Origin of the sequence: Marinicella meishanensis (assembly GCF_019931145.1) — a bacterium.
Lineage (GTDB): Bacteria > Pseudomonadota > Gammaproteobacteria > Xanthomonadales > Marinicellaceae > Marinicella > Marinicella meishanensis.
Genome location: NZ_JAIOUV010000010.1, coordinates 54,109 through 111,779 on the forward strand (window position 1 = coordinate 54,109; position 57,671 = coordinate 111,779).

Consider the following 57,671-nt stretch of genomic DNA (forward strand, 5'->3'; position numbering starts at 1 on the left):
CCAGCCATTCTTGCCAGAACTTGAAACCGACCTGTTGTTGGATGCGTTGTCCCAGTTCACCGGGATACGGGGTGTAAGGGATGGGCTCTTGGCCTTCGCCGTATTTGATGCAGTCAATGGTTGTCATGTTGTTCCAGTAGGTGATTCAAGGCTTTGGGGTGGGGCCAATTATTAAGTTCATCACGGTGGACCCAAGTCAGGTCTGCTGGTGATTCAGGTTTGGCCACCCGGTACACGTGAATGTGCACTATACGATGGGTCAGTTTGTGGGTCAAGCTGAACAGGTGTCGGGCTTCGGGGTGTTGTGCCTGGATTGCCGTGGCTTGGCTGTGGGTCGGTAAAAACCACAGGTTTGGCCAAATGCCATCAGCCCCCCGTTGCTGCAACAGCAGCCTGCCGTCGCGTTCAATCAAGGCGCCATGCAACTCAATGGTTTGTTGTTTGACCCGTTTTTTCTTGGCCGGATAAGCGGCCACACAGTCCTGGGCATGGGCCTGGCACGTTGCTTGGACCGGGCAGCGGCCACATTGCGGCCGGTGCTTGGTACACAACGTGGCCCCGAGGTCCATCAGGCCTTGGGTGTAAGCCGCTGGGTGATCCAGTTCTTTGTATTCATCGGCCAATGACCAGAGTTGTTTCAGGGTTTGGCTATGGTTCGGTTCACCAGCGACCAAAAAATGTCGGGCAAAAACCCGCTTGACGTTGCCATCCATGATCGGCTCAGGCTGTGCGAAAGCCAATGACAGGATCGCAGCGGCGGTGGAACGGCCTATGCCCGGCAAGGCCACCAACTCATCCAGGCTTTGGGGCAGTTGTCCCGCGTGATCCGCCACACAGATTTGGGCGGTGCGGTGCAGGTATCGGGCGCGGTTGTAATAGCCCAAGCCAGACCACAATGCCAACACCTGCTGCTCTTCGGCTTTGGCCAAATCAGCCAAGGTTGGCAAGGCACTGATGAAGCGATCAAAGTATTCGATCACTTTGACCACTTGGGTTTGTTGCAGCATGATTTCTGACAGCCACACATGGTAGGGCTTCAATTCAGGATCGGCGGCTTGTTGCCACGGCAGATCATGGCGGCCATGCCGCTGCTGCCACTGGACAATGCGTTGGCTGAAGTTCAAGGCAATCAGCTGATGATGGCCTCGACAAACTCAGCCGCACGGTAAGGTTTGAGGTCGGATGACTTCTCGCCCACCCCGATGTACCGCACCGGAATGCCGAATTCAGCGGCCAGGTTAAACAGCACCCCGCCTTTGGGCGTGCCATCCAGTTTGGTGATCACCACTCCGGTCAGTTGATTGGCTTTGTTGAATTCGCGGACTTGGGAGATGGCGTTCTGGCCGGTGCCCCCATCGATCACGATCAGCGTTTCGTGGGGGGCGGTTTCATCATTTTTGCGCATCACCCGCGAAATTTTTTCCAGCTCCTGCATCAGGTTGGCTTGGGTGTGCAGGCGGCCGGCGGTGTCGGCGATCAACACATCGATGTTTTTCGCTTTGGCCGAATTCATCGCATCGAAGATCACCGAAGCGGCATCGGCACCGGTGTCCTGGGCCATCACCGGGATGTCCTCGCGGGCGCCCCAGGTTTTCAGTTGATCCACGGCGGCCGCACGGAAGGTGTCACCCGCAGCCAACATCACTTTCTTGCCCTGGCTTTTGTATTGTCGGGCCAATTTGGCAATGGTGGTGGTTTTGCCCACACCATTGACGCCCACCACCAGGATCACAAACGGTTGTTTGCTGGCATCCACCACCAGCGGTTGTTCCACCGTGCTGGCCAATTCAGTCAGTTGTTCGCGCAAGGCACCGAACACCGCATCGGCATCAGACAAATTACGCCGCTTCAAAGATATGCGGACTTTTTCCAGCACATCCATGGTGGCGGCGGCCCCCACATCAGCCATCAACAAAGTGGTCTCCAACTCCTCAAACAGGTCCTCATCGATTTTCTTCTTGAGGGAGAACAGCTGCTTCATTTTTTGCCCAAAGTTGGCATTGGTTTTGGTCAGCTTTTGCTCCAGCGGTGCCGCGGCTTCGGTGTTCACCACCGGCATTTCAGCCGTCACCCGTTCGGACACCGGGACCCCGGGGTCGGCTGCGGGTTGAGCGGTTTGGTCGACCACCTGTTCCGCCGATAAAGGTGCATCTTGGGGGACGGCTGGCACCGCATCGCTTGCTGTTGACTGGGTGGACTGAGGTGAATCATCTGGGGCCGCAACGTCCTGGTCTGGCTGGTTCTTTTTGTTTTTCTTCTTAAAAAACTTAATCATGGCGGATTGCTGGGTGAATTCCGTTAAAATATGGCGCATATTCTAGCAAAAACAAGTCATGTTCATGACATAAAAGCCACAGCCATGGGACAAATCCGCATCACCGGTGGCAGCCACCGGTCACGTAAAATCAAAGTGGAAGACCAGCCCGGTCTGCGCCCGACCGCCGACCGCATCCGCGAGACCCTGTTCAATTGGTTGGGACAAAACTTGCATGGCTGGTCGGTGTTGGACCTGTACGCCGGTTCTGGTATTCTGGGTTTTGAAGCGGCCTCGCGGGGCGCCAGCCGGGTGCTTTGTGTCGATAACAACCGGGTCACGGTACAACAATTGCAACAAAACCAGTCGGTGCTGCAACTGCCAGCCATCGACATCCGCCATCAAAGTGCCCAACATTTCGTCCATCAGGCCTCAACCCAGCAACTGGCAGCCTTTGATTTGGTGTTCTTGGATCCCCCGTTCGACAGTGACGAATTGCCCGCGATCAGTGGTATAATCACGCCCTTGATTCGCCCTGATGGCTGGCTGTATCGAGAATACGGCCGCCAGCAGGACATTGGACCTTTGGATGCAGCCCACTGGACCCTGGTGAAACAAAAACAAGCCGGTCAAGTGTGCTTCGAACTGTGGCAAAAAACATGACAAAACCCACCATTGCAATTTATCCGGGCACTTTTGACCCCATCACCAACGGCCATGCCGACTTGGTTAAACGCGGTGCCAAAATTTTTGATCAATTGGTTGTGGCCATCGCCGATTCGCGGCGCAAGGGCCCGCTGTTCTCTTTAGAAGAACGCATCGACATGACCTCAACCATCCTGGCCCCCTTGAACAACGTGCAAGTGGTTGGTTTCGACACCCTGTTGGCCGACTTTGCCACCGAAGTGAATGCCAATGTGATTTTACGAGGCTTGCGGGCAGTATCAGACTTTGAATATGAGTTCCAATTGGCCAGCATGAACCGCCATTTGATCCCGAACATCGAAACCATGTTCCTGACCCCAGCCGAACAATACAGTTTTGTGTCTTCCTCTTTGATCAAGGAAATCGCCATGCTAGATGGTGACGTGTCGGAGTTTGCCGATCCCATTGTGCAAGCGGCCCTGAAAGAAAAATTCAGTCAATGACATGGCACTGATCATCACCGAAGAATGCATCAACTGCGACGTTTGTGAACCGGTGTGCCCCAATGAAGCGATTTACATGGGGCCAGAAATATTCGAAATCGATCCGGATCGCTGCACCGAATGCGTGGGCCATTTTGATGAGCCCCAATGTGCCGAAATTTGCCCGGTAGAGTGCATTCCCAAAGACCCCAACCACGAAGAAACCGAAGCCGAATTGTTGCTGAAGTACCAAAGATTAACCGAGGAATTATGAGAGTTTTACAGACATTACTGGCCTGTTGCTTGTTGATTGGCAGCAGCGCCATTCACAGCAGCGAAGTGCAATTGCCCAAACAAGCCGGCATCGCCAGCGCCCACCCCATGGCCACCGCAGCGGGGCACAAGATCCTGGCCCAGGGTGGCAATGCCTTTGATGCGGCGATTGCGGTCAGTGCCACTTTGGCGGTGGTGGAACAACAGTCATCGGGCATCGGCGGGGGCGGATTTTGGCTGCTGCACCGTGCCCAAGACGGCAAAAACGTGATGATCGATGGCCGCGAAGTAGCCCCGGCCGCCGCCCATGCCGACATGTATTTGGATGAAAACGGCGAGGTGAATCGCGATTTGGCTTTGAACGGGCCTTTGGCGGCGGCCATTCCCGGAGAAATTGCTGGCTTTGAACACCTGGCCAAGCACTATGGGCGATTGCCCTTGGCGGTGTCCCTACAACCGGCCATTGAAGCAGCCGCAAAAGGTTTTCCGGCCTACCCCCGCATCATCCGCACCATCGAACGCAAAGCCAAAGTGCTCAAGCGTTACCCGGCTTCCATGGCGGTTTACCTGCCCAATGGCCAAGTGCCCAAGGAAGGCGAGCTGATCATCCAATCCGATTTGGCCAACACACTCAAAGCGGTGGCCAAGCACGGCAAAGCCGGTTTCTATGCCGGTGAAGTGGCCGAAAAAATGGTGCAGGCAGTGCGCGAGAATGGCGGCATTTGGACCCTGGAGGACCTGCAAAACTACACCATCAAGGAACGCGATCCGATCACCACCAATTACCGCGGCCACCAGCTGGTCACCGCCGCGCCACCCTCTTCCGGCGGCATCGCGATTGCCACCATTTTGAACATCTTGTCCGCCTGGGATTTGACCGACATGGACCGGGTCAAACGCATCCACCTGGTGACCGAAGCGATGCGTCGGGCCTACCGCGACCGCAGCATTTACTTGGGCGACACCGATTTTGTTGAGGTGCCGATCCAATTGTTGACCCACCCGTATTACGCCGCTGGCTTGCGCGCCAGCATCAGCCCGGTCAAAGCCATGCCTTCTGATTACCTGCCTGGCATCAACGACAACCCCAAAGGGGAGGACACCACCCACTTCTCCATCATCGACACCGAAGGCAACATGGTCTCGGCCACGTTGACGGTCAATACCGGCCTGGCTTCCGGCTTCATTGCCACTGGCACCGGGGTATTGTTGAACAACGAGATGGATGACTTTTCCGCCAAACCCGGTGAACCGAATGCCTTTGGCCTGATCGGTGATGACGCCAACAAGATTGAGCCGGGTAAACGCCCGCTGTCCAGCATGTCCCCAACCTTTGTGTTTTCCGATGATCAGGTGGCGGTGCTGGGTACACCTGGCGGCAGCCGCATCATCACCATGGTGTTGCTCGGTCTGTTGGATCACTTTGATGGCAACAACGTGCATTCATGGGTCAGCAAGCCCCGCTACCACCACCAGTACTTACCGGACAAATTGTACCTGGAAAAAGACGCCTTGGACCCGGCCACCATCGAAGCGCTGCAAGCCAAGGGTCATGTGATTCATCAGCACAAAGGCGATTGGGGCAACATGCACGCGGTGTCCTGGAACAAAACCACCGGCGCGGTGGATGCCGCCAGCGATCCCCGCACCACCACCGGTTCGGCCGTGGTAAAATAAAGTACATGAAACTGTATTCGGTCGAAGGCAACCGCCAAAAACTCGATGCCGGGGCGATGTTCGGCAATGCCCCCAAGGCCTTGTGGTCGCGTTGGGTCGAGGTCGATGAGTTGAACCGCATGGAGTTGGCCTGCCGCGCCTTGTTGGTTGAGGGGCTCAATGGTCAGACCGTGTTGTTTGAAACCGGCATTGGCCATTTCTTTGAACCGAAACTGAAACAGCGATTTGGGGTTTATCAAGACTGCCATGTGTTGTTGGACTCATTGCGCGAATTGGGCTGTGAACCGGGTGATGTCGATGCCGTGGTGCTCAGCCACCTGCATTTTGATCACGCCGGCGGCATGCTCACTGCCTGGCGTGAGGATCAGTCACCCGCACTGGCGTTCCCCAAGGCCCAATACCTGGTTGGCTCGGACCATTGGCAACGAGCCATCCGACCGCACCCGCGCGATCGGGCGTCCTTCATCCCACCGCTGCATGATTTGTTGTTGGCGTCCAATCGCTTGCGCCTGGTCAGTGGCGATTTTGATGAACTGCTGGGACCTGATGTGTTGTTCCGTTACACCCAAGGCCACACCCCTGGCTTGATGCATGCCCAGATTGGTGACTTGGTGTTTGCCACCGATTTGATACCCGGCACCGCTTGGGTCCATGTGCCCATTTCCATGGGCTATGATCGTTTTCCCGAACAATTGATCGACGAGAAACAAACGTTTCTGGAAGAAGTCGTGGCGCAAAAGTTGCGCTTGTTTTACACCCACGACCCTGAAGTGGTGGCTTCCCACATCCAACAAGAGGATCATCGGTTCAGCGCCGTTGACCCCATAACCACATTGCTAGAGGAGATTTGAATGTTACACATCACTGGCTTATACGCTTCATTACTGGCCTTGATCGTTATTTGGTTGTGTTACCAAGTGGTGGTGTTTCGCCGCCGCCAACGGGTGGACATCGGTGACGGCGGCGATGCCGTCGGTATCCGCCACATCCGCGCCCAACAAAACGCCGTGGAGTACATTCCCTTGGCCCTGATCCTGTTTGCCATATTCGAATTGAATGGCGGCAATCCCTGGATGTTGCATGGCATTGGCACCGCCTTGGTGCTGGGCCGTTTGCTCCATCCGGGCGGCCTGGTCAAAGGCAAAGGCGCCACTTTTGGACGCTTCTATGGCACCGCCATCACCTGGTTGGTGATCCTGCTGTTGGCCGGCTTGAACATTGGTTATTTCATAGCCAGGGCGGTGGCATAACCATGCAAGAATGGATCCACATGCTGCCCAAAGCCGAGTTGCACATGCACATCGAAGGTTCCTTGGAGCCCGAACTGATGTTTCAACTGGCCGAGCGCAACGGCATTGAATTGCCTTATGCTTCGGTCGCAGAACTCAAAGCCCATTATGACTTCAACAACCTGCAGGAATTCCTCGATATTTATTACCTGGGTTGTGATGTGTTGCGCACCGAAGCGGATTTTTATGATTTGGCTTGGGCTTATTTGCAGCGGGCCCGCGAAGACCACGTGGTGCACACCGAGATCTTTTTTGATCCCCAGTCGCACACCGATCGTGGCATCGCCTTTGAGACCGTGATCAATGGCCTGTACCGGGCGTTCAAAGACGGCGAAAGCCAACTGGGCATCAGTTTTCACATCATCGCCTGTTTCTTGCGGCACCTGCCGGAACAGGCGGCACTGGATTTGTATCCGGAAATTCTGAAGCACCGAGACAAAATCATCGGCATCGGCTTGGACTCCTCTGAGCTCGGGCACCCACCTGAAAAATACCTCAGGGTGTTTCAGCAAGCCAAACAAGACGGTTTCAAAGTGGTGGCACACGCCGGCGAAGAAGGCCCGGCTGAATATGTGCGACAAGCCATCGACCTGTTGGCGGTGGACCGCATTGACCATGGCAACCGCTGTTTGGACGATGAATTCCTCACCGCCCAAATCGCCCAAAAAGGCTTGGCCCTGACCGTTTGTCCGCTGTCGAACTTAAAACTCAAAGTGGTCAAAGACTTGGCCCTGCATCCGATCAAAACCATGCTGCACAAAGGCCTGTTGGCCACCATCAATTCCGATGACCCGGCTTATTTTGGGGGTTACATCAACGACAACTTCAAGCAGTTGGCCGACGCCGTTGGTTTGTCAGAAGACGAAATTTTCACCCTGGTGGAAAATTCATTCAAGGCCAGCTTCCTGCCAGATGACATCAAAAGCATCCACCTCAAAGCGTTGAATGCTTTTGGCTGAGTTGCGTTCGGACAGACAGGGCTTACAATGACGCCAGCACCCGCTGGCGTTGTTGGTTCAATTCGAACTCATAAATGCTCAAAAACTCTTGGCTGAAATCGGTGTTGAGCACTTCTGTCAACATCGGCAGATGTTCGCCGCGCCAATAACCCCGGCTGCCCCCTTTCTTGTATTCGGCATAAAACAATTGTGCTGACTGATCATACTCACCTTTGACGGCGGCCACCATCGCTTGGCGAAAATCATTGTTCAATTCTGGGAATTCAGCCAACAGTTGTTCCAACTCATTGATCAAGCGAGCGGCCTTCTCCGCCTCGCCAGTCACTTGCCACAAGTGAATCATGTTGATGGTGCTGTCAAAGTTTTCGGCGGTCACCGCAAACTGGCCGACCTCGGTGCCTGGGTACAAGCGCAGGTAATTGGCAATGGCTTGTTCGTGTTCACCCAGCAGCATTTGGTAAAACGTGAGGTTGCCCAGATAGCTGTACTCATTGGGGTTGAGTTGAAACGCCCGATCAAAACGATCAGCGGCTTGCTGATAATTGCCCTGATACATGTCGAGGGAAGCCTCGACGTAGATCAGTTTTTCATAACCCGGTGATTGCAGCTTGATTTCCTCGATGGTGGTCTGGGCCTGATCGGTCAAACCCAAATCCATATACAGGGATGCCAATTCGGCTTTGCGTGAGACATTGCCTGGGTCTTGTTTGATGGCGATGCGTTGCCATTTGATCGCCTCATCCAGTTTGCCTTGGTTGGAATACACCATGGCTTTGCCACCGGCCGCACCTGGGTAATCTGGCGACAGTTCAACGATCCGCTCGAATTGTTCCAAGGCTTCATCATGGCGACCTTTGCCTGACAATATGGCACCAATGTTGGTCTGCACCACCGGTGAAATGGGATCCAGTTCCACCGCTTTGCGGTACATCGCCAAAGCTTGGTCGGTTTGCCCCATGCGGTCCAATAAATTGCCATACCAATGGTAAGCGGTGGGATAATTGGGATTCAATTCCAAGGCCATTTCAAAGGCATTCTTGGCCCCTTCCAAGTCGTCTTTCTCCGCCAAATAGTTGGCGCGGCTGGTGTGGGCTTCGGCCAGTTGGGGATCCAGTGCAAGTGCCTTTTCAATCAACGGCAAACCTTGTTCCATCATGTTGGCTTCACTGACATCACTGTATTCATTCAATAAGCTCCAGGTATCGGCTTGACCCACATAGGCCAAGGCATAGTCTGGGTCCAATTCAGTGGCTTTTTGAAACAAGCTCAAGGCTTGGTACAGCGATTGGGTGTTCCGATTCAACAACCGTTGCCGCCCGGCCAGATAGGCATTGTAGGCATCCAGGTTGTCGGTTTGCTGCTTGCCCAGGGACTGCACTTCGGCATCGGTCAGCTGGGCCTTCAGGGCATTGGCGATTTCTTGTGACACTTCGGTTTGGATGCGAAAAATGTTGCTGGCAGTCAGCTCGCGGTTGTAGGTTTCTGCCCACAAGGGTTCTTCGCTTTGGGCATCAACCAATTTGACATTGAGCCGCACCTGATCGCCCACCCGTTGCACCCCACCTTCGACGATGTGGGCCACACCCAATTGGCTGGCAATGGCCCTGATCGGCATGTCGGTGCTTTGGTAGTTCAGCACCGAAGTGCGGGAAATCACTTTCAAAGCCGAAATTTTCGACAGGGAAGTGATCAAATCATCATGGATCCCCACGGTGAAGGGCTCATTGTCGCTGGTGTTCGCCACATTGGTGAACGGCAACACCGCCAGCGATTTGTCATCGATGTTGGCGGTGACCGGAATGAATTCCGCATCGACCATTTCCTGCGTGGACGCATCTGTGGCCGCCGGTTCTGGCTCATCGCTCCAATGTTGCCACAGGCTCATGACGCCGACCACCACCAACACCCCCAAGGTCAGGTAATCCAATTTTTTCGCGGTGCGCTGTTCATTGGCCTCATCACGGACCACATCTTTGTCGCGTTTGATGCCTTCGGGGGTCATTTCAAAAGCCCAGGCAAACAAAATGGTGGGGATCAAGCCCAACAACACCAGGGCCATTAACAAGCGGTTGGCACTGGCATCCACTTCCAAGGCCTCGAACACCACATCACCCACTTGCAGCAACAACCAAGCGATGACCACATAGGCCGCGGTCACCCGGAATACATTGCGCCGTTTTAATTCCTGGAAAATACTCATCAAAGCATTGTACGCGTTTCTCTGGTGATTTTTCAATCACCGAAGGGGCCTCAGATCAGAATCTCACTGGGGACTACCAGACCCAGATCGGAGCCAAAAAAAACGGCGCCAAAGCGCCGTTTTGGGGTTCCGGCAAAACCAATGATCAACAATCAAAATTGCCGCGGAAGATGATGTCAGTCAGGGCACAAGATGTTTTTGAGGCACCGTAATGTTCGCCCAAGGGGTTGTCCACCGCCAAGGCCGTGACCGCCCCGGTACAGACATCGATGGTGCCATAGGTGTTGGTACCGCCGCCGGTGTAAATGTAGCCATACATCCGCTGATCCTCGCGGTCATAGGTGATGTCTTGGGCAAAATTGGCATTCAAGCCGGTGGGGCCCACCACCGTCGCGGCACCACTGGTTGGATCAATGGTGTAGATGTTGTCATCGCCAATGTCGTGACCATATAAGGTGCCATTACAGTCACTGGTGATGGCGATCAATAAGGGTGTGGTGGTTTGTGAACCCACCACGGTCAACTCGCCGGTGACGAGGTCACAGGTGTATAAAGTGGTGGTGGTCCCGTCGGTGCTGGTCGCGTAACACTTGCCATCCGGCCCAATGGCCAAGCCGGTCACGGTGTCGGGTGCCGGCACATTGGTCAAGGGGCCGATGATGTTCAAGGCGCCGTTGCTTTGGTCGATGGAAACCAGATTCTTGTTGATGTTTTCCAACCCATACAACACATTGCCATTCTCATCGAATGCCATGGCAAATATATCGCTGGCGACCACGCCCAGTGTGTTTTGCGTGGAGAAATCATCCACTGGATGGGTGGACATGGTGTCGGTCGACCGACTCTCATAGATATAGGAAGTGGCAACAGATCCTCCGCGCACCGATTTGCTCACCGGCAATGACTTGTGCTCTACTGGCACAAAATTGGAGCACACTTCAGGCTCCTGTTGCAGGGAACCAGCCTGATGCAAGTAAGCACAGAAATCATTGACCCCTGCCTGGGCCGACGCTGCCAGCCACAGACCCATTAAGGTCAGTCCTTTGATCAAGATATTTTTGCGTTTCATAACAGCCACCTCTTTCTTATACAATAATGGCGCCTATGATGGCACAAGAATGCCATCATTGCCAGCCATTGGCGCATTGATTTTGGGCTGAATATATGGGGGTGAGATGGCCCTGGCACCGAATGGACCAGGGCCTGACATTTTAACCGTTTCAGCTTTTGACCAGTTGTGACAAATCCGCCACCATGCCAGTCAGTCGACCGACCTGAGTGAGTTGGGTCAAGCGATTGATTTTGATCGCCTCATCCTCGGCGTTGACCATCACATCGACAAAATAACGGTCCAAGGGGTCGGCCAGTTGTGACAACAGTGCATAGGCTTGGGCATAGTTTTGGGCCTCAACCAAAGAGGTCAGCTGTCCTGCCACCTCATTCAATTGTTGATACAAGTCATGCTCCACCTCTGCCTCAAACAAAGCCGTGTCGACCTGATTTAGATACACATCCACTGCCAGGTCCTGGGCGGACTTGGCGATGATGTTGTGCGAGCGTTTGTTGGCTTCAATCAAAGATGACGCAAAGTCCTGGGTCTTGAAGGCCTGGGTGGCCTGCACCCGGGCATCGAAATCCACCAAATCATCAGGCCTGACACCACTGACAGCCCCAACCACATCATGCGGCACACCCTGGGATTGGTATTGGTTTTTCAATCGATCCAGGAAAAATCCAAAGACTTCAGCTTTGATGGCATCGTCTACAGCAAAACCCAAGTTGTCGAATGCTTGACCCAATAATTTTTGATGATTGATGCGAAGGCGGCAGTCTTTCAAAATGTTGATCACCGACAAAGCCGCGCGGCGCAGGGCAAAAGGGTCTTTCGAACCCGAAGGTTTCTTGCCCACGGCAAAAATACCACACAGGGTGTCCACCTTGTCGGCCACGGAAATTGCCTGACCCAGTGCCGTTGCCGGCAAATCATCGCCCACAAAACGCGGCAGGTACTGATCGCGAATGGCTTGGGCCACCGCATCAGACTCCCCTTGTGCGGCGGCATAGTAGCCACCCATCAATCCTTGCAAATCAGGAAACTCATCGACCATGTCGCTCATCAGGTCTGTTTTCAACAACTCGGCAGCCCGATCGGCATCGGCCAGTTGAAAATCCATTTTTGGCTTCATCCAATGCAACAGCGACTTGATGCGCTGACACTTGTCGGCAATGGTGCCCAAGGTTTTTTCAAACACCATTTTTTCCAACAAGGGGATGTTATCTGCCAGGGGCCTGGCTTGGTCTTTTTCCCAAAAAAAGCGGGCATCGGCCAGCCGTGGGGTGATGACTTTTTCAAAGCCTTTTTTGACCGCTTCGGGGTTGCTGGATTCGATGTTGGCCATGGCCACAAAATACGGCATCAGCTCGCCCTTTGAGTTCTCCACCGGGAAATACTTTTGGTGTTTTTCCATCGATGAAATCAAAGCTTCTTTGGGCACCGACAAAAAGTCTTGGCTGAATTCACCCAGCACCGCCACTGGTTTTTCCACTATGCTGGAGACCTCGGCCAATAAGTCTGGATCGATTTTCACCACCCCATTGATGCCTTGGGCGGCTTGGGTGGCCAGGTCTGTGATCAGCTGTTCGCGGGCGCTTTGGTCAACCATGATGTCGGCTTGTTGCAACACCGACACATAATCTTTGGCGTGAGGGATGTGGATGGTTTCATGGTGATGAAAGCGATGACCCAGACTGGCCGAGCCCGCTTGGATGCCGAACAACTCCATGGTGACGACCTGATCATCCAACAGCAACACCATCCAGTGGACCGGTCGAATGAAACTGAATTCGTTGTCGCCCCAACGCATCGGCTTGGGAATCGGCAGTTGTTTGATGGCCTGGGCGATGTACTCAGGCAACACCTGGTCAATGCGCAAACCGGCTTCCTGCACCGTGTGAGTCAGGTACTCGCCTTTGTCGGTGTCGACCCGCGACAGTTCGCTCACCTCGACGCCCAAAGAGCGGGCAAAACCCAGCGCCGCCGGCTTGGGTTCGCCAGCCTCATCAAAGGCCGCGGCCACCGCTGGGCCCCGCTTTTCCAGCCGCTGATCGGCCAGCTGTTGGTCAATGCCAAACAACTGAAAAGCCAGTCGCCGTGGTGAGGCGAACCAGCGTGACTCGGTTTGGTCCCAATTGAAACCGGCCTCAGCCAGCTGTCGGGTGACGCCATCAAACAAGGCTTGGGACAAGCCATACAAGGCTTTTGGTGGTAATTCTTCACAACCCAATTCAAACAAGATGTCTGCCATGATCAAGCCTCCTTGCTTTGGTTTTTCAACACCGGAAAGCCCAAAGCTTCACGGGATTGGTAGTACATTTGCGCCACTTGTTTGGACATGTTGCGCACTTTGAGGATGAACTGCTGCCGCTCGGTGACACTGATCGCTTTGCGCGCATCCAATAAGTTGAACAGGTGCGAGGCTTTCAAGGCCTTTTCATAGGCGGGCAGTGGCAAGGCTTGTTCGATCAAAGCCAAACAGGCCTGTTCGGCTTCATTGAAGGCCGTGAACAAGGCCGGCACGTCGGCATGCTCAAAGTTGTAAGCCGATTGTTCCACTTCGTTCTGATGGTAAACATCGCCATAGGTGACGGTGCCATTGGGCGTTTCGGCCCAAATCAGATCGAAGATGCTGTCTTTGTTTTGCAGGTACATGGCCAGGCGTTCCAAACCATAGGTGATTTCACCCATCACCGGTTTGCATTCCAAGCCACCGACTTGTTGGAAGTAGGTGAATTGAGTGACTTCCATGCCATTGAGCCACACTTCCCAACCCAGGCCCCAGGCCCCCAAAGTCGGTGATTCCCAGTTGTCTTCCAAAAAACGGATGTCGTGCTCCAAGGAATCCACGCCGATGGCCGCCAACGATTGCAAGTACAAATCCTGGATGTTTCTGGGCGATGGTTTGAGCACCACTTGGAACTGATAATAGTGCTGCAAGCGGTTGGGATTTTCACCATAACGGCCGTCGGTGGGTCGGCGACATGGTTGCACATAGGCACTGTTCCAGGGCTCGGGTCCGATGGCCCTGAGGAAGGTGGCCGGGTGAAACGTGCCCGCCCCCACTTCCAAGTCCAGCGGCTGGATGATCACGCAGCCATAGGCCGCCCAAAATTCTTGTAATTTGAGGATCAGGTCCTGAAAAGTCAGGCACTGAGTTGGGTTGTTTTCCATGGGTTGATTCCAGGACAAAGCAAAACCCTGCATTATACTGAAAGTCCGCGCCAAATCACCATCCCTGGTGTGTATTTAATGCTTTATTGCCACCCGCCCTGGTCCCAATCCATCACGTCCCACTCCCAAGCTTGCACTTGACAATCAACCTGCACATCATCCACCCCACCGACCGGCAGCGCTGGGCCTGAATTTTGGCTCAAGGCACAGCTTTGGGTTTGTGGTTGGGACGGCAATGTGGCCACCTCAACCCGCCAGGCATGCCCGGCCAAAACAGGCAACTCAAAGACAAAGCGGCCATTGTTGTTGATTGCCAGGGTTTCATTGCCAGAGACACTGATCAAGGACAGGGTCAACGGCGAGGATGACAAGCCGGTTACCGAACCGGCCACCAGGAAGCGGTTTTCAAAGCCGGTTTTGAACACCAAATCCTGGGCCATTCCAGGGCCAGCCAGCAGCAACCAGCCCAAAGTCATCATTGTTTTCATCGTGCGCATGACCACTGCCTCCATCAATCATCTTCCAGCAGGGTGCCAGCCACCCAATCGGCGGATCCGAAGGCATCGCGGTTGAAGCCACCACTGACGGTCGACTCGGTGCCAATGGTCAGGTTGGAACGACCACCGGTCACCGAGGACCAGGTGGCTGCGGCGCCGGTCTGGTTGAGGAAGCCGCCAGTGACCACCGATTGGCGGCCATTGGTGATGTTGTTTTCGCCACCCAAAATGGCGCTGTATTCGGCTTGGGCGCTGTTTTCCCAGCCGCCACTGACCACGGCATACAAGCCCGAAGCGACGTTGTCAGCCCCACCACTGACCACACTGTAGGAGCCGCTGGCCACATTGCCGATGCCACCATGCACACTGCCATAGGCTTGGCTGGCTTCGTTTTGCCGGCCACCGGTGACGCTGGTGCGGTTGGCGGTAGCCAAATTTTGGTAGCCACCAGCGATGCTGGCATGGGCGCCAGAGGCGGTGTTGGTGTCGCCACCACTGACCGCCGCATAGGTGCCAGAGGCCACATTGTCTTCCCCGCCCAAAATGGCCGCGTGCACGCCGGTGACTTGGTTGTCATTGCCACCCACGATGACCGAGCGGTCTTGGGTGATCAAATTTTGTGAGCCCCCCACGATCACCGAGTCGACATCCCTGACGCGGTTGGCCGAGCCACCCAAGATGCTGGCATGGCTGCTGTTGGAGATGTTGTACTTACCGGCCACAATGGCGCCGCCAGAGACGTAAGAATTACCGGTGCCCATGATCAAGTTGTGCGAGCCGCTGTGTTGGTGTTCACCCCAGGTGCCGCCATTCGCCTGACAATCGGTGGCATTGTTGTATTGTCCTTTGGAACAAAATGCCCCTGGCAGCACCGCATTGTCCCAGTTGTGACCAATGATCAAGTTACCCAGGCCATTGAAGGTGGTGTCATTCACGCTCTGATCAAAGCCGTTGATGATTTGCACATTGATGCCATCGAACACCGCCGTCTCATAACCGTCATAACTGCCCATCCTGAGGTGACCATCCAGCGCCAGCACCGAGTTACTTTGTAATGCGGAGATGGTGGCCTGTTGTTGTGTCACCAGCGTTTGCAGGGCCGTGATCTGGGCTTGCAAATCAGCCAAATCGATCTCGGCAGCGGCCAAGCGCGTGTGGTTGTCATTGACCGCACTGGCGGTGGCATTGAAGTTGTCATTCACTTCATGGGCCCGGGCTGGGGTGTTGGGGCTGAACACATTGGGTAAATTCAGCTCGGCGGCAGGGACGGTGAATGACCACAACATCCCGATGATGATGGCTGCTCTCATGGCAAGGCTCCTGTCAATTAATGATGCCAGCATCCTACTGCCCACCACCGCTCAGGGCTTCTGAAAAGTCCTGAATAAATCTGCCTTGTGGCCATACCTGTACAAAAAACATGACTTCATACCCCTCAGAATTCACCCCGGCGTTGTTACAATGTTTGGCTTTTCACACCGAGACTGAATGCCATGAAGCCGATTGTTTATTTTTTGATGGGGTTGTTGTGCTGCGCCAGCGTTGCCGCCCAGGAAGCCATCACCTACCAACAACCACCCCAAGCCATTGTGGATTTGATCGACATCGAACGGGCCCCGTCGGTGATCGCCAATGACGACAAAAGCCACATGTTGTTGCTGTATCGGGATCAATACAAATCCATCGCCGACCTATCGGCCAAAGAGTTGCGCCTGGCTGGCCTGCGCATCAACCCCAAAACCAACATCGGCAGTCGCACCACTTTTTACAACAACCTGCGCTTGATGGAGGTGGCCAGCCGCGCCATCCATGACATCCAAGGTTTACCCGCTGACCCACGTTTGGCCAATTTCAATTGGTCGCATGACCAAAGCAAAGTGGCATTCACCCACACCAGTGAAAACGGGGTTGAGCTGTGGTATGCCGACTTGACCAATCGCCAGGCCAAACAACTGACCCCACCGCATTTGAATGCCAACATGGGTTCGGTGATCAGCTGGTTCAAAGACGACGAATCCTTGTTGGTGAAAAAACTGCCGGCAGACCGCAAAGCCTTGATTGACGGTGCTGATGCCATCCCCACGGGGCCCACGGTGTCCAACAGTGACGGTTCCAAGGCCCAAAACCGCACGTATCAAGACCTGTTGAAAAATACCAACGATGAATTCAACTTTGAACAGTTGGCCCACGCCGAACTGGTAAAAGTCAACCTGAAAGGCAAAAGCAAGGCCTGGCAACCCAGCGCCATGTACACCTCGGTTGATTTTTCACCGGACGGCAAGTACGTCGCCGTGACTCAGGTCCAACGGCCCTTTTCATACCTGGTGCCTTACCGCCGCTTCCCGCAGCTGACCCAAATTTTCAAAGCCAACGGCCAGTTGGTCAGCAACTTCAACACCGTGCCATTGACCGAAGAAATTCCCAAAGGATTCATGGCTGTGCGCGAAGGCAAGCGCGATTTGCAATGGCGGGCCGATCAACCGGCCACCATGGTGTGGGCCGAGGCCCTGGATGGCGGTGATCCGGAACAAGAAGTGAGTCACCGCGATGAGGTGTTTCAAGTGGCCGCTCCATTCGATGGTCAACCCGAAAGCCTGTTCAAAACCATTGACCGCTTTTATCAGGTGATCTGGGGGGATGCCAACCACGCCCTGTTTTATGACTACTGGTGGAACACCCGCCTGGTCAGAACCTCGATGTTTGATCCATCCAAGTTGGACCAAAGTCCTGTAGAGCTCAACCGCAGAAATTATCAGGATGCCTATGCCGACCCCGGTAACTTTGTCACCGTGCCCAATGAATGGGGTCAGGATGTGCTGTTGATTGAAGACCAACAAGCCTATCTGATTGGTGACGGTTTCACCGCCGACGGTCAGTTCCCTTTCATTGACCAATATGACCTGCAAAGCAAAACCACCACCCGCATGTATCAATCGGCTTACACCGACAAAATTGAGGACCTGCGTGATGCCATTGACATGGGGGCCGGTACGGTGTTGGTGCGCATCGAATCACCCACCGAGTTTCCAAACTATTACATCCGCAACATCAAAGACGAAAGCCTCACCCAAATCACCGATTTTGCCAACCCATTTGCGTCGATTGCAGGCATCCACAAAGAAGTGATCACCTACCAACGTGATGACGGTCTGGAACTGTCTGGGGTGTTGTATTTGCCGGCCGACTATGACTTTGAAAACAAGCCCAAACTGCCGATGGTATTGTGGGCTTATCCGACCGAGTTCAAAGACAAAAACAGCGCCTCGCAAAACACCAACAACCCCAATGAATTCACTTATCCGTACTACGGTTCAATGATTTATTGGGTGACCCAGGGTTATGCCATTTTGGACGATGCCTCGTTCCCCATTGTCGGCGAAGGCGATGAAGAACCCAATGACACTTTCGTCAAGCAACTGGTGGCCAATGGCCGCGCGGCGATTGATGCGGTGGACCAGATGGGTTACATCGATCGCAGCCGGGTGGGCGTGGCGGGCCATTCCTATGGCGCCTTCATGACCGCCAATTTGCTCAGTCATTCAGATGATTTTGCCGCCGGCATTGCCCGCAGCGGCGCGTACAACCGCACCCTCACCCCGTTTGGTTTCCAAGCCGAAGAACGCAACTATTGGGAAGCCCCGGAGATCTATTACAACATGTCCCCGTTCATGCACGCCGATACCATGAACGAGCCGTTGTTGTTGATCCATGGAGAAGCGGACAACAATTCCGGCACCTACCCGCTGCAGACCGAACGTTACTTCAACGCCCTCAAGGGCTTGGGCGCCACCGCCCGCATGGTGATGTTACCGAAAGAAAGCCACGGTTATCGGGCCAAAGAATCCATCTTGCATGTGATTTGGGAACAACACCAATGGCTGGAAAAATACGTCAAAAACAAAACGGATTGAGGCCATTCTGGGCGAGTCACCGACCGTGACGCGCCCCCTCCTTTGACACCTCAGTCTAGCGGGCAGTCAAAGCCATCGGCAAACAACCAATCGGCCGGTCTGAAATCTGGTTGGCAATTGTGACAGACCAGGGCAAAATCTTGCTGCGGTGCCCCTGGGTTATGGGGGTCCAAGGCATCGGCCTGGATGTTGCTGGCCAGCACTTCAACATCAATCGCCTGACAGCGGTGTTGTGACGGGGTCAAAAACACCGCTTCCATGTTGTTCATGGCATCGGCATCACCACCACTGATGGAACCACCATTGGCATCAAATTGATTGCCCAGATAAGTTGCATCGGTGGCCACCAACAGATCCAAGTCATTGACCCAAGCGGGGTTGGTACCACCCAAACCGGCCCCAGGGGCATCGGTCCAGACCAACATCAAGCGCATCGGCTCGGCTGGATTGATCGGCAGCAATGACTGTCGCCAATTTTGGCCCGAATCATCAAACACGGTGGCTTGGTCATGGAACCAGAAAGCACTGCTGGGGTTGATCACCGCATCGAGGTTGATGCGGCCCCAACCTTGTTGGCGATTTGGCGCATGACCCATGACATTGCCATCGGCATCGTCGTTCCCTGCCAAGTCATCGGCCACCACACTGAACACCGCTTTGATCAAAGCCGGGCTGGGGTCCACCCCATGGGCCAAGCGGTGCTGTTCAATGAACAAAGCAATCGACCCGGAAACCACCGGCGAAGCCATGGACGTGCCGCATTTCATGCCATAACCACTGCTGCTGTCAGGGGCTTCGGTGCGGCAGCCTGGGGCCACCACATGGGGCACCAAACGCCCATCACAAGCCGGTCCATGGGCGCTGTTGGACGACACATCAAAGATGGCTGAAATTTGGGTGGCATTTGAGTTTTGTAATTTGGTCGAACCAATGGCAAACAAATTCTTCGCCTCATCCGGAGAGCCCAAGGATGAAGGCTGACACAAGCCCGTGTTGCGGTCGCCGTTGCCGTTCATGATTGACCACACCGCCAGCACCGGTTGCTGCCCGGCCACATCCGGATTGGCATCGCGGGAGATCATGTCCACTTCCATGGTCGGGATGTCATAACCTTGGGGGGTGCCGGTGGGGCCCCAGGAATTGTTACTCAACAAGGCCCCACTGGTTTGTGAGTCTTTATAGATCGCCAACATGCCACCGGCCACCATGCCACCGCTGGTCCCAGGACCCGTGCCCAACATCGGCGCATACAGCTGCTCCACCATTTGCACGCCTGGGGCCACGCCCAGGCCCCGGTTGAAGCCAGCGGCGTTCAATGAATTGGCTTGACCGGTGCCGCCGATGGCCCCGGCCACATGGGTGCCGTGTGAATCGGTGTCATCGTCACAACTGTCACTGACCCCCACACAAGCGATCACATTGGGTAAATCCGGGTGGTTTTGATGTATGCCACCATCGACCACCGCCACGGTGATGCCACTGCCATCCAAGCCGGTGTCCGACAACCACGTCTCGTATCCGGTCTGTACTTGGTTGTTGCCGTCGTAATTACCGACAATGGACTGTTGGCTCATTTCACCCCGGGGGCCCCCGTCGGTTTGGACCTGCTGGACCGTCAGCACCGAGTTGATCTGGGCAGCGGCCAGGAATTGATCGCCGGCCAGGGTGAAGGTCAGGGCCGACAGCTGGCGGTTGATGGGATTACTGTGTTCGATGACGGCCCCAAGTTTCACCAACTGCTCGCTGGCTTGGGTCAACTGGGGGTGGTAAACCATTGCCATCACTGGTACCCTTTGGGCCGATAAATCCCGATGACTGACTGGCACGCGGAAAGCCGGCAGCAAGGGGTTGATTTGGCGCACCGGGGTCAGTTGTTTTACCGCCGCGAGTTGCCCGTCAGTCAGCCAAACGATCCAGGAAAATGGTGCCAATGGACTGATCAAGGTCACCGACTGATTGGACAACAGCTGCAGCCAGGACTGTTTGATGGGGCCGTTGAATTGCACCAAATACAAGCCCGCTCCGCTTGATTGGTGGGCACTGAACCAGGGACCGGCCGGTCGCTCTGTGTCTGACAGGTCCAGTTTTTGCTGATCGACTTGGTAATCAAATGGGCGTTCAATGACTTGTCCCTGGATGCCTGGTGACCGGGCCATGGCTTGTGCCTGGTTGATCCAAATGAAGTGTTCATAATGCACCCCTTGGCCTTGCAGGCTGGCGCGCAATTCCGCAGAAGGGTGTAAGATTTTCAGCCAATGATCGGCGTCATCATGGGCCCATGTTTGGCCGGTTAACAACAACAAAGCGCTGGATATGATTTTATTCATGGCAAAGGCAGGCGGTCAAAGTCAACATTCTACTCACTTTTTCGGAGTCTTTTAAAGATCAGAATCACATATTGACGGTAATTGGGTGGTAATTGGGTTGTATTTGCCTGAACAAAGCCCAATAATACCCCTCTGAGTTGGTCGGGCAATCGCGGTGTCGATGACATCGAGGAAAGTCCGGGCTCCACAGGACAAGGTGCCGGATAACGTCCGGGGGGCGCGAGCCCACGGCCAGTGCAACAGAAAAGATACCGCCTGTCATCGACAGGTAAGGGTGAAATGGTGCGGTAAGAGCGCACCGCGACTTTGGTAACAAAGGCGGCATGGTAAACCCCACCTGGAGCAAGATCAAATAGGAAAACAGATCGTGTGGTCCGCACGTGTTTTCGGGTAGATTGCTTGAGGCTGTCAGCAATGGCGGTCCCAGATGAATGATTGCCGCGTGAAAACGCACAGAACCCGGCTTACAGACCAACTCACTTTTGACCTGAGCAATGCCTTTGAACCATGAATGACGGTGCCAATCACGACAACGACTCATTGTGGCTGGATGACAGTCACTGTTCCAAGGCGCATTGTGCGAACACCATTGACGTGCTGCAAGCCTTGCAAGCCGATGAAGAAATCATTGCGGTCTACCGTTGGTTTCATACCATCCGCAATGACCAATTGACCCTGGAAGACTTGTCGGATCAAGCCAGCGACAAACAGCTGTCAACCCTCAATGACCTGATCAAAATCCACCAGGCCGATTGGTTACTGAAACCCAAATCCAGCAACGCCGAAGGCCTCAGGCGCCTGCTGTTCGCGATGATCAATGACGTGCGGCTGGTGCTGATCCTGTTGGCAGAACAATTGGTTTTGATGCGAGCCGCCGTTGAATTCAACGAAGACTTACAACAACAATTGGCCACCTCCACCATGACTTACCACGCGGCTTTGGCCAACCGCTTGGGCGTGTGGCAAATCAAGTGGGAATTGGAAGACTTGTCGTTCCGCTTTTTGGAACCCCAAAAATACCAAAAGATTGCCCGCAAATTGGCCGAAAAACGCAATGACCGCGAACAGTTCATTCACAGCTGCTCTAAACAGTTAACCGCTGCATTGCAACAGAACAACATCACCGCTGACATCGCCGGCCGGCCCAAACACATTTACAGCATTTTCAAAAAAATGCAGAAGAAAAACCTCGAATTCGAAGGTTTATTCGACATCCGGGCCATCCGGGTGTTGGTCGACACGGTGGCCGATTGTTACGCCACTTTGGGCATTGTGCATGGTACCTGGTCGCACATCCCCAAGGAGTTCGATGACTACATCGCCCAACCCAAGGGCAACAATTACCAGTCATTGCACACCGTGGTGGTGGTCGAAGGCAAAACCCTGGAAGTGCAGATCAGAACCCATGACATGCACGAGCACGCCGAACTCGGGGTGGCAGCCCATTGGCGCTACAAGGACGGCTCCAAACAAGACCAAAGCTATGACAACAAAGTCAACTGGATGCGGCAATTGTTGTCCGAGCACAGCACGGCCGATGACTTGCTCGAAGCGTTCCAATCCGACACCCAAGAAGAACGGATTTATGTGTTCACCCCCACTGGCGATGTGATTGATTTACCCTTTGGTTCCACCCCGGTCGATTTCGCTTATCAGGTGCACACCGAAGTGGGCCACCGCTGTCGTGGGGCCAAAGTCAACGGCTCCATCGTGCCCTTGACCCGGGCCCTGAACACCGGTGATCAAATCGAAATCCTCACCGCCAAAACCGCCAAGCCTTCCCGTGATTGGTTGCATGAACAATCGGGCTATTTGCAAAGTGCCCGGGCCCGGGCCAAAGTGCGGCATTGGTTCCGGGAAAACGATTTTGACAAAAACCTACAAATTGGCAAAGAAATGCTGGAGAACGAATTGAACAAATTCGCCTTGCAGAATGCCGACATGCAAAAGCTGCTGGAATCATTCAACCTGCAGCACCTGGATAAGCTGTATGCCATGATTGCCACCGGCGACATCACCGTCAATCAAGTGCTCAGGCGGGCTGATCTGCAACTGCACCCAGTCAAGAAATACGCACACAAACAAAACACCAAGAAAACCACCAGCCGGCAACCCAGTGGCAGCCTGATTGTTGAAGGGGTGGATTCATTAAAGACCACTTTGGCCAGTTGTTGCAACCCGGTCCATGGCGATGCCATTGGGGGTTTCATCACCCGCACCCGCGGCATCAGCGTGCACCAGGCCAGTTGTGATAACTACCTACACATGATCGCCGATCAACCCAACCGCCTGGTCAACGTGCGCTGGAGCGATGACGTTTCAGAAGACATCATCACCAGTTTGTTGATCGTGGCCAACAACCGCAAGCACGTGATCAAGGACATCAGCGCCCTGCTGGCCCACCACCGGGTCGACATCACCGCCTTGCACGCCGAACCGGATCATGAGGCCGGTTTGGTCAACATCAACATCGCCATCCAAATTCGGGATTTTGATCACTTGAGCGAAGTGATCAGCCGCTTATCCAGCCTGGAACACATCAACAGCATCCAACGCAACATGCATTGAAGTCAGCAGCAATCAATCCACAGTTGCTGCTCAATATTCACAGGTCTTGGCTTCCTCACCCGCCTTCCTGACGTTGGAAATCAACAATTCTGGAATGGGGTGGGGCCACATTTCATAGACCCCGCCACCGGCCATCACTGGACAACTGGAAGTGGGGTGCAAGTTGCCAGCCAAGTCGATCATGTCAATACTGACTTTGATGGGAAAATCATGGGGATTTTTGATCACCAACCGCATGCCGTTGTCGTCATCGTTTTGCGTCAATTTGAAAACGATCCCGGCCCCATTCTCTGGTGCCATGTGCCAGTCCTTGAACACCCCGCCTTGCAGTTGACCGGCCACTTTCACCGCTTCCCCGGCCAGCACTGAAATTTGCTCGCCTTGAATCACCGGCCAATACACTGCGGCCTTTTGATTCATCACCCCCTGATCGGTGCGCAGTTTGAAATGGACATTCTGGCGGCAGGGGTTGCTGGCACAATACACCTCCATTTCAACATATTGAGCCCGCTCTTGCGTTGTCCCATTGATGGCGACATCGGGTGACACCAATTCACCACCAAGGGCACCGGTCATCAGGACCAGCAGTCCCCAGCCCATGCATCGTTGTGTGTTTTTAGCCATAAAAAATGCCCTCTTTAAAAGGGCATTGTAACGCATGCTTGAAGCCTGTTACTGATTCAACAAATCAACCGTGGCTTGCAAGATGTTGTCCGGCGTTTTTAATTGATCAAAATCGGGTTTTTCGCGGCCATTGACCACCAATGACGGGACCCGTGAAATGCCCATGGCTTGGGCCATTTTTTTGGCTTGGCGCATTTTTTGATCCACGGCAAATGAATTGGCGGTGGAGACAAATTGCTGGCGATCAATACCATGAGCCACCGCCAGCCAATCGGCGATGTCATCCACACTGCGCAAGGCTTTTTTGTGTTGGTGAATGGCCGCGAACAGGGATTCATGCACCCCATCCAGTTGTTCCATGATTTCCAATGCATGGTAGGCTTTGGCATGGGGTTCCCATTGGGCATAAAAGGCCACCGGCACCCGCACAATGGTTTGGCCCTCAGCCAGGCGACCAGTCAATTGCTTCATGTAAGGTTCAAAGGCATTACAACCCGGGCACATGTAGCTGAAAAACTCATACACCACCGGCCCTTCTTCGGCGGCTGTCCACGATGGTGTGATCAATTCATAATGAACCCCGGCTTGCCAGGGGCTGGCCGCTGTGGCGACGTCATTTGGATTGGCCTGAGCCGAGTGCAGCGCAAAGACCAATGACCAGAACAATAATATTCGCATGTTGATTCCTCCAATCAAAATTCAGGGCCTGTTAACACCAACAGGCCCTAACATAGACGCCGTCTGATTCAATTAGTTGCAAGTTTATTGGTCGGCCACAAAAAAACCGGCCTGAGCCGGTTTTTTGTGGTCATTGACATCGAGGGCTTATTCACTCAAACCCATTTGATCCAATTCCATGGCGACCAAATGATTGGTCACCGTGATGATGTCGTCGCGGGTTTTGAACGCCCGGGTGTTGGGGGCGTACTTGCCGTTGGTGATCAGGGTTGGGGTTGATGACACGCCCATGGCTTGCATCATTTGCATGCCTTTGCGGATTTGACCGTCGACCATGAACGATTTGGCGGTGGACAAAAACTGGTCCTTATCAACGCCATATGATTGGGCCGCCCACACCGCAATTTCATCGATGGTGCGGAACACTTTTTTGTGTTGGTGAATGGCTTTGAACATACCTTCATGGGCTTGGTCAACCATGTTCATGGCTTCGAAGGTGTAGTAGGCTTGGGCAGCGGGCTTCCACTGCTCATAAAACACCACCGGCACCCGCACAATTTTCGCGTTCTCTGGCAATTGTTTGTCCAGACGCTTCATGTAGGGCTCGAAGGAAGCACAGTGGGCGCACATGTAACTGAAAAACTCATAAACGATGACGGCTTCATCGGTGTTGGTGTCCCAGGCTGGGTTGATCACTTGATAGTGAATGCCTGGTTGGAAGTCCACCGCGCTGGCCGCGGTTTGAGCGACGCCTTGGGCCGCATCTTGGACGGCCTCTTTGGCTGCCGCAGCGACGTCCTCAGCTTGGTCTTTGGCGGCTGCCACGGTTTCAGCGGCCATTTCTTTGGCTTCAGCCGCCACAGCCTCTTTGGCTTCGCTTTGGTCATCGGCGTGTGAACAGCCCCAAAACAACAGGACTGCCATGAACAGGGTCAATGATTTCATTCTTTTTCCTCGTAAAATTTGGCTATTAGACTCAATCGATGGCGATTGGTTTCCTGCGATTACTCGGCCGCTTGCAAACCTTGCAAGTAACTGGCAACCGCTTCGATTTCTTCATCGGTCATGTATTGTGCCACACCGGCCATCACTTGGCCGTTCACATCATCTGGATTGGCGGTTTTTTGACCGGCTTTGTAGGCTTTCAATTGCAACACGGTGTAAGCCGCATGCTGATTGGCCAGGATCGGGTACCCAGATAAGGGGTTGCCTTGACCGGTGGGGCCATGACAAGCCATGCAGGCAGGGATGTTGCGGTCTTTGTCACCGGCTTGATAGATTTTCTTGCCCAACTCAACCTGATCGGGATTGGCGGCTTTCAGGGCCAACTCCTGACTGCTGAAGTAAGCGGCCAAGTCAGCCATGTCTTGCTCAGACAAACCAGCGGCCATGGGGGCCATCATGGCGTTGTCCCGTTCCCCACTTTTGTACAACTGCAACTGTCTGACCAGGTATTCGGCGTGTTGCCCGGCCAGGCTGGGCCAAATTGGGTTGACGCTGTTACCGTCGGTGCCATGGCAAGCCGCACACGTGGCTGACAGGTTTTTGCCATTCTCGGCATCACCGTCGGCCATGACCGACATCGACCACAGCAAACAAACTGACACCCATAATTTAATTGTGATTCGTTGCATATTAACCCCTGATGGTTTGCTTTTGTAAAAATCGCCGTATTATAGCCCATTAAGCCCAAAACATGACATATCTGCCCCAGAAAAAATGCCGCCAAAGCTGCCATCAATCAGGCAAACGTATCAAAATCAACCCAACTCATTTAAAATGGCTGCTTTTGTTCGTAACAATTCAATGTCAAACTTGTTCAGCCATTGTGAATTTCTGATCAGTGCTTACAAAACCAGTCAATTGCCGCCCGATGAAGGCATGGAAATCGCCTTTGCCGGACGCTCCAATTCAGGCAAATCGACCACCATCAATGCCTTAACCAACCACAAAGGCCTGGCCAAAGTGTCAAAAACGCCGGGGCGCACCCAGTTGTTCAATTGTTTTCAATTCCAACCCAACATGCGACTGGTTGATCTGCCGGGTTACGGCTATGCCAAAGTACCGGCCAAAATGAAAAAACACTGGGACAAAGAGATTGATTCATACCTGATGAATCGACAGTCACTGATTGGTGTGGTCATCATCATGGACATTCGCCACCCCATGAAAAAATTTGATGAGCAAATGCTGACTTGGGCCCACCAATCGGGCTTGCACTCACATGTGTTGTTGAACAAAGCCGATAAGCTCAACAACAATGACATCAAGAAAACCCTGATGCAGGTGAACCAACAAATCAAGCAGTACAGCCAAAGCACCACCTGCCAGGTTTTTTCGGCCTTGCGTCGCCAGGGCACCGCCGAATTGTCACAAATCCTGACGCCTTGGTTCACTGCCAGCGAAAACGAGCATCCATGAAGGAACAACACCGATGTGATGGCATGTTGACCATCGAGTGCCAGTTGCCTCAAAGCCATGTGCTGAGCAAAGATGAGGCCAGCGAATTGACCGCCTTGGTGGCCCGGGATTTGGCGGCGGTGTTGGGCATCAACCAAGATTCGGCCTTGGTGTTTTGTGCCGCCACCTTCGGCTCAGAACAGTTGTTGCAACCCCAATTCCCGATCCAAGCCCACATCAGTCAATACGCCTCGGCTGCCTTCCAAGGGACCGCCCATGACAATCAAGTGCTGTCCATCGGCGCCAGTAACGGACGAATGCCCAGCGGTTTGACCCCCACGCAACCTTCGCAAGCCCTGCTGCACATGCCGTTCTGCCTGTTCACCCAAGACCGCCATTTGGCCGAGCAGTTTGAAGCGCAATTGATGCACAAAGGCATGGTGTCACCACCGACCTATGCCGCCTTGAATTCGCGGCTCAACACCACAGGGGTCAATGTGATCAAACACGCCAATTACATGACCTATTTGGATTTGGTGGCGATGATGCACAACCATTATGAGCACCTCGGTCTGGGTCATTTGTGGCAAATCATTGAAACGGCCCTGGTCAGTGAGGCCCCCAAAACCGCGGTGCAGACCCCCATCCACAACCATTTTTTCCTGGTCGACCATTTGTTGTTCACGCCGTTTTTCTCCTGGTCACAATTTCGCCAACACTTTGCGACCGAAGACACCGCTGACTACATCACTTGGTTGATGGCCCAACGCCTGTCGCTGGGCGCCTTTGCCACCCATGGCTTGTCGATCCGGGCTTTCCAAGCCGAAACCTGGCCGCTCAGCGAAGAGCGGGTGTGTTTGGGGCAGTTTGAACAACAACGCATCAAGCGCGCTTATTGGACCGAGCGCCATGCCATTCATCCACCACACCCAGACCAGGCGGTGTATCACATGGACGAACAAGCCGGGGTGGTGGCCGTCAGCTGGACCGATTCTGCAACAGCAACCACCACGGTGCATTATCCAGTGACGCCACAGGGCATCGGCGACATTGAACAACAACTGCCCAGCAATACGCAGCCAGCCATCCAACAGCCTTTGACCGACAACCCCGAATGGTTAACATGACTCTGAACACCGAAGACATCCTGAAGAACCTCAATGAGAACCAAACCGAGGCCGTCACCACCGAGGCCCAACATGCCTTGGTTTTGGCCGGCGCCGGCAGCGGCAAAACCAGGGTTTTGGTGCACCGCATCGCCTGGTTGATCGCGGCTGAATATGTCTCGCCCTACAGCATCCTGGCCGTCACCTTCACCAACAAAGCGGCCGCTGAAATGCGCAACCGCATCGCTTTCATGTTACAGCGGGAAATTCGGGACATGTGGATCGGTACTTTTCATGGCATCGCCTTGAAACTGCTGCAAATCAACACCGAAGCAGCCGGCTTACCGAAAAACTTCCAGATCCTCGACTCGGATGACCAATACCGCCTGATTCGACGTTGCTTGGCAGATCTGGAGCTGGATGAAAAACAATGGCCACCACGCACCATCCAAGCCTTCATCAACGACCAAAAAAACGACGGCTTGCGCGCCCATGAAGTGGAAGATTTCGGCGATCACAACAACCAAACACTGATCAAAGTGTTCGGCCATTATGACGACCACTGTCAACGGGCCGGGTTGGTTGACTTTGCCGAAATGTTGTTGCGCGCCCATGAATTGTTGCTCAATGACCAGGCGGTGCTGCAGAAATACCGCCAACGTTTCAGCCACATCCTGGTGGATGAGTTCCAAGACACCAATGCCATCCAATCGGCCTTCATCCAATTGCTGGCCGGTGCGCAAAACAAAGTGCTGGTGGTGGGCGATGATGATCAATCCATTTATGCCTGGCGCGGTGCTCGGGTCGATCACATCCTGGACTTTCAAAACCTGTATGCCAACACCGCGCTGTATAAACTGGAGCAAAACTACCGCTCCACACAAACCATCCTGGATGCCGCCAACGGGGTGATTGCCAACAACAAAAAGCGGCTGGGCAAGAACCTCTGGTCAGCGCAGGAAAAAGGCGATCCCGTGGGTGTTTATGGGGCCCATTCAGAGTTTGATGAAGCGTTCTTTGTCGGCGAAAAAATCGAAAGCCTGCTGGCCGAAACCACCAGCGCCGATGACATTGCCATATTGTATCGTTCCAATGCCCAATCCCGCTTGTTGGAAGAGGCTTTGTTGAAACGCAGCATACCGTATCAGATTTACGGCGGTTTGCGCTTTTTCGAACGCTTGGAAATCAAAGACGTGTTGGCCTACTCGCGCCTGGTCAACAACCGCCACGACGACATCGGTTTTGAGCGGGTGATCAACACCCCAACCCGCGGCATCGGTTTGAAAACCGTCAACCTGATTCGCAACTACGCACAAATGCAACAAAGCAGCCTGTGGCAAGCGGCCCAGACCTTGATACAAGAGAAAAAACTGACCCAGCGCGCGGCGACGTCGCTGGCGGCCTTCATCAACTTGATCGACGAACTGGAATCGAACAATCAGGACCAGCCATTGGAGCAGTTGTTCAGTGACGTCATTGAACGCACGGCACTGAAAGACCATTACTTGAAAGAACCGCCGGAAAAGGCGCAAACCCGGTTGGAAAACTTGGACGAGTTGATCAATGCCGCCGAAACCTTTGTCATCAGTGAGGAGGATGCGGCCCTGGGCTTGACCCCGCTGGCGGCGTTTTTGGCCCAAGTCAGTCTGGACGCCGGCGACACCAGCCAGGTCAATGAACCCCACGTGCAACTGATGACCCTGCACTCGGCCAAAGGCTTGGAATTCCCCGTGGTGTTCATCGTCGGCATGGAACAGGGCTTGTTCCCACACCAAAATTCGATGGAAGATTTCAATAAACTGCAAGAAGAACGCCGCTTGGCCTATGTGGGCATCACCCGCGCAGAGAAGCAATTGTTCATGAGCTATGCCACCTCGCGGCGCATGCGCGGCAAAATCAATGCCTGTCAACCGTCCCAGTTTTTGCGCGAAATCCCCAAAGAGTTGATCCAACAAATCCGCGGCAACATCCACCCCACTCAATATGTTTCCAGCCCGCAAACCCGCACCCCGTACCAGAGCCAGCGGCAAACGGTGCCCGATTCACCGTACCAAATCGGCCAAACCGTCCGCCACAACAGCTTTGGTGAAGGGGTGATCACCGACATGAGCGGCAAGGGCGATTATTTACAAGTACTGGTGCAATTCAACGACGTGGGCCCCAAAGTGCTGGCCGTCAAGTTTGCCAAACTGGAGATCCTTTAGTCATTGAACCTGAAGTCATGGATCGGGGTTCAGCCGGACCTGGTATTTGTGCTGGAACAAAGCCCCGTATTGGGCCAACAAACCTTCGGCCGCAGCGGCATTGGTGAATTGTTGCACGGCAAAGCCAATCACTGGCAAACCGGCCAAGCCTGAGCCCGAAAGCGGCGTTGTGGGACTCGTGTCAGGGAAAACCAGCCGCCCAAAGCCGTCCTCAGTGGTGGCCTGATTGCCGATGTTGGTTAAAAATATTGCCCAGTTTTCAGATCCCAACAACTCAGATTGAATGCCGACGGTAGCTCCTGCTTTTACCCATTGAATCACCTGCGTGGATTGGCAAAATTCTGGCCATGTGGATCGCTGCGTACAAGAAGCACTGCCGCAACCTGGCCAATGCTGTTGCACACTGGCTCGATCCCACAACAGATAATCAAACGCCTGACAAGCTTGGCTGCCGTCCCAGGTGGCCGAAAACGGTGCCACAGCAGGGTCAGTGGCGGTATGGAATTTTTTGGTTGGAAAGTTCAGCACCCATTCTGTTTGAGCATTGATCGCCTCGTTCAAAGCATACTCGTTGAACACAGCAGCGTGTGTCAACACCTCTGAAACTGCTTGAAAGCCATGTTCCCAAGTGGCCACACTGACCCACCCTTCTGGCAGGATCACCCTTGACTCCGGGTAGGCAGCACTTAAATCAGGCAGCTGACTGCCAACAGCAGTGTGAGCCCCTTGCCCCTGCCAAAAATTTTGCAATGCCACCGCGTCATAATTGAAAGCCAGGCCTTGTGACACATTGACGATGGTTGCAAAGCCATACAGTCCTCCGCCAGGTTCAGCTTCATCTGCGGTGTCATAGATGTCATTGTCGGACCAATCCCGTTCAATCTCAGAACAGTTGGCCGGCACGCCATTCATTCCATGTTTTGCCCATGACACAGTTTGCCCAGTAAAAGTGGCCATCTCAAACACCTCAATGTGCCCCTCAGTGGTACGTTTCATGTTGTTGTTATTTGGGTCAAAATCCTCGTCAATGCCAAATGATAAAAATTCTTGACCTGCCTTCACAAGATAAGGAACACATGATGTGTCACCAGAAACATGCACTGCTGTGGGTTCACCTGAGTGGCCAGCGAGGTAAGAAGTGCCAGAAATCAGCGCCCCGGTCCACACATCATAACCATCTAAGTAGACATTGAACGATAAGACATTAATACCAATGTCACTTTCCATAAAATTAATTTTGATGGCTTTGGTTTCGGCGGTGGTGTTGACCACCGAATATAAGGTGTTCAAGTCATTATTGACGGTGTAATAAGGGTAAATCAAGACCTCACCGGTACCCTGCGGATTGACTTGGACGGCGCTTGCCGAACAGGCCATCAGCAGCGACAACCCAAGCCAACTGTTGAGCTTCCTTGGTAAACCATCCATGAGTCAGCTCCCTGGACTCACTGATCCGCGTTCAGTAACACCTGGTATTTGTGCTGGAACAAAGCCCCGTATTGGGCCAACAAGCCTTCGGCCGCGGCGGCATTGCTGAATTGGTTCACGGCAAAGCCGATCACCGGTAAACCTGACTTGGACACACCAAATTCTGGTGTCGTGGCAGAGGCATCGGGAAATTCCATCCAGGCCATGCCACTTTCGGTGACGCCGGCTGCACTGGAAAACACCACCGACATTTGATTGGATGAACCCAGTACCGCCGAGGTGCTGCCCGGAGAGGTCCCATACAACGAGAATTCCATCACGTTACTGGCCTGACACACCAATGGCAACATGGGCCGGGGTGGACAGGGCGAACCGATGCAACTGAAATCATTCAGTGTTTTGGATTCCCGATCAAACACCGTCCACTTGATGGTGTCACAAGCCTGACGGCCATCCCAGGCGCTGATGAAGGGGGCAACCACTTCCTCGCCGGTCGTGTGATGTCTTTTGGTGGGGAAATTCATCACCCACTCGGAACGGCCATTGATGATGGTCTCCAAGGCATATTCATTGAACACCATGGCGTGGGTCAACACTTCAGAAACCGCCTGAAAGCCATGCTCCCAGTTGGCTTCGATCAAGGTGCCATCCGGCATCAGCACCTTGGACACAGGTGCGGCCGAGCTCAAATCGGGTTCGAGCTCACCCGGAGACGTGTGCTGACCGGCCCCTTGCCAAAAATTTTGCAAGGCGATCGCATCATAGGTAAAGGCCATGCCCTCGGCCACGTTGACGATGGATGCCGTTCCATACAAGCCAGCGGTGGGCTCGGCCTCATCGGCGGTGTCGTAGACCTCGTTGTCTGCCCAATCAGACTCAATGGCGGCGCAATTGGCTGGCACGCCGGTGAAATTGTGATCGGCCGATGCCACGGTTTGGCCGGTGAAGGTGGCCAATTCGATCACCTCCATGTGGCCTTCGGTGGCCCGTTGCATGCTTTTGTTGTCTACTTCCAGATCCAAGTCAATGACAAAAGGTAAGAACTCTTGATTGGCCTTATTCAGAAACGGTGCACAGGATGTGTCGGCGGTGACATGGGTGGCATTCGGCTCTCCGACGTGGGCACCGACGGTTGATGTGCTTGAGACCAATGCACCGGTCCACACATCGTACGCATCGAGGTACACATTGAATGACAGCACCACCAAGCCAATGTCACTTTCTAAAAAATTGATCCGAATGGCCTTGGTGTCGGCGGTGGTGTTGACCACTGAATACAGGGTATTCAAATCATTGTTGACGGTGTAATAAGGGTAAATCAACACCTCTCCAGTGCCATCGACGCTGTGCTGCACCGCCTGGCTTGGGCCGGTCAAACAAAGCAGTGGTAAAGCGCATTTCAAAATGGTTGACGTTTTCATGGTTAAATCCTCCTGATCATATCTGTTGTCTTATGGTGTGGTTTCGGTGGCAGCCAAAGTCTGCTGCCCAAGGTGCTTAAACAAACTGCCGTATTGGGCCAGCAAACCTTCGGCGGCACCGGCATTGGTGAATTGCATCACCGCAAAGCCAGTAACGGGTAAGCCTTGCAAGCCCGCTCCACTGATGGGCACTGCCGGCTCGGCATCCAGGAAATGGACGCGACCGGCGCCACTGGGCAGCCAATCGCCACCCGGAATGGCCGCGTATCTGTTCATGTGGTTGCGTGATCCCAGTACGGCGGTGCGATCAAAATGTGTGGGGGCATTGTAGATGAATTCCATCACGGTGATGGCTTGGCACAATTTGGGATAAATTCCACCTGGCGGTGGCAACACCCCACCATTGGGAATGCCATCCTCATAGCGGGTTTCCCGATCCCACATCTCAACCCGATAGCGGTCACAAGAGGTGAGGTCATTGCCCTGCCAAGGTGCCAGGAACGGCGGCAACAAGGCCAAATCGCCGCTGTTGGTGTGGAATTTGCGGGTTGGTGAGGTCATCACCCACTCGGTGTTGGCGTTCAACACCGTTTCCAAGTTGAATTCATTGCCCACCTGGGCCTGGGTCAGCACCGCTGAAACAGCTTGAAACCCATGGGTCCATTCGGCTTGAATCAATTGGCCATCAGGCAACAAAACCGTGGATTCCGGCACGGCCGAATCCAAGTCAGGCAAGGCAGCACTGGGCTCGGTGTGATTTTCAGCAGTCAAACCAAAATTCTTCAAGGCCAGTGCATCATAATGGAACGCCAGGCCTTCATTCACATTGACCAATGAGGCGCTGCCCAGCAAGTCGCCACTGGGGTCTTCATCGGGTCCCAAGACCCAGCTTCCGGCTTGCCACACGTTTTCCAAGCCAGCGCAATTGGTTGGCACACCCCGGTTGCTGTGGTCGATCATTTGCACCGCTTGTGGGGTCACCAGATTGGCCATTTCATACACTTCCAGGTAGCCTTCTCTTGAACGGCTCATGTCTCGATTGTCAGGATCCAAGTCGGTGTCAATCACAAACGGTAAGAACTGTTGGCCGCCTTTGTTCAAGAAAGGCGCACACGAGGTGTCTCCCGAAACATGCAGCACGGACGCTTCACCCAGGTGCTCATCGATGGTGGACGTGGTCGGCACCAACGCCCCGGTCCACACGTCGTATGCGCCCAAGTATACATTGAATGTCAACACATCAAGACCAATGTCCCCTTCCAAAAAGCGGATTTTCACCGCCTTGGTGTGGCTGGAGGTATTGACCACTGAATACAAAAAATTCAGGTCGTTGTTGACCGTGTAGTAGGGATAAATCAACACCCCGCCCACGCCATTGGATGCCACCGAAACGGCTTGAGAGGTAACCGCCATCCCTGACAGCAATAAAAACATCAACCAGTTCACCGCATATTTCATAACAGGTTTCATAACTCACCCCCTTCCACCAATTTGCCTTTGTGGACGAACAGGTTGCCGTATTGGGCCAACAAGCCTTCAGCGGCCCCTCCATTGGTGAATTGATTCACGGCAAACCCGGTGACTGGTAGACCAAACAACACTTTACCTGAATTGGGTACCATGGCGGCATTGGTCGAGGCAAAAGTCACCTTGGCCCAGCCATTTTCAGTGACGGCTGTGGCCGGGGTCACGACCTTCAAAAGGTTGAATGAGCCCAGCACCTTCGATTGTTCCAGTGCGACATCCGCCGGAGACAAAAACTCGAGCACTTGGGAGGTCAGACAAAACTGAGGATCCGGTGGCCTGGGACCACAAGCGAATCCACATGAAGTGATGATCGGAGATTGTTCTTCGCGGTCCCATATTTCAAGGTCATAGGCGTCACACGCAGCCTGACCCGACCAACCCGAAGAAAACGGTGGTATGGCGGTCAATGCCTGGGTCGTGTGGTATTTTTTGGTGGGGAAGTTCATCACCCATTCGGTCTTGCCGTTGATGAATTGATCATACGCGTATTCATTGTAGACTTCGGTTTGCATCAACACCGCGGAGACCGCTTCAAAACCCGATGGCCATTGTGACACGACCAAGGCATCATCATTCGACAAGTGGGTCGATATTGGCTGGGCCGAACTCAAATCCGGCAGCACGTCACCGACGCTGGTATGGATGCCGGCACCCCCCCAAAATTGGGTCAGGGCCAAGGCATCAAAGCCAAAGGCGATGCCCTCACCCACATTGATGATCGAGGCTTTGCCGCTCAATCCGCCACTGGGTTCGGCCAATGCCTCGCGGTCCCAGGTGTCATCTTGCCACTCTGACTCAAACAGCTCACAGTCATTGGGCAGGCCATCCGAGTGCGTCAATGCCGCCAACACCTCGGCCTCGGTGATCACGCCCATTTCAATCACCTCCAAGTGTCCTTCACGGGCTCGGCGCAAAGAGTCATTGGAACCGTCCAGTTCCAACAAGAACGGTAAAAACTCTTGGCCCAAGCCAAATCGATTGAGGTAGGGTGCACAAGAAGTATCTGCGGTCAAATGCGAGACGCTGGGCTCACCTTCATGACCCGCGATGGTTGAATCCACGGCAAGCAATGCCCCGGTCCACACATCAAACGGCGCCAAATACACATTGAAAATCAACACCTCACGACCTATGTCGCCTTCCAAAAAGCGCACTTTGATGGCCTTGGCTTCATCGGTGGTGTTGACCACCGAATACAGGGTGTTGAGTTCGTTGTTGACGGTGTAGTAAGGGAAAATCAACACTTCACCCTGACCATGCGGGTTCAGTTGAACCGCTGCTGCGGGTAAGCTGAAGGCGCCGCATAAGCAGAACAAAAGTTTGGCTGAAAAGCGCATGGATTTTCTTCCTTAAAAAATTAATCACCCCGCATCCTACCAAGCAAAATGTTAAGAAAAGATTAACCCACCCTTGACTGAAACAAATTGAAACAAAAAAGGCCGCCAACGCGGCCTTTTGCATGGCTCAGGGCTGGCCTCAATCCAATCCCGACTTGAAAATAAAGTCTGGTTTCAACTCAAAATCGATGTCAACCACGGTTTCATTGCCGGTGATTTCAACCGGTACCGCGAGCAATGGGTCACAGCTTGACATCGGACAATAAGCCCCCCCGTAAGCCGCATCCAGCAAGGCGCCGTTGTTGGCCGTGGTCAAGTAATACAACCCCGGCGGAAATCCCACCGTCATGTAGTTGCCATTGTCATCGGTTTGGTAACTGCCAAAAAAGTCGCCCTGGCCATCGTAAACATTGACATTGACGCCACCGGCCGGCAATTGGCTGAAGGCATCACGCACTTGTCCAATGATGGTGCCTCCAGCATCCAAACTGAAATCAATGGTGCCGCCGCCAGCCAAGGCATCGGGGGCACCACCCAAGACGATGGGGTCACCGGTGGTCACATCACAGGCAGAACCAGGACAAGGTGTGCCATCATACAGGATGTCAATCCAGCCACCGGCTGCGGTTTGATTGACCCCCAAAAAAGGCAAGTTTGAGCCGTTGTTGGTCAAGGCATAATAAGTCCCCGCTGGTAAGCCCGAGACGGTGAAAAACCCAACCACATCGGTGGTGGCCCAGTTGGCGAAGTGGCCCATGTCGTCATACACCAACACGTGCACATCGGGAATCGGTGTGGATGAACCGATTTCGGTGATGGTGCCAGAAAAACTGAAACCCGGAGACAAGGCAAAATCAATGCCCGTGGTGGTGGCATTGGCCGCTTCGGCCACCGGATCTCTTGGGTTCAGGCGCACATATTCATTGACCACCACATTGCCTGCGGTCAAATCACAGGTCACACCGGGACAATCGATGTTGCCACCTGGGGCGTATTTCTCCATCACGTATGGGCTGATCATGTCACCAGTGAACATGGAGCCAGTTCGGACCGAATAACTTCCGGCAGGCATGGCCCGAGCCGACGTATATGTGCCATCAGGATTGATAAAGGCCCCTCCAGCGACTTGACCGGCGGCATCATAAAATTGCAGGAAATGATTTTGGGTGGTGGTGCCGATAGGTAAACCTGTGGCGGCATCGGTAACGGTACCACTGATTTTCCCACCATAATCCAAAAAGTAATTCACCCCCAGCTTTTGCTCCTGGGCACCCAACACCACAGGATCGCCTCCGGCACCGCGATCACAACCACTCCATGGACAGGGCTTGTTCTCATACAGTTCTCGTTGAAAAAATTCACGCCCCAAATCGCCACCTTGGACAAAGTACATGCCAGGCAGTAAGCCACCGATGGTGTAAGTCCCGTCAAAGCCAGGGTCAGTGTCAGTGCCGTAAAGGATCAAATTCCCCAACAACCGATTGGCGTCATTAAACAAGAATATCAAACCAAACTGTTCCACCGTCTCGGTGGGGTGGTCATTATTCAATATGATGCCCGAAATGCTGGCACCAAACTCCACCGAAAAATCAATGTTGGCGGTGTTCACGCCATTGCTCAGGGCAATGTTGTCGCCGGCACCATTAAAGACCAAACTGGAACAGGCATTACATTGAATGTTGTTGTAAATTTCTGGGATGTGCAAATTACCTGCTGAATTTGGATTCAAATAAAAAACGTAATTGCCGGCCGGTATGCCGCTGACCGTGTAGCCACCGCTGCCATCAAAAACGGCTTGGATGTACCAATTAAAGGTTAAGTCACTGGGGTCCACCATCGACAAATTAAAGGTTTCAACCGCCGCAGCCGTATCTTGATCGACCAGTTGGCCACTGATTGAAGCACCCACCGTCAATGACAGGTCTACGCCATTGCGCACTTCAGCAGGCGTCAAAACAACCGTGCTGTTGACATCCGGCTCACAGTTCTGGCACTGCACAGTGCCTGTCGCATCGTACATCGCATCAACATAAATGTCAGTGGCGTCTTGTGAGGTCAAATAATACTCACCGTCGGGTAGCCCCTGGAAGCTGTAAAGGCCAGTGGGATCTGACGTTTGATACAGGTAAAATGAATGATTCAAACCCCGCAGTGTTATTGGTTGGTCAACCACTGGAGCCGCGCCGCTGGTGACTTGTCCGTTGATGACTGCACCCACTGTCAAATCCAAGTCAATGTTGGAGATCATGGCACCGGTGGCAACCATGATGGTGCTGTTGGCATCGGGCTGGCAGTTTTGACACGCCACAGTGCCGGTGGATGAGTACATGGCATCAATAAAAACATCGTTTTGATCGTTGGCCAACACATAGTAATCACCGGCATCAACACCCACAAATGTGTATTCACCCAAAGCATTGGTCACGGCATTGTTGACGTACACATTGGTTCCTACTTCGACCAAATTCAGATTCACATTGGGCTGATTCACGGCACCTGATTGCACCACCCCTGAAATGGTTGCCGTGCCACCCTGCGACAACATTTCCACTGGCGTTGGATTATGCTGTTGCAACTGATTGGCTTGGTAAGTTAATTGCGAAATGAATTTCTGGTGCTGCAATGGGGTGATTCGACTTTCAATCAACAGCCCATCGTAAACCGTCTTTTGTGTTGCCAAGTGATCTTTGGTGGTGGCCTGGATGGACAGACTCATCCCCATAAAAACCATTAATGTGAGTAATTTCATGCTTTTCTCCCGTTGACTGTTATTGTGCAATGAATGATATACCCAATAACGCACATCATGGGCATTGGTGAAACAAAATTCTTTGCTGACCCCCAATATTTCGAAACAATTCACATATTTATGACCTCAATGGCCAAAATTCTGGGCAGTCTGCCATCGCTCAAGTAGCTGTTTGCTCGAAGGTTGGCCGATGGCTGACCGTGGATTGAATGAATTTGTGGTAAAATGCGTGCCACACCGACCCAGGGCCCTGAGTCCTGGTGATTTTAGGAACACCACCAACAAGGAGTTTTCATGAGCAAACCACTGCACTGGGTCATCTTCGCCTTATTGATCAGCACCCAACTGTCCGCCAACCAATTATTTTCTTTGCAACAAGACAAGGAAGGCAAGGAGTTCACCAACCAACTGTCCGAGCACAACGCAGCCGATGGTACAGTGAAAAAAGCAATCACCTTGAGCCCAACCTGGAAGCGGGACATGATGCGTTTGCTTTTGCCACCCAGTGATCACCTGTTTTTTTATGGCATGATCGATGGCAAACAAGCGCGCATTCAAATGGTTGATAAAAGTGACATCAGTCAAATCAAAACCATTGACACCGCACACTTGCATGAGCGATTGATCAACAACGAGCGACTGTATCAATTCTTCCACCTGACTGCAGACCAAAAACACTTGTTGGTGCATGTGGGTAAGAAAAAAAATCAACAGCTGTTGGTGATTGATGTGCAACAAGGCGTGATTGCCAAGGCCATTGCATTGAGCAAATTCAAAAATGAGGTGTCTGTGTCTTCAGACCAACAGTACCTCCTGGTCAACAACACCAGCCGCGATGAGTTGACGGTGTTGCGGATGTCTGATTTTTCGGTTGCACTGACCAGTAAACTGGGTGACTACCGTCAGTTTGGCACCATTCACCAAGACCATTTGTATTTGACCAAACAGTCGGGACAAAAACCCAAGGCACAACACTGGGTTCAGGCCATTGATCTCAACTCGCATGAAAAAGTGAGTTTCCCAGCCCGCAGTCAGGTGACACCTGTATTTGCCACCAGCGAACAAACCGGACGTTTGTTCACGGTTGCGGCTGACGAACGGGGCAAAAACATCGTCTTGAGTGAATTGACGGGTACTTCAATCAAGCCCATCAAAACATACCCTGTGAAGCGAATTGACCTGCAAGAGATGATCGTCATGGACGATTACCAGCAGATTTTGGTCAAAGGCTTTGACAAGTTGGTGTTGATCAATTTAACCGATGATTACCCGCACACCTACACCAAATTACCGTTTGATACGGCTGATTATGCCTACAACACCCGAGGTGACTTGCTGTATTTACGTGAAGGTTCTGGCTCCGAAGTGGCGGTCGTCGATGTGGCCAATGGCGAGCTGATAGAACGTTCTGGCACCGGTCGACCGGGGGTCAAGTTTGGTCAATTCTTGGGCACCGTGGTTTTGGCGGGAGCCACTGGCTTCGGTTTGAATTACATGCAAATCGTTTACAAACGTTCGAGCACGGGGATGATCTTGAACCACCAGGAAAACAATTTATATGTGATCAATTGGAAAACCAATGACGTGACCCGCTTCACAGCGGCTGATTTGAGCAACCGCGAAGCCATTGCCACTGGTGGTGGTACCGGACTGCTCTATCAGAGTGATGACGCCCAGGCACCGGTGTGGGTGTTCAGCGGCAAGCAAATCACGCAGATCAATGATGCCGATTTCACCGTGACGCAAGCCATCGAATATGAATCCTTGGTGGGCTTTGATGGCGAGCAAGACTTTTTCATCATCAAAACTGAGGACGAGGTCCAAACCCATGACATGAAAACCGGGCAAATCATCAGCCGATGGCCGATGACCAAAGCCCATTTAATCTGGTCAGAGTGAAGGTGTCTTGAAACGATGGGCAGCCAATTTGGCAGCCCATCATCATGGGTTCAGTCAACGGCTGCGGCCATTACGTCTTGGCCTTCTTGAAGGCGTCGGCCAAGGCCCCGGCAAAGGCCCCTTGCGGCGCTCGATCCTGGCGATGCTGGCGGCGTGACTTGTTGGCTTGACCCGAGGGCCGCTTGTTGTTGGCTGACTTGCTCGGTTTGGCTTTGGCCTCGCCCGACTTGGCACTCAAAGCAATGCGCTTGCGTGCCACATCCACATCCAACACCCGCACCTGAATCACCTGGCCGGCTTTGACCACATCAGCCGGGTCTTTGACGTAGCGATCAGCCAATTCGGAAATGTGGACCAAACCATCCTGGTGTACGCCGACATCGACAAACGCCCCAAAAGCGGTGACGTTGGTCACCACCCCCTCCAAACGCATGCCCACTTGCAAATCCTTGAGGTCGTGGACCTGATCGTCAAAGCGCGCGGTCTTGAATTCACCGCGTGGATCTCGTCCGGGTTTTTTCAATTCTTCAATCACGTCTTTGATGGTGGCCACCCCAAACTGATCGTTGGCAAAATCACGCGGATTCAATTGGCTCAAAGGTCCCATTTGACCAATCACTTGCTCAATCTGGGTGTTCATGTGTACCAACATGGATTCCACCAGGGGATAGGCTTCGGGGTGCACCGCCGATTGGTCCAACGGCTGGTCACCGCCGCGGATTCGCAAAAAACCGGCACATTGTTCGAACATTTTGTCGCCCAACCGACTGACTTTGAGCAGTTGTTGGCGGTTTTGAAAACTGCCATGGGCATCGCGGTACTTGACGATTTCCTGGGCCACCGAATCGGTGACACCGGCCACGTATTTCAACAAGGGGGCCGAAGCGGTGTTCACATCCACGCCCACTTTGTTCACACAGTCTTCGACACAATCACCCAGCGCCCGACTCAACTGGGCCTGGTTGACGTCGTGTTGGTATTGGCCCACACCGATGGCTTTGGGGTCGATTTTGACCAATTCGGCCAAGGGGTCTTGCAAGCGTCGGGCGATTGACACCGCACCCCGGTAGGACACGTCCAGCTCGGGAAATTCTTTGGCCGCCAACTCAGAGGCTGAATAGACCGATGCACCGGCTTCGGAGACCATGATTTTTTGCGCTTTGATGGCCGGCTGTTGTTTGAGCAGCTCAGCGGCCAACTGATCGGTTTCTCGCGAAGCCGTGCCGTTGCCGATGGCGATCAATTGCACCCCGTGCTTGGCACACAATTGCGCCAGGGTTTGCTTGGCTGGCTCCCATTGTTTTTGCGGTGCATGGGGATAAATCACCGCTGTGTCAAGCAGCTTGCCATTGGCATCCACCACCACGGTTTTCACCCCCGTGCGGAAACCAGGATCCAGGCCCATGGTGACCCGTCCCCCGGCCGGGGCGGCCAACAACAGGTCTTTGAGGTTGCGGTTGAAAATCTGGATCGCCGCCTCATCGGCTTGTTCACGCAGTAAATTTTGCAGCTGCAAGTTCAGTTTCAACAACAGTTTGGCTTTCCAGGCCAATTCAATGGTGCGGGCCAACCAAGCCGATTGTTCAATGTCCCAGCCGGTGTGGCGCACCAAACGACCGATTGCCGGATGGCCTGTCAGTGACTCTTGCAACACATCGCGGTGATCGATGCTGACTTGCAATACCCCTTCATTGCGGCCGCGGAACAAGGCCAGCATGCGGTGTGATGGGATGTCTTTAACCGCCTCAGAAAAGGCAAAATAATCTTTGAAGCGGGCGGCTTTGGGATCGGTCTCTTGGCCTTTGATCACCCGCGCCATGACCACCCCTTGCGACCACAACCAATCGCGCAAACCCTGGATCAGGTCGGCGTCCTCGGCCAGGTCCTCCAGGGCGATTTGTCGGGCACCTTCCAAGGCACTGTCCACATCAACCACTTGCTGTGCGGCATCGACATAATCCACCGCCAAGTCTGCGGGCGTGGCAGCCGGTTGTTCAATCAACCGTTGTAACAAAGGTTCCAAGCCGGCTTGGCGGGCTTTTTGGGCTTTGGTCAAACGTTTTTTCTTATACGGCAGATACAAGTCTTCCAATCGGGTTTTCGTGTCTGCAGCCATGATGGATTGGCGCAATTCAGCATTGAGTTTGCCTTGTTCGTCGATCGCTTTGAGGATCGTTTCACGGCGGTCATCCAGATCCCGCAAGTAAGTCAAACGCTCCGCCAATTGACGCAATTGGGTGTCATCCAAACCGCCAGTGACTTCTTTGCGGTAACGGGCAATGAAGGGCACCGTGTCACCACCATCGAGCAACTCGATGGCACTGGCAATCTGTTGTGGACGGGCGTTGATTTCCGCGGCTATGGTATTCACGTGTGGGTTTTGGGCCATGCTCATTCCTGTCATTTTTGGCTAAAAAAGCGACGCATTTTAGCATGTCAGTCTCGATTCAACAGGAGAATTGTGACCCGATCACAGATCGGCCCACAGGCCGCCGATTACAGGCCCTTGACCATCGCCTGTCAGTCAAAATGTCGTTATAATGGGTCGTTTTAAAAGCGAAGGATTTAGGGATGAATATTTTTTACTGTGCCTGTCTTTGGGGCCTCGCCATCATCAGTGCCCCCACCCAGGCCGCATTGACCATCACCACCCAACCCGATTGGGTCATCGAACACCAACCAGGCGCCGCACCAACCGACACCAAAGGCTTCGGTACGTCTTACCTGTTGTTTGACCAACAATTGGATGTGACGGCCGAGCAACAAACCGATTTCACCCGCATTGTGGCACAAATCAACAACGCCAGCGGCCTGTCTGAACAAGGCAAAATTTCATTGGCCTACGACCCCAGTTATCAAAGCCTGCAAGTCCACCATGTACACATCATCAGAAACGGCCAAGTGATCAATGTGCTGGAGCAGCTTGAGTTTGAATTGATCCGGCAAGAAGCCGAACTGGATCAAGGCATCTACAATGGTCGGGTGACCGCTTTGTTGCTGTTGGAAGACTTGCAAATCAACGACACCTTGGATTACGCCTTCACCAAAGTCGGGAAAAACCCCATTTTCAACAACCATGTGTTTGAAGTGTTCAGTTTGGAATGGGGCATTCCCGTGGCCGATTTACACATCCGGGTGACGGTACCCAAAGACAAAAAGCTCCAATACCGCACCCTGAAAAAACAACGCAAACCCAAGAAAACCAAACAAGGTGAGCGCCAGAGCCACACCTGGCACCTGTCGCAAATCCCCGCCATGGATTACCAGGGCGGGTACCCCAAATGGTATGAACCGCGTGATTACCTGGAGATCTCTGAATTCAAAGATTGGCAACAGGTGGCCACTTGGGCCAGTGAGGTGTTCGCCATCAATCTGGAGCTGGATGTGGCAACCACAGGCTTGGTCAGACAATGGCAACAACGCCACCCGGATGAACTCACCCTGGCGACCAAAGCTTTGCAGTTTGTGCAAGATGAAATTCGCTACCTGGGCATCGAAATTGGCATCAACAGCCACCAACCCCGGGTGCCGGCAGAAACCTATGCCACCAAATACGGCGATTGCAAAGACAAGACCATGTTATTGCATGCCATGTTGCGGGCCATGGACATTGAGTCCAAACCCTTCTTGGTCTCCACAGAACTGGACAAAAGCATCGTCAACCGCTTGCCCAGCCCGGGACTGTTCAACCACGTGATTTTGCAAATTGAGTTGGCCGGCAGCTCGTACTGGGTGGACCCCACCACCATCCATCAGGGTTCCCTGTTGAACCGCCTGAGCTTACCCGACTTTGCCTATGGCCTGGTGATTGATGCGCAAACCAAACGGCTCAGCCCGATGGCCCGCAAAGACACCCAGGTCACCCTGTCAAAAACCGTTGAGACCCTACAACTCAAGCCCGACGCCAAGACCATTCCCTTGTCGATAGAAACCCAGCACCAAGGTGAGTTTGCCGAATACTGGCGTTCCCGTTTGGCCAACACCACCGAGCAACAAATTCAAAACCAATTTGAGTCACACACCAACCAAATGTATGGCTTGGCCGCCGCCACCGATGATTTGCAAGTGGTCGATGACGTGGCCGACAACCTGTTGACCATAGCAGAAAGCTATGAGCTGCAAGACGCCTGGCAACAGAACAACCGCTATGAGTTCATCGATACCCATGCACACAGCCTACTGTCCTATGTGGAAATGCCCAGCCGCATCAACCGCGACAGCCCACTGGCCCTGGCCCACCCGTTGACCATCGAACACCAGTTCATCATCGATGATCCCAGCAAGAAAATGGAATTCGCTGAGCGCGACATTGACATCAGCACACCACACCTTTCTTACCAAAAATCGGTCAGCAAAAAAGGCCAACAAATCACCATCACCCACCAACTCAAAACCCTCAGCGACCACGCCGAAGTGGATGACTTGAAAGATTACTATGACACCATCAAAACCATCAAAGGCCACCTGTCGGAGGCGGTGGGTTTGCCCATCAAACAGAAGAAACGCATCAAGGAAAGCAATGACCGCTTGAAATCGGCCTTGCAAGACATGTTAAAGGAGAAGAAAAAATGAACCTCAAAATGCTGACCCTGACCCTCTTTTTGGGCCTGTTCCACCTGCCTGCTCAAGCCAACTATTTCAGCGACAAAGCCAATCAGGTGATCTCGCTGGAGGTCATGAAAGCCCAGCAACAAGCCTTTGAGGACCGTTTGGACCAAACCGCTTTGTGGCAAGCCATTGAGGACTTACCCATCGGTGATGGCGACGAATTTTCAGATACCGTTTGCCTACAACACATCGATCAAATCGACCAGCTACTCACCGAATATTTTTACTCATTGCAGCTCCAGAAACTGGCGCTGGACTGCCACAATTTGCTGTCGAATGAAGATCAAGCGGCGGTCAATGAAGCCAACCTGCTCACCTTGGCGCAGTTGATCACCGACTCGGGTGATGGCGAAGACCTGGACTCGGCGTTCTGGATCACCGACATCAATTCGGCCTATGAATTTCTCGAATTGGCTGGTTTTGAAGTCATTGATGGCGAGTTGAAGCTGCACAAGAACCAGACCTATCTGGCGGCGTTGGTGCAAGGCGATGAGGTACTGGCTGAATACCGCTACTTCAAAATGAGTCAATTCTTCAGGGGCATCAACGACACCGTTGGCGAATTGTTGGACGAAGACGAAGCCCACTTTTTCAAAGTGATGAATTTGGTGCTCAAAACCGAATTGAAAGACAACGAAGGCTTGTTCACCCTGGCCTATGCCGACATCACCGAAGCGCAGGTCCTGCTGGCCAATTTGCTGTTGGGCAAAACCAATAAATTCCCCACCTTGTATGCGGATGCCTTTGATTTGTTCGCCCAAGCGGCGGCCAATGGCAGTGTCATTGCCAAATACAACCAAGCCTACCGCATCTTCATCGATGGGATGGAAGACCAGTACACCTTGGGTCATGAACTGATCACCGAAGCCTTGAGTGCCCGCTACGCACCAGCACTGACTTTAGCCGCCATCGTGCGGGAACAAAAGCTGGGCATCAAACGGGACCGCAAAACCGTGGCGAATTTGATTTCCTTGATGAATGAACAAGGTGAGCCAGGTGAGTATGAACTGATGATTGGTCGTTACATGCTCAGCGAACGCATATGGGACAACCAAAAACTGGCCAAAAAATACCTGGATCTGGCGATCGAAAAAAACAACCCCGAAGCCATGATACTGTACGCCTTCATGTACAAACGCGGTTATGCCGTGAACCAAAGCGACAAAAAAGCCCATGAATGGTATGTCAAAGCCACCAAACACGACAAAACCGGTAAAGCATGGACCCGGGTTGGCATCAATCTGGTGGATGGAACCGGTGTCAAAAAGAACCCCAAAGCGGCGCTGAATGCCTTCATCAAAGCCAGTGAATTGGGTGACTCAGATGGCTACCTGTATGCCGGCATTCTGCAGTATGTCAATGACTACGAATTGCAAGACTTTGCCAAGGCCCATCAACATTTCCTGCAGGGACATGAACAAGGTAATTTACTGGCCACCTTGAATCTGGCCAAAACCTATTTTCATGGGCATGGGGTCAAACAGGACTTCCAGCGGGCTTTTGCATTGTTCAAACAATCCGAGGAAGGGAATTACTATGACAGCGACATTTATTTGGCGGTTTCTCATTACCAAGGCTTGGGCACCACAGTTGACACCGATCAAGGCTTGTTCCTGTATCGCAAAATCATCAATGACAACAAAAGCTTCAATGCCAACCGCAAAAACGTGGTTTTGGCCAATTTGAATTTGCGTTTGTCCTATGTCGGCGAGCACCAACACGCCACACCCAGTGTCAACCTGGTGGCTGAGCTGGAGCAACGGGCCGCAGCCAACGACGCCAGTGCCATGTATCAGCTCGGTTATCTGCATTACATGCGATATGCCAATGACATGGACCGCGAATCCGGCCTCAAATGGCTGCAACAAGCGGCCGCAGCGGGCATTGCCCAGGCCCATTTCCAGCTGTCTCGCTACCACCGCTGGGCAGGTGATGACGCCAAACAATCACGACACCTGGAACTGGCCAAGCAGCTTGGTGATCCAGAACCGATTTTTGATGCCGCCACTGACCTGTTGGATGACAACCCGGCGCAAGCCCTGGCCATCATTCAAGAGACGGCTGACAAGGGTTTGATTTTTGCCATCAATAAATTGGCCAAAATCTATGCGGCCGGAGAAGTGGTGACCGCTGATTTTGCCAAATCGGTGGCATACAGCCGCCTGGCCCATTCCGTGGGTGACACCTACGCGCTGAAACGAATCCTCAAGCAGTACACCAAAAAACAAATCAACCAAGAACTGCTGAGCAACACCGTCCAATTGTTGGAGGTTGAAGCCGAAGACACCCAATCCACCTCGTTGATGCGCATATTGGCTGAGTTTTATGCCAATGATGAAATGCCTGAGTACAACCCAGAAAAAGTCGTGCACTGGTATGTGCGGGCCTTTGAGGCCGGTGACAAAGAGGCCATCATTGAGCTGGGCAAGCGCTACATGTATGGCATTCAAATCACCCAGAACTTTGACCTGGCCCAATTTTTCTTCACCAACGCCGCCGCCAAACGCGAATTCACTTGGGCCGACTTGGTGGATGAACCCGGCAGCTTTTGGGTGGCTTTGATGCTGCAAAAAGGCCTGGGTGTGGAACAAAACCTGGAAGCGGCCCGACAAATCTACGCCAACAACTTCCACAGCAGCCGCAAAAAAGAAGCCAAAAACAACTATGCGGTGATGACCTGCCAAGCCGAACACACGAATAAGAAAGAACGCAAAATCGCCCATGAAATCATCCTGGATCTGAGCACCGATTCCAGAACCGTGATGTTCAATTTGGGCTGGATGTACGAACACGGCATTTGTACCAAACAAGACCTGGCAGCGGCCAAACTGGCTTACCAACAGGCGGCCGACAAAAATTCACCACATGCCTTGTATCGCTTGCATCAATTGCATCAGTCCGGTGAACTGTTTGAACAAAACGAGGTGCTGGCGGCCGAATACCTGGACCGATCCATTGAGACTTCGAAGAAAGTCAGGCACCACAACATGATGAGCACCTTTTTGGACCTGCCTTACATCAAAAACCTCAAGCTGGACCTGCCGGCAGCCCAACCACAAGCCTTGCCAGCCGCCGCCCAATCCGGTGACTCACAATGAAATGGCCAGGCCCCGGTGAGCCACCCGAAAACCAGCGGCCAGCACCTGTTGACTGGCCGCTGAGTCGAGGTTGATCAATGGGTTGCTGTGGTTGAAATGGATGAAAATGATTTTCTGCTTCTGAGCCGCTGGTAAGTCCGCAAACAAGGCCATGCTTTCGGTCACAAACGGATGGGGAATTTCACTCATGTCGCGGTTGGGAATTTCGCCGTTGGCAAAAAAAGTGGCGTCCAATAAGGCGTGATCCACTTGCTGGATGGCTTGCTTGATGTCCGTGTCCCACTTTTGCCATTTGTCGATGTCAGGAATGAACAACACCTTGCTGTTTGGCCCCTTGATCTGGTAACCCACCGTTTCGGTGAACTCATCGCGGTGAGGCACCAACATCGGGGTGATGACCAAGCGTTGATTCAAAGCCACGGGTTGTGCCTGTTGTAAATCCATCAAGCGGATGTTGCCCAATTTGACCAACTGACTCCAAGGGCCATGCTCTTGCAGGAATTTTTTGAACCGGGGCATCACGTAGACCGGCACGTCTTGGGTGCCGGCCGCTTCACGCCCCAAATGCAGCAACCCGGTGTAATGGCCCATGTGACCATGGGTCAGGAAGATGCCATGTAGGTCGTATTGACCATCCGGCGCCAGCTGGTGCAAATGGTGCATTTGTTCGCGGATGTCCGGGGTGGCTTCAAACAAAAATTTTTGTTGGGCACCGTGATCCACCACCGCCAATGAAGTCGCATAACGTTTGGCTGTAGGATCATCCCACCCGGCTTGACAATGGGGCCGATAACAATTCAGCTGGGGATAGCCTGCATCTTGGGCCACACCCAACACATGCAGAGTGACTGAATCGGCGGCCACAGCCCATTGCCCGCCCCACATCAACAAACACCACAAAGCCCATAAACGCATGAGAACTCTCGCCAAATCAAAGCATCATAGCACAGCCTTTTCGGTCTGTTGACAGCCGCTGGATGTTTGCAAAAAGTGACTACTGGGATTCGAATTGGCCGCTGATTTGTGTCACAATCATTGTTTTATTCAGGACGAATCATGAAAAACTTGTTGTTGAAACCCATCCTCAAAGGGGCCTTGGTGGCCATTCCCGTGCTGGTCACTGTGTGGGTCACTTGGAGCTTGGTGAAATGGATTGATGGCTTGGGCAAAATGGCCCTCAAGCCGTTTTTGTTGGACCATTTGATCTTTCCAGGCAGCGGCCTGATCATCATGGTCTTGCTGTTGTGGGCGGTGGGCTTGTTGTTCCAGTTCAGTGTGATCAATTGGGTGTTCAAGAAAGTCGAACAGTCTGTGCTGCGCTTCCCACTGGTGAAAACCGTGTACTCAGCGGTCAAAGACCTGGCCGGCATGTTTGATAATTCCCAACAAAAAAACCAACAGGTGGTGCTGGTAGACATGCAAAAAACCGGCCTGGGACATTTGGTGGGGATGGTCACCAATGACCAACTGCCACAGGTGATCCGCGATGCCGATGGCGCTGCCGAGACTGACTTGGTGGCGGTTTATTTACCCATGAGTTACATGGTGGGTGGCTACACCATTTTCATCGAACGGTCACAAGTCACCCCAGTAGACTGGTCGTTTGAAGAGGCCATGCGCTTTGCCTTGACGGCGGGTGTCTCACAAAAACCCGAAGCGGTGACTGACAAAACCGCCCAGCCCTGAACCAACGGCCTGCTTGCGGCGCTCCTTCGGCGCCGCATTCAATGGACAGTGAACAATGATTTTTAGTATCATGTGCGCTTTCATTTGATATCCCAAAGCCATGGCTGAATACATCTACACCATGATGGGGGTGAGCAAAACCGTGCCACCCAATCGTGAAATCATCAAAGACATCTCTTTGTCCTTCTTTCCCGGCGCCAAAATCGGTGTGCTGGGCTTGAATGGCGCCGGTAAATCCACCGTGTTGCGGATCATGGCCGGCATCGATCAGGAGTATTCGGGAGAAGCCAGGCCCCAACCCGGCATCAAAATTGGATACCTGCCCCAAGAGCCCCAACTGGATGACGACAAAACCGTGCGCGATAATGTCGAAGCGGGCATGGGCGATGTGAAAAATCTGCTGACCGAGTTCGATGAAATCAACATGCAGTTCGCCGAGCCCATGAGCGATGATGCCATGAATGATTTGTTGGCCAAACAAGCCGAGTTGCAAGAACAAATCGATGCCGCTGGCGGCTGGGATTTGGACCGCACCATGAACATGGCGGCCGAAGCCCTGCGCTTGCCACCCTGGGATGCCGAGGTCAAAAACCTTTCGGGCGGTGAGAAGCGCCGCGTGGCATTGTGCCAATTGTTGTTGTCATCGCCGGACATGTTGTTGTTGGATGAGCCCACCAACCACTTGGATGCCGAAACCGTGGCCTGGCTGGAACGCTACCTGCATGACTTCACCGGCACCATCGTGGCGGTGACGCATGACCGCTACTTTTTGGACAACGCCGCCGAATGGATTCTGGAGCTGGATCGGGGTCACGGCATTCCCTGGAAAGGCAATTACTCTTCCTGGCTGGAACAAAAAGAACAACGCCTGGAACAAGAGTCCAAACAGGAACAGGCGCACATGAAAACCATCAAACAGGAACTGGAATGGGTGCGCTCGAATGCCAAAGGTCGCCGCACCAAATCCAAGGCCCGCTTGAAACAGTTCGAGGAGCTGCAATCCAAGGAATTCCAAAAACGCAACGAAACCTCACAGATTTACATCCCACCTGGACCGCGACTGGGTGATGCGGTGATTGAGTTCAACAACGTGTCCAAGGCCTTCGAAGACAAGTACCTGATCGATGATCTGTCGTTCAAAGTGCCACAAGGTGCCATCGTCGGCATCATCGGCCCCAACGGTGCCGGTAAAACCACCTTATTCAACATGATCGCCGGCACCGAACAACCGGACGAAGGCAGCATCAGCATCGGACCCACCGTGGAATTGGCTTATGTGTCACAAAGCCGCGAAGACCTGGGCCATGACCGACCTTTGTTTGAAGAAGTGGCTGATGGCGAAGAAGTGATCAAAGTCGGCAACTACACCCTGCCCGCCCGGGCTTGGCTCAGCCGTTTCAACTTCAAGGGTGCCGACCAACAAAAATTGGTCAAGCACCTCTCAGGTGGTGAGCGCAACCGCCTGCAACTGGCCAAGGTGCTGAAACTCGGTGGCAATGTCTTGATGCTTGACGAACCAACCAACGATTTGGACGTGGAAACCTTGCGGGCTTTGGAAGAAGCCTTGCTGAACTTCGCCGGTTCGGTGCTGGTGATCTCACATGACCGCTGGTTCCTGGACCGCATCGCCACCCACATATTGGCCTATGAAAACAACTCCCACGTCGAGTTCTTTGAAGGCAACTACACCGAATACGAACAGGACTACAAAAACCGCCACGGCAAAGCCCTGCAACCCGAACGGATCAAGTACCGGCCATTGAAGAAATGATGGCAGCAAGACACAACTGATCGGCGCTTGAAGCTCAAGTGCCGATCGCTGTTCCTGATATAACCGCTGGCTTTGTACTTTTAACCTATACAGCTATTAAATTTGGTATGATGTTTGTGAACCAAAACACAAAGACCGACCATGATTCGACTCACCACCCAAGTCTTGTTGACCGTATTCGCCACTTGGGCCTTCGCCCAAACCATAGAATCCCAGCTGCCCGAAGCCTATGCCGGACTGAATGACAGCGCTTATCACCGCATTGAATTGACCCACAACAAATCCACCGCCTTGGGTTTTCGCTTGGGCGAGCGGCTGATTCAAGTGCCCTTGACTCAGGCCAAAGCCACTGGCACCCAAGCGGGCAACGTCAGTTTCACCCAAGCCATCCCCGGTGGCAGCATCTCGGCCACCCGCGGCAAAGACAGCCTGTTCGGACAACTGCGTTTGGACAACAAACACCACATCCTCACCACCAATCAGGCGGGGATTTGGGCGGTGGAACTGCCGCAATCGGGCTTGCGTTACAACGACTGTGGCATGGACCATGACCACAGCCAACACCACAAAGCCCTTGAACTGCCGGTACCTGCCAAGAACAGTCAGGTGGCCGGCACCGTGATCGATGTGCTGATGTTGTACGACCAAGCCATCCGTGATCGCTACCCTGGCAATTTGTTGCAAGCCCGGGTCGATCAATATTTTCACGTGTCCAACCAATCCTATGCCAATTCCGGCATCGACCTGGCCATACGACAGGTGGGTTTGGAACAAACGGGTTACAACTTTGACGACGCCAATGGGTTTTTACGCAACAACATACAAACTGTTTTGGCGAATGGCGTGGGGTTACAAGGCTTAGAAAACCTGCCACAACTGTATGCCGAAACTGGCGCTGATCTGGTGATCTTTCTGCGCACCCACAGCATTGAAACCCGGGGCAATTGTGGCATTGCTTTTTTCCCAGTATCAGACGGTGTGGGCGGGTTTGATCCCAGCTATGGCGTCAATGTCATGGCCGATGGCATGAGCAGTTGGTCAGTGTGTACGGATCAACTGATGGTGCATGAAATCGGGCACAATTTGAGTGCCGGACACCACAATTGGGACCCCACCCAATTTGGTTTCCCAGCGGCAGCTCGGGGTTTTGCCGTGCTCGGCCAATACGGCACCATCATGGGTTCTTTTGGCACCGGACAACCTGACCGGTTTTATGAGCTCGATGTGTTTTCCGGCCCATCGGTTCAGTGTGGTGGGGCGCCCTGTGGTGCCGCCAACCAAACCGACAACATCAGTGTGATTAACAGCCTCATGGGACCCGTATCTAACTACCAACCCAGCATTTCATCAGCACCCATGCCCGATGATTTCACCCGGGCCATGCCAGACCAAGACGGGGATGGGGTGATTGATTGGGATGATGCCTTTCCATTCAATGCCAATGAAACCAATGACGCCGACAGCGATGGCGTGGGTGACAACGGTGATGCCTTTCCCAATGACTTCAGTGAACAGCTCGACACCGATGGGGACGGCATCGGTAATAACACTGACTTCGATGATGACCAGGATGGCATCCTTGATGGCGAAGATGACTTTCCCTTGGACCCCACCGAAGTCAAAGACAGTGACCGCGACGGGGTCGGTGACAACACCGATGCCTTGGTTTTTGAGGTTTTAGAAACCCGTGACCACGACGAAGATGGCATTGGCAACCACGCCGATGACGATGATGACAACGATGGGGTGATTGACTTATCAAGCGATCTGCAAGACGTGCTGGTGATGAGCTTAGGCAACAACCGCATTTTGCGTTTCGATGCACACACCGGCCTGGCCAAGGGCATTGAAGTGTTGCCAGATGACGGTTTGCTGACTTTTCAGTCCGATTTGACTGTAGATAACCGAACTCAAACCCTTTATTACAGTACCAACAGCAGCATCAAAACTCTGGATTTGATGAATCGATCGGCCAACCCTAAACTGTTGTTGCCAGCCTATGCCGACGAAGGGGCTTCCATTGGCACGGGATTCCCAACCGCACTGGAGAACGGTCCATTTGATCGCTTGGCAGTGGCTAAGTTGCAACGCACCAACCTGGATGCTTATGATTTCACCAACATCAGTAACATCAATCAATACTTTTTGGGGTTCCTGGCAGATGCCGAAACAGAGAACATCATAGACCTGAAGAACCGCAATGGCTATTTGTATGCCCTGGGCCAGAACAATCGGGTATACAAAATCAGGAACGTGGTCTTTGACCAACCCACTGATCTCAGCGTGGTGGGTAATGGCAACATGGCTTGGTTGGAAGACCCTTATGCATTTGCAGTGACGGACAATGACATCTTGATTCACACCGATCAAAAACGCAACAAACTGTTGCTGACCGATGGCAATGACGGTTCCTTTGAAGGTGTTTTTGCCGACATCGCCGAATTGGGTTACTCCAACCCCACAGGCATTGTGCTGACACAGGATGGCCGGGTGCTGGTGGCGGTCAGTGATCAAAACGCCATTCTCCATTTTGATTTGGCATCAGGCGAGTTCTTGGGCGAGTTGGTCAGTGGTTTGGGGCTGAGCCAACCCCACAAAATGGTCTTGGTGTCACAATTGGTTGATCGCTTTCATGAGGATGAGAACAAGGTGATTCGACCCAATGCCGGCAGTTGGTACAACCCGGCCTCAGCCGGGCGTGGTTTCAACATCGGCATCTTCGGTGACCGCATCCAGGTGCTGTGGTACACCTATGACGAACAAGGGCTGCCGATCTGGTATTTCACCGCCGATTTCCTGGAAGGCATGACTTACGACACCGAAATCCTGAAAACCTTTCAGATCGATGACAGCACCATCACCTTTGAATCGGTGGGCACCTTGCGCATTGATTTTGCCAATGAACGCCAAGCCAACGTGACTTGGCAACTCGGTGATGATTCGGGCTCTGAGCCCATCGAGTGGTTGCAATTCAGCGGTGAACCCGAAGGGCAAAATTACACCGGCTTGTGGAGCCGTCCGGACAGCCCTGGTTGGGGTTTGGCGGTGACCACCATCGGTGAAAAGTCCATCACCATCCCCTTCATCTATGACAGCGCCGGTGAGCCCCGTTGGGTGATCAGTGGCGTGGTGGATGGCGCTGCCCCCTTGGCATTTGAGATGTTCACCGCTTTCAGTGACAACCTCTGCCCCAGTTGTTCAGGGCCACCCGATGCCGAATTGATTCCTTCGGGCACCATGACCTTGGGTTTGAACCTGGATGGCGATTCGACTTGGAGCAGTGCGGTGTTGTGGGCCGATCCGGTGCCAGGCACCTGGGACTTGGATGCCATTGAATTGATCCGCATCAACAGCGACCCGGTCAGACCCCGCTGAAGGTGACCCAAAAAAACCACCCGCAGCCCCTTTGGCCGCGGGTGGTTTTTTCATCTTAAGTGTCTGGATTTACTCCTTAATACCAGCCAGTTTCAACAAAAACACATAGTCTTCAGCGGTTTCTTTGTAGTAGGCAAAGCGGCCCGAAGCCCCGCCGTGACCGGTGTCCATGTTGGTGCGCAACAGCACCAGCTTGTCATTGGTCTTCAGGTCACGCAATTTGGCGGCCCATTTGGCCGGTTCCCAATACTGCACCTGTGAATCATGTAAACCGGTGGTGATCAAGATGTTGGGATAATCCTGGGCTTTGACCTGATCATAGGGTGAATAGGACAGCATGTATTCATAAGAGTCCTGGTTCTTGGGGTTGCCCCATTCGTCGAATTCACCGGTGGTCAAGGGGATGTCTTCATCCAACATGGTGGTGACCACATCCACAAAAGGCACCGCGGCAATCATGCCGTCGTACAACATGCCATCCAAATTGGCGACCACGCCCATCAACAAGCCTCCGGCACTGCCACCCCAGGCATAAACCCGCTTGGGATCACCGTAATTTTCGGCCAACAAGGCTTTGGTGGCGTCGATGAAATCGGTGAAGGTGTTCATCTTGTTGAACATTTTGCCGTCTTCATACCATTGACGGCCTTTGGCTTGGGAGCCACGGATGTGGGCGATGGCAAAAATGAAGCCCCGATCCAACAACGACAAGCGGCTCAAAGAAAACCGCGGGTCAATCGATGAACCGTAGGAGCCGTAGCCATAAACCAACAACGGCCGCTGATTCAAGGCGCCCAAATCTTTCTTGTAAACCAAAGACACCGGCACCATGGCGCCATCGCGGGCTCTGATTTCCAGGCGTTGTGATTGATACAACTCGGGGTTGTGTTCACCGTTGATGCGGTCTTGTTTCAACAATTTTTTCTCACCACTGTTCAAATCAATTTCCATCACGCTGCCCAGTTGGGTCAAAGAATCATAGTCATAACGCATGGTGTTGTGATTCTGCTCGGGGTTGTAGGCCACACTCATGGTGTAGGTGGCTTCATCGGATTGGATCAACTTGCTTTCACCGCTGGCCCAGTTCAGGGCTTTGAGGTGGCGGATGCCGTCTTTGCGTTGTTCAACCACCAACCAGTCTTGGAAGGTTTCCACATCGTAAATCAGGGTTTCGTCGTCATGTGGCACCACTTCTTGCCATTTGGATTTATCGGTGGAATCGCCAATCGGTGCTTTCATCACCCGCGAGTTCAAAGCATTCCAATTGGTTTTGATGATCCAGTCGCCGTTGAAATCCTCCACGCTGTATTCATGCTTGGGCTCACGCGGCAACACCGATTTGAATTCACCGGTGGGATCGTCGGCCGGCAGGTACATGATTTCGGTCAGGGTGGTGGCACCGGTGTAAATCATGATGTAGTCTTTCGAACGCGAAGTGTAACAAGCGATGTAGAAAGTGTTGTCTGGCTCCTCATACACCAGCACATCTTCACTGGTGGGGGTGCCCAACACATGTCGGTACACCTGGTAAGGCAACAGGGTGGTGGGGTGTTTGCGGGTGTAAAACACGGTTTTGTTGTCTTTGGCCCAGGCCATGGAACCGGTGGTGTTGGTGATCACGTCTTCCAGCATTTCGCCGGTTTCAAGGTTCTTGAACCGGAGGTCATACTGCCGGCGGGAAACGGTGTCCTCTGAAAAACCATAAATTTTGTGGTCATGGCTGACGCTTTGGCTGTTTGACGCATAATAAGCATGCCCTTCAGCCAGCTGATTCACATCAATCAGGATTTCTTCTGCGGCTTCCATGCTGCCCTGTTTGCGGGCATAAATGGGGTATTCCTGGCCTTCGGTGAATTTGCGGTAATACCAATAATCATCGATCTTGTACGGCACCGATTCGTCGTTTTGCACAATGCGGGCCACGATTTCATTGTAGATGCGGTCGGTGAAGGCTTCTTGATCGGCCATTTGCTGGCGGGTGTATTCATTTTCTGCATTCAAGTAGGCCAACACATCGGCGTCTTCACGGGTGTCATCCCGGAGCCAATGGTAATTGTCAATGCGTTCATCACCATGGATCTCAAACACATGGGGTCGTTTTTCGGCAATGGGTGGTTGGGTGTCGGTCATGACAGGCTCCTCGGTTTGGGGGGTGGGTTCAGCTTGGCTGGAAGCCGTGGTCTCAGTGGCTTCTTGTTGACAACCCAAGAGGCCCAAAATGGTTAATAACAACAGTGTTTTGTTCATGGTATGCTCTGATTGATGAGTAATGAAATTGCGATCTGCCATATTAAAACAGATGGGCTGCAGAAAAACATGACTAAAGTAACGAGTTTTTGTAAGGAAACATCGATTGTGGGGTCTTTTGTGACATGAGCATGAAAGAAAGAAAGTTTGATGCCCTGCTGGGGATCTACTACGAGGACCTGTACCGCTTTGCTTACTGGCTT

At 53.2% G+C, this 57,671-nt stretch carries 41 protein-coding genes and 1 other RNA gene (2 of these 42 only partly in view); 20 read left to right on the forward strand and 22 right to left on the reverse strand.

The annotated features are described in order from the left end of the window. The 3 genes in view from K7G70_RS15850 to ftsY are tightly spaced (at most 5 nt apart) and all read right to left on the reverse strand, a layout consistent with a single transcriptional unit that may run on beyond the window. Positions 1-127, reverse strand: partial view of an oxidative damage protection protein gene (locus K7G70_RS15850; protein ID WP_223789633.1) — the beginning only. Its footprint begins 143 nt before the window's first position; 127 of the gene's 270 nt are visible here — the first part of the coding sequence; it begins with the start codon at positions 125-127; its stop codon lies off the left edge, out of view. Next, positions 114-1,124, reverse strand: a complete 1,011-nt coding sequence (mutY, locus tag K7G70_RS15855) for an A/G-specific adenine glycosylase (protein WP_223789634.1) — start codon at positions 1,122-1,124, stop codon at positions 114-116. Before mutY ends, K7G70_RS15850 begins: the two co-directional genes overlap by 14 nt. Positions 1,125-1,129: 5 nt before the next feature. Further along, entirely contained in the window at positions 1,130-2,275 is a 1,146-nt protein-coding gene (gene ftsY / locus K7G70_RS15860; protein WP_223789635.1) for a signal recognition particle-docking protein FtsY, read from the reverse strand. A gap of 84 nt (positions 2,276-2,359) precedes the next feature. Here ftsY and rsmD point away from each other — a divergent pair, with 84 nt between their 5' ends. Genes rsmD through K7G70_RS15895 form a run of 7 tightly spaced genes read left to right on the forward strand, consistent with a single transcriptional unit; the run spans position 2,360 to position 7,579 of the window. Further along, entirely contained in the window at positions 2,360-2,917 is a 558-nt protein-coding gene (gene rsmD, locus K7G70_RS15865; RefSeq protein ID WP_223789636.1) for a 16S rRNA (guanine(966)-N(2))-methyltransferase RsmD, read from the forward strand. Further along, positions 2,914-3,402 carry a pantetheine-phosphate adenylyltransferase gene (gene coaD / locus K7G70_RS15870; protein WP_223789637.1) on the forward strand — a complete coding sequence of 163 codons (489 nt, stop codon included), beginning with the start codon at positions 2,914-2,916 and terminating at the stop codon, positions 3,400-3,402. Before rsmD ends, coaD begins: the two co-directional genes overlap by 4 nt. A gap of 1 nt (position 3,403) precedes the next feature. After that, positions 3,404-3,655 (forward strand): YfhL family 4Fe-4S dicluster ferredoxin, encoded by a 252-nt coding sequence (locus K7G70_RS15875; RefSeq protein WP_223789638.1) that lies wholly within the window; start codon positions 3,404-3,406, stop codon positions 3,653-3,655. Beyond that, complete coding sequence (ggt, locus tag K7G70_RS15880; RefSeq protein WP_223789639.1) at positions 3,652-5,331, forward strand: gamma-glutamyltransferase; 1,680 nt, start codon at positions 3,652-3,654, stop codon at positions 5,329-5,331. Before K7G70_RS15875 ends, ggt begins: the two co-directional genes overlap by 4 nt. Positions 5,332-5,336: 5 nt before the next feature. Further along, on the forward strand, positions 5,337-6,182 hold the full coding sequence (locus K7G70_RS15885) for an MBL fold metallo-hydrolase (RefSeq protein WP_223789640.1): 846 nt from the start codon (positions 5,337-5,339) through the stop codon (positions 6,180-6,182). Continuing rightward, positions 6,183-6,581 carry an MAPEG family protein gene (locus tag K7G70_RS15890; RefSeq protein WP_223789641.1) on the forward strand — a complete coding sequence of 133 codons (399 nt, stop codon included), beginning with the start codon at positions 6,183-6,185 and terminating at the stop codon, positions 6,579-6,581. It begins immediately after the preceding gene. A gap of 2 nt (positions 6,582-6,583) precedes the next feature. Next, positions 6,584-7,579 carry an adenosine deaminase gene (locus K7G70_RS15895; protein WP_223789642.1) on the forward strand — a complete coding sequence of 332 codons (996 nt, stop codon included), beginning with the start codon at positions 6,584-6,586 and terminating at the stop codon, positions 7,577-7,579. A 22-nt stretch (positions 7,580-7,601) separates the two neighbouring features. Here the strand turns inward: K7G70_RS15895 and K7G70_RS15900 are convergent, their stop codons facing one another. The 6 genes from K7G70_RS15900 to K7G70_RS15925 form a co-directional block, all read right to left on the reverse strand. Continuing rightward, entirely contained in the window at positions 7,602-9,779 is a 2,178-nt protein-coding gene (locus tag K7G70_RS15900) for a tetratricopeptide repeat protein (protein ID WP_223789643.1), read from the reverse strand. Between the two features lie 145 nt (positions 9,780-9,924). Next, the gene (locus K7G70_RS15905) at positions 9,925-10,848 is read right to left on the reverse strand and encodes a DUF6923 family protein (protein ID WP_223789644.1); all 924 of its coding nucleotides are present in this window, start codon (positions 10,846-10,848) and stop codon (positions 9,925-9,927) included. A 151-nt stretch (positions 10,849-10,999) separates the two neighbouring features. Then, positions 11,000-13,084 (reverse strand): glycine--tRNA ligase subunit beta, encoded by a 2,085-nt coding sequence (glyS, locus tag K7G70_RS15910; RefSeq protein ID WP_223789645.1) that lies wholly within the window; start codon positions 13,082-13,084, stop codon positions 11,000-11,002. A 2-nt stretch (positions 13,085-13,086) separates the two neighbouring features. Continuing rightward, positions 13,087-14,007, reverse strand: a complete 921-nt coding sequence (gene glyQ / locus K7G70_RS15915; RefSeq protein WP_223789646.1) for a glycine--tRNA ligase subunit alpha — start codon at positions 14,005-14,007, stop codon at positions 13,087-13,089. 83 nt (positions 14,008-14,090) lie between these two features. Next, positions 14,091-14,495, reverse strand: a complete 405-nt coding sequence (locus tag K7G70_RS15920; RefSeq protein WP_223789647.1) for a hypothetical protein — start codon at positions 14,493-14,495, stop codon at positions 14,091-14,093. A 23-nt stretch (positions 14,496-14,518) separates the two neighbouring features. Further along, the gene (locus K7G70_RS15925) at positions 14,519-15,814 is read right to left on the reverse strand and encodes a hypothetical protein (protein WP_223789648.1); all 1,296 of its coding nucleotides are present in this window, start codon (positions 15,812-15,814) and stop codon (positions 14,519-14,521) included. Between the two features lie 183 nt (positions 15,815-15,997). Between K7G70_RS15925 and K7G70_RS15930 the strand changes: the two genes are divergently transcribed. After that, positions 15,998-18,415: an alpha/beta hydrolase family protein gene (locus K7G70_RS15930; protein ID WP_223789649.1), complete on the forward strand. Its 2,418-nt coding sequence runs from the start codon at positions 15,998-16,000 to the stop codon at positions 18,413-18,415. A gap of 50 nt (positions 18,416-18,465) precedes the next feature. Here the strand turns inward: K7G70_RS15930 and K7G70_RS15935 are convergent, their stop codons facing one another. Next, a complete protein-coding gene (locus K7G70_RS15935) occupies positions 18,466-20,742 on the reverse strand; it encodes a S8 family serine peptidase (RefSeq protein ID WP_223789650.1) in 2,277 nt (758 codons plus the stop codon). 133 nt (positions 20,743-20,875) lie between these two features. On the opposite strand from K7G70_RS15935, the gene rnpB reads away from it, so the two are divergent. Then, positions 20,876-21,225, forward strand: an RNA gene (gene rnpB / locus K7G70_RS15940) — RNase P RNA component class A. 24 nt (positions 21,226-21,249) lie between these two features. Further along, the gene (locus K7G70_RS15945) at positions 21,250-23,310 is read left to right on the forward strand and encodes a bifunctional (p)ppGpp synthetase/guanosine-3',5'-bis(diphosphate) 3'-pyrophosphohydrolase (protein ID WP_223789651.1); all 2,061 of its coding nucleotides are present in this window, start codon (positions 21,250-21,252) and stop codon (positions 23,308-23,310) included. Positions 23,311-23,340: 30 nt separating this feature from the next. Here the strand turns inward: K7G70_RS15945 and K7G70_RS15950 are convergent, their stop codons facing one another. The 4 genes from K7G70_RS15950 to K7G70_RS15965 all read right to left on the reverse strand — a co-directional run bounded on the left by K7G70_RS15950 (position 23,341) and on the right by K7G70_RS15965 (position 26,246). Then, the gene (locus K7G70_RS15950) at positions 23,341-23,934 is read right to left on the reverse strand and encodes a hypothetical protein (protein WP_223789652.1); all 594 of its coding nucleotides are present in this window, start codon (positions 23,932-23,934) and stop codon (positions 23,341-23,343) included. A gap of 48 nt (positions 23,935-23,982) precedes the next feature. Continuing rightward, positions 23,983-24,612, reverse strand: a complete 630-nt coding sequence (locus K7G70_RS15955; RefSeq protein WP_223789653.1) for a thiol:disulfide interchange protein DsbA/DsbL — start codon at positions 24,610-24,612, stop codon at positions 23,983-23,985. Between the two features lie 147 nt (positions 24,613-24,759). Then, positions 24,760-25,557: a thiol:disulfide interchange protein DsbA/DsbL gene (locus K7G70_RS15960; protein WP_223789654.1), complete on the reverse strand. Its 798-nt coding sequence runs from the start codon at positions 25,555-25,557 to the stop codon at positions 24,760-24,762. A 59-nt stretch (positions 25,558-25,616) separates the two neighbouring features. Beyond that, positions 25,617-26,246, reverse strand: a complete 630-nt coding sequence (locus K7G70_RS15965) for a c-type cytochrome (RefSeq protein WP_223789655.1) — start codon at positions 26,244-26,246, stop codon at positions 25,617-25,619. A 172-nt stretch (positions 26,247-26,418) separates the two neighbouring features. Here K7G70_RS15965 and yihA point away from each other — a divergent pair, with 172 nt between their 5' ends. The 3 genes from yihA to uvrD are packed head-to-tail and all read left to right on the forward strand — an operon-like array spanning position 26,419 to position 30,322. Continuing rightward, positions 26,419-27,033 carry a ribosome biogenesis GTP-binding protein YihA/YsxC gene (gene yihA, locus K7G70_RS15970; RefSeq protein ID WP_223789656.1) on the forward strand — a complete coding sequence of 205 codons (615 nt, stop codon included), beginning with the start codon at positions 26,419-26,421 and terminating at the stop codon, positions 27,031-27,033. Continuing rightward, positions 27,030-28,139, forward strand: a complete 1,110-nt coding sequence (locus K7G70_RS15975; protein ID WP_223789657.1) for a hypothetical protein — start codon at positions 27,030-27,032, stop codon at positions 28,137-28,139. Before yihA ends, K7G70_RS15975 begins: the two co-directional genes overlap by 4 nt. Then, a complete protein-coding gene (gene uvrD / locus K7G70_RS15980; protein ID WP_223789658.1) occupies positions 28,136-30,322 on the forward strand; it encodes a DNA helicase II in 2,187 nt (728 codons plus the stop codon). Before K7G70_RS15975 ends, uvrD begins: the two co-directional genes overlap by 4 nt. A gap of 15 nt (positions 30,323-30,337) precedes the next feature. Here the strand turns inward: uvrD and K7G70_RS15985 are convergent, their stop codons facing one another. The 5 genes from K7G70_RS15985 to K7G70_RS16005 form a co-directional block, all read right to left on the reverse strand. After that, on the reverse strand, positions 30,338-31,750 hold the full coding sequence (locus K7G70_RS15985; protein ID WP_223789659.1) for a hypothetical protein: 1,413 nt from the start codon (positions 31,748-31,750) through the stop codon (positions 30,338-30,340). A 17-nt stretch (positions 31,751-31,767) separates the two neighbouring features. After that, entirely contained in the window at positions 31,768-33,171 is a 1,404-nt protein-coding gene (locus K7G70_RS15990; RefSeq protein ID WP_223789660.1) for a hypothetical protein, read from the reverse strand. Positions 33,172-33,201: 30 nt separating this feature from the next. Next, positions 33,202-34,641 (reverse strand): hypothetical protein, encoded by a 1,440-nt coding sequence (locus K7G70_RS15995; protein ID WP_223789661.1) that lies wholly within the window; start codon positions 34,639-34,641, stop codon positions 33,202-33,204. Next, positions 34,638-36,035, reverse strand: coding sequence for a hypothetical protein (locus K7G70_RS16000; RefSeq protein ID WP_223789662.1), 1,398 nt, complete (start codon positions 36,033-36,035; stop codon positions 34,638-34,640). The genes K7G70_RS15995 and K7G70_RS16000 overlap by 4 nt, the downstream gene beginning before the upstream one ends. A 139-nt stretch (positions 36,036-36,174) precedes the next feature. Next, the gene (locus K7G70_RS16005; protein WP_223789663.1) at positions 36,175-38,784 is read right to left on the reverse strand and encodes a carboxypeptidase-like regulatory domain-containing protein; all 2,610 of its coding nucleotides are present in this window, start codon (positions 38,782-38,784) and stop codon (positions 36,175-36,177) included. A 294-nt stretch (positions 38,785-39,078) separates the two neighbouring features. On the opposite strand from K7G70_RS16005, the gene K7G70_RS16010 reads away from it, so the two are divergent. Next, positions 39,079-40,683 carry a YncE family protein gene (locus K7G70_RS16010; protein ID WP_223789664.1) on the forward strand — a complete coding sequence of 535 codons (1,605 nt, stop codon included), beginning with the start codon at positions 39,079-39,081 and terminating at the stop codon, positions 40,681-40,683. A gap of 70 nt (positions 40,684-40,753) precedes the next feature. Here K7G70_RS16010 and K7G70_RS16015 read toward each other — a convergent pair whose 3' ends face one another. Next, on the reverse strand, positions 40,754-43,078 hold the full coding sequence (locus K7G70_RS16015) for a Tex family protein (protein ID WP_223789665.1): 2,325 nt from the start codon (positions 43,076-43,078) through the stop codon (positions 40,754-40,756). A gap of 176 nt (positions 43,079-43,254) precedes the next feature. Here K7G70_RS16015 and K7G70_RS16020 point away from each other — a divergent pair, with 176 nt between their 5' ends. Together K7G70_RS16020 and K7G70_RS16025 are read left to right on the forward strand one after the other, a co-directional pair. Further along, entirely contained in the window at positions 43,255-45,255 is a 2,001-nt protein-coding gene (locus K7G70_RS16020) for a DUF3857 domain-containing transglutaminase family protein (protein WP_223789666.1), read from the forward strand. Beyond that, positions 45,252-48,389 (forward strand): tetratricopeptide repeat protein, encoded by a 3,138-nt coding sequence (locus K7G70_RS16025; protein ID WP_223789667.1) that lies wholly within the window; start codon positions 45,252-45,254, stop codon positions 48,387-48,389. The genes K7G70_RS16020 and K7G70_RS16025 overlap by 4 nt, the downstream gene beginning before the upstream one ends. On the opposite strand, the gene K7G70_RS16030 is transcribed toward K7G70_RS16025, so the two are convergent. Continuing rightward, positions 48,381-49,304, reverse strand: coding sequence for an MBL fold metallo-hydrolase (locus tag K7G70_RS16030; RefSeq protein WP_223789668.1), 924 nt, complete (start codon positions 49,302-49,304; stop codon positions 48,381-48,383). The two genes, K7G70_RS16025 and K7G70_RS16030, sit on opposite strands and share 9 nt — an antisense overlap. A gap of 141 nt (positions 49,305-49,445) precedes the next feature. Here K7G70_RS16030 and K7G70_RS16035 point away from each other — a divergent pair, with 141 nt between their 5' ends. The 3 genes from K7G70_RS16035 (at position 49,446) to K7G70_RS16045 (ending at position 55,221) form a co-directional block, all read left to right on the forward strand. Further along, the gene (locus tag K7G70_RS16035) at positions 49,446-50,075 is read left to right on the forward strand and encodes a DUF502 domain-containing protein (RefSeq protein WP_223789669.1); all 630 of its coding nucleotides are present in this window, start codon (positions 49,446-49,448) and stop codon (positions 50,073-50,075) included. A gap of 100 nt (positions 50,076-50,175) precedes the next feature. After that, on the forward strand, positions 50,176-51,846 hold the full coding sequence (gene ettA / locus K7G70_RS16040; protein WP_223789670.1) for an energy-dependent translational throttle protein EttA: 1,671 nt from the start codon (positions 50,176-50,178) through the stop codon (positions 51,844-51,846). Between the two features lie 141 nt (positions 51,847-51,987). After that, positions 51,988-55,221 (forward strand): M12 family metallo-peptidase, encoded by a 3,234-nt coding sequence (locus K7G70_RS16045; protein WP_223789671.1) that lies wholly within the window; start codon positions 51,988-51,990, stop codon positions 55,219-55,221. Positions 55,222-55,290: 69 nt separating this feature from the next. On the opposite strand, the gene K7G70_RS16050 is transcribed toward K7G70_RS16045, so the two are convergent. Next, positions 55,291-57,468 (reverse strand): S9 family peptidase, encoded by a 2,178-nt coding sequence (locus tag K7G70_RS16050; RefSeq protein ID WP_223789672.1) that lies wholly within the window; start codon positions 57,466-57,468, stop codon positions 55,291-55,293. A 101-nt stretch (positions 57,469-57,569) separates the two neighbouring features. On the opposite strand from K7G70_RS16050, the gene K7G70_RS16055 reads away from it, so the two are divergent. Then, positions 57,570-57,671, forward strand: the 5' portion of a protein-coding gene (locus K7G70_RS16055) for a sigma-70 family RNA polymerase sigma factor (protein WP_348525089.1). The gene runs 438 nt beyond the window's last position; the window shows 102 of its 540 coding nt (coding positions 1-102); it begins with the start codon at positions 57,570-57,572; its stop codon lies off the right edge, out of view.

Coding starts and splice junctions, on each gene's coding strand:
- K7G70_RS15930 (WP_223789649.1), top strand. CDS start 15,998: ATGAAGCCGATTGTTTATTTTTTGATGGGGTTGTTGTGCTGCGCCAGC.
- K7G70_RS15990 (WP_223789660.1), bottom strand. CDS start 33,171: ATGAAAACGTCAACCATTTTGAAATGCGCTTTACCACTGCTTTGTTTG.
- K7G70_RS15890 (WP_223789641.1), top strand. CDS start 6,183: ATGTTACACATCACTGGCTTATACGCTTCATTACTGGCCTTGATCGTT.
- K7G70_RS16030 (WP_223789668.1), bottom strand. CDS start 49,304: ATGCGTTTATGGGCTTTGTGGTGTTTGTTGATGTGGGGCGGGCAATGG.
- K7G70_RS16050 (WP_223789672.1), bottom strand. CDS start 57,468: ATGAACAAAACACTGTTGTTATTAACCATTTTGGGCCTCTTGGGTTGT.
- ggt (WP_223789639.1), top strand. CDS start 3,652: ATGAGAGTTTTACAGACATTACTGGCCTGTTGCTTGTTGATTGGCAGC.
- K7G70_RS16045 (WP_223789671.1), top strand. CDS start 51,988: ATGATTCGACTCACCACCCAAGTCTTGTTGACCGTATTCGCCACTTGG.
- glyQ (WP_223789646.1), bottom strand. CDS start 14,007: ATGGAAAACAACCCAACTCAGTGCCTGACTTTTCAGGACCTGATCCTC.
- K7G70_RS15920 (WP_223789647.1), bottom strand. CDS start 14,495: ATGAAAACAATGATGACTTTGGGCTGGTTGCTGCTGGCTGGCCCTGGA.
- K7G70_RS16015 (WP_223789665.1), bottom strand. CDS start 43,078: ATGAGCATGGCCCAAAACCCACACGTGAATACCATAGCCGCGGAAATC.
- K7G70_RS16035 (WP_223789669.1), top strand. CDS start 49,446: ATGAAAAACTTGTTGTTGAAACCCATCCTCAAAGGGGCCTTGGTGGCC.
- coaD (WP_223789637.1), top strand. CDS start 2,914: ATGACAAAACCCACCATTGCAATTTATCCGGGCACTTTTGACCCCATC.
- K7G70_RS15935 (WP_223789650.1), bottom strand. CDS start 20,742: ATGAATAAAATCATATCCAGCGCTTTGTTGTTGTTAACCGGCCAAACA.
- rsmD (WP_223789636.1), top strand. CDS start 2,360: ATGGGACAAATCCGCATCACCGGTGGCAGCCACCGGTCACGTAAAATC.
- uvrD (WP_223789658.1), top strand. CDS start 28,136: ATGACTCTGAACACCGAAGACATCCTGAAGAACCTCAATGAGAACCAA.
- ettA (WP_223789670.1), top strand. CDS start 50,176: ATGGCTGAATACATCTACACCATGATGGGGGTGAGCAAAACCGTGCCA.
- K7G70_RS16020 (WP_223789666.1), top strand. CDS start 43,255: ATGAATATTTTTTACTGTGCCTGTCTTTGGGGCCTCGCCATCATCAGT.
- K7G70_RS15945 (WP_223789651.1), top strand. CDS start 21,250: ATGAATGACGGTGCCAATCACGACAACGACTCATTGTGGCTGGATGAC.
- K7G70_RS15995 (WP_223789661.1), bottom strand. CDS start 34,641: ATGAAACCTGTTATGAAATATGCGGTGAACTGGTTGATGTTTTTATTG.
- K7G70_RS15905 (WP_223789644.1), bottom strand. CDS start 10,848: ATGAAACGCAAAAATATCTTGATCAAAGGACTGACCTTAATGGGTCTG.
- K7G70_RS16025 (WP_223789667.1), top strand. CDS start 45,252: ATGAACCTCAAAATGCTGACCCTGACCCTCTTTTTGGGCCTGTTCCAC.
- ftsY (WP_223789635.1), bottom strand. CDS start 2,275: ATGATTAAGTTTTTTAAGAAGAAAAACAAAAAGAACCAGCCAGACCAG.
- K7G70_RS15950 (WP_223789652.1), bottom strand. CDS start 23,934: ATGGCTAAAAACACACAACGATGCATGGGCTGGGGACTGCTGGTCCTG.
- K7G70_RS16000 (WP_223789662.1), bottom strand. CDS start 36,035: ATGCGCTTTTCAGCCAAACTTTTGTTCTGCTTATGCGGCGCCTTCAGC.
- K7G70_RS16005 (WP_223789663.1), bottom strand. CDS start 38,784: ATGAAATTACTCACATTAATGGTTTTTATGGGGATGAGTCTGTCCATC.
- K7G70_RS15885 (WP_223789640.1), top strand. CDS start 5,337: ATGAAACTGTATTCGGTCGAAGGCAACCGCCAAAAACTCGATGCCGGG.
- K7G70_RS15875 (WP_223789638.1), top strand. CDS start 3,404: ATGGCACTGATCATCACCGAAGAATGCATCAACTGCGACGTTTGTGAA.
- K7G70_RS15955 (WP_223789653.1), bottom strand. CDS start 24,612: ATGCGAATATTATTGTTCTGGTCATTGGTCTTTGCGCTGCACTCGGCT.
- K7G70_RS15965 (WP_223789655.1), bottom strand. CDS start 26,246: ATGCAACGAATCACAATTAAATTATGGGTGTCAGTTTGTTTGCTGTGG.
- glyS (WP_223789645.1), bottom strand. CDS start 13,084: ATGGCAGACATCTTGTTTGAATTGGGTTGTGAAGAATTACCACCAAAA.
- K7G70_RS15975 (WP_223789657.1), top strand. CDS start 27,030: ATGAAGGAACAACACCGATGTGATGGCATGTTGACCATCGAGTGCCAG.
- yihA (WP_223789656.1), top strand. CDS start 26,419: ATGTCAAACTTGTTCAGCCATTGTGAATTTCTGATCAGTGCTTACAAA.
- K7G70_RS16010 (WP_223789664.1), top strand. CDS start 39,079: ATGAGCAAACCACTGCACTGGGTCATCTTCGCCTTATTGATCAGCACC.
- K7G70_RS15985 (WP_223789659.1), bottom strand. CDS start 31,750: ATGGATGGTTTACCAAGGAAGCTCAACAGTTGGCTTGGGTTGTCGCTG.
- K7G70_RS15895 (WP_223789642.1), top strand. CDS start 6,584: ATGCAAGAATGGATCCACATGCTGCCCAAAGCCGAGTTGCACATGCAC.
- K7G70_RS15900 (WP_223789643.1), bottom strand. CDS start 9,779: ATGAGTATTTTCCAGGAATTAAAACGGCGCAATGTATTCCGGGTGACC.
- K7G70_RS15960 (WP_223789654.1), bottom strand. CDS start 25,557: ATGAAATCATTGACCCTGTTCATGGCAGTCCTGTTGTTTTGGGGCTGT.
- K7G70_RS15925 (WP_223789648.1), bottom strand. CDS start 15,814: ATGAGAGCAGCCATCATCATCGGGATGTTGTGGTCATTCACCGTCCCT.